The organism is Variovorax sp. 05N34 (genome assembly GCF_056397405.1).
In genome coordinates, this window is record NZ_JBFTNI010000002.1 from 842,672 (window position 1) to 898,077 (window position 55,406).

General features: G+C 65.0%; 54 protein-coding genes and 1 pseudogene (1 of these 55 cut by a window edge). 28 read left to right on the forward strand and 27 right to left on the reverse strand.

All coding sequences use genetic code 11. The features are described from left to right. Positions 1–71: 71 nt before the first annotated feature. From AC1DMA_RS08365 to AC1DMA_RS08425, 13 genes are all read right to left on the reverse strand, one after another. Positions 72–752: a Fe2+-dependent dioxygenase gene (locus AC1DMA_RS08365; protein WP_478143879.1), complete on the reverse strand. Its 681-nt coding sequence runs from the start codon at positions 750–752 to the stop codon at positions 72–74. Positions 753–847: 95 nt separating this feature from the next. Further along, the gene (locus AC1DMA_RS08370; RefSeq protein ID WP_478124662.1) at positions 848–3,175 is read right to left on the reverse strand and encodes a catecholate siderophore receptor Fiu; all 2,328 of its coding nucleotides are present in this window, start codon (positions 3,173–3,175) and stop codon (positions 848–850) included. 218 nt (positions 3,176–3,393) lie between these two features. Then, positions 3,394–4,761, reverse strand: coding sequence for a sulfite reductase subunit alpha (locus AC1DMA_RS08375; RefSeq protein ID WP_478143880.1), 1,368 nt, complete (start codon positions 4,759–4,761; stop codon positions 3,394–3,396). Then, positions 4,758–5,666: an FAD:protein FMN transferase gene (locus AC1DMA_RS08380; RefSeq protein ID WP_478143881.1), complete on the reverse strand. Its 909-nt coding sequence runs from the start codon at positions 5,664–5,666 to the stop codon at positions 4,758–4,760. The genes AC1DMA_RS08375 and AC1DMA_RS08380 overlap by 4 nt, the downstream gene beginning before the upstream one ends. Before the next feature lie 137 nt (positions 5,667–5,803). Further along, a complete protein-coding gene (locus AC1DMA_RS08385) occupies positions 5,804–6,607 on the reverse strand; it encodes a DUF4198 domain-containing protein (RefSeq protein WP_478143882.1) in 804 nt (267 codons plus the stop codon). A 29-nt stretch (positions 6,608–6,636) separates the two neighbouring features. Beyond that, positions 6,637–7,155 carry a DUF2271 domain-containing protein gene (locus AC1DMA_RS08390; protein WP_478124665.1) on the reverse strand — a complete coding sequence of 173 codons (519 nt, stop codon included), beginning with the start codon at positions 7,153–7,155 and terminating at the stop codon, positions 6,637–6,639. An 18-nt stretch (positions 7,156–7,173) separates the two neighbouring features. Next, positions 7,174–7,818 (reverse strand): PepSY-associated TM helix domain-containing protein, encoded by a 645-nt coding sequence (locus AC1DMA_RS08395; protein ID WP_478143883.1) that lies wholly within the window; start codon positions 7,816–7,818, stop codon positions 7,174–7,176. A gap of 217 nt (positions 7,819–8,035) precedes the next feature. Beyond that, complete coding sequence (locus AC1DMA_RS08400; RefSeq protein WP_478143884.1) at positions 8,036–8,599, reverse strand: methyltransferase family protein; 564 nt, start codon at positions 8,597–8,599, stop codon at positions 8,036–8,038. Between the two features lie 53 nt (positions 8,600–8,652). Continuing rightward, a complete protein-coding gene (locus AC1DMA_RS08405; protein WP_478124668.1) occupies positions 8,653–9,240 on the reverse strand; it encodes a VOC family protein in 588 nt (195 codons plus the stop codon). A 103-nt stretch (positions 9,241–9,343) separates the two neighbouring features. Then, on the reverse strand, positions 9,344–11,179 hold the full coding sequence (locus tag AC1DMA_RS08410; protein WP_478143885.1) for a tannase/feruloyl esterase family alpha/beta hydrolase: 1,836 nt from the start codon (positions 11,177–11,179) through the stop codon (positions 9,344–9,346). 133 nt (positions 11,180–11,312) lie between these two features. Beyond that, positions 11,313–12,368, reverse strand: coding sequence for an adenylate/guanylate cyclase domain-containing protein (locus tag AC1DMA_RS08415; protein ID WP_478124670.1), 1,056 nt, complete (start codon positions 12,366–12,368; stop codon positions 11,313–11,315). Next, on the reverse strand, positions 12,361–12,702 hold the full coding sequence (locus tag AC1DMA_RS08420) for an Hpt domain-containing protein (RefSeq protein WP_478143886.1): 342 nt from the start codon (positions 12,700–12,702) through the stop codon (positions 12,361–12,363). The genes AC1DMA_RS08415 and AC1DMA_RS08420 overlap by 8 nt, the downstream gene beginning before the upstream one ends. Position 12,703: 1 nt before the next feature. Further along, complete coding sequence (locus AC1DMA_RS08425) at positions 12,704–15,868, reverse strand: hybrid sensor histidine kinase/response regulator (RefSeq protein ID WP_478143887.1); 3,165 nt, start codon at positions 15,866–15,868, stop codon at positions 12,704–12,706. Positions 15,869–15,998: 130 nt separating this feature from the next. Here AC1DMA_RS08425 and AC1DMA_RS08430 point away from each other — a divergent pair, with 130 nt between their 5' ends. From AC1DMA_RS08430 to AC1DMA_RS08445, 4 genes are all read left to right on the forward strand, one after another. Further along, on the forward strand, positions 15,999–16,877 hold the full coding sequence (locus AC1DMA_RS08430; protein WP_478143888.1) for an RNA polymerase sigma-70 factor: 879 nt from the start codon (positions 15,999–16,001) through the stop codon (positions 16,875–16,877). A gap of 113 nt (positions 16,878–16,990) precedes the next feature. Then, positions 16,991–17,470, forward strand: a complete 480-nt coding sequence (locus AC1DMA_RS08435) for a carboxymuconolactone decarboxylase family protein (RefSeq protein ID WP_478143889.1) — start codon at positions 16,991–16,993, stop codon at positions 17,468–17,470. 107 nt (positions 17,471–17,577) lie between these two features. After that, on the forward strand, positions 17,578–18,660 hold the full coding sequence (serC, locus tag AC1DMA_RS08440) for a 3-phosphoserine/phosphohydroxythreonine transaminase (RefSeq protein ID WP_478124675.1): 1,083 nt from the start codon (positions 17,578–17,580) through the stop codon (positions 18,658–18,660). Continuing rightward, a complete protein-coding gene (locus AC1DMA_RS08445; protein ID WP_478143890.1) occupies positions 18,653–19,840 on the forward strand; it encodes a phosphoglycerate dehydrogenase in 1,188 nt (395 codons plus the stop codon). Before serC ends, AC1DMA_RS08445 begins: the two co-directional genes overlap by 8 nt. A gap of 21 nt (positions 19,841–19,861) precedes the next feature. On the opposite strand, the gene AC1DMA_RS08450 is transcribed toward AC1DMA_RS08445, so the two are convergent. From AC1DMA_RS08450 to AC1DMA_RS08465, 4 genes are all read right to left on the reverse strand, one after another. Next, positions 19,862–20,041 carry a DUF3563 family protein gene (locus AC1DMA_RS08450; RefSeq protein WP_478143891.1) on the reverse strand — a complete coding sequence of 60 codons (180 nt, stop codon included), beginning with the start codon at positions 20,039–20,041 and terminating at the stop codon, positions 19,862–19,864. Between the two features lie 119 nt (positions 20,042–20,160). Next, positions 20,161–20,952, reverse strand: coding sequence for a hydroxyacylglutathione hydrolase (locus AC1DMA_RS08455; RefSeq protein WP_478143892.1), 792 nt, complete (start codon positions 20,950–20,952; stop codon positions 20,161–20,163). 327 nt (positions 20,953–21,279) lie between these two features. Continuing rightward, positions 21,280–21,774, reverse strand: a complete 495-nt coding sequence (locus AC1DMA_RS08460) for a hypothetical protein (protein ID WP_478143893.1) — start codon at positions 21,772–21,774, stop codon at positions 21,280–21,282. Between the two features lie 111 nt (positions 21,775–21,885). Next, complete coding sequence (locus tag AC1DMA_RS08465) at positions 21,886–22,476, reverse strand: hypothetical protein (RefSeq protein ID WP_478143894.1); 591 nt, start codon at positions 22,474–22,476, stop codon at positions 21,886–21,888. Between AC1DMA_RS08465 and AC1DMA_RS08470 the strand changes: the two genes are divergently transcribed. Continuing rightward, entirely contained in the window at positions 22,475–23,008 is a 534-nt protein-coding gene (locus AC1DMA_RS08470; protein WP_478143895.1) for a hypothetical protein, read from the forward strand. The two genes, AC1DMA_RS08465 and AC1DMA_RS08470, sit on opposite strands and share 2 nt — an antisense overlap. Before the next feature lie 56 nt (positions 23,009–23,064). Here AC1DMA_RS08470 and AC1DMA_RS08475 read toward each other — a convergent pair whose 3' ends face one another. Further along, a complete protein-coding gene (locus tag AC1DMA_RS08475; RefSeq protein ID WP_478143896.1) occupies positions 23,065–23,628 on the reverse strand; it encodes an IclR family transcriptional regulator in 564 nt (187 codons plus the stop codon). A 35-nt stretch (positions 23,629–23,663) separates the two neighbouring features. After that, positions 23,664–24,131, reverse strand: a pseudogene (locus AC1DMA_RS08480) (tyrosine-type recombinase/integrase); the annotation flags it as partial. A 285-nt stretch (positions 24,132–24,416) separates the two neighbouring features. On the opposite strand from AC1DMA_RS08480, the gene AC1DMA_RS08485 reads away from it, so the two are divergent. Beyond that, positions 24,417–25,754 (forward strand): hypothetical protein, encoded by a 1,338-nt coding sequence (locus tag AC1DMA_RS08485; protein ID WP_478143897.1) that lies wholly within the window; start codon positions 24,417–24,419, stop codon positions 25,752–25,754. 222 nt (positions 25,755–25,976) lie between these two features. On the opposite strand, the gene AC1DMA_RS08490 is transcribed toward AC1DMA_RS08485, so the two are convergent. Then, positions 25,977–28,538, reverse strand: coding sequence for a TonB-dependent receptor (locus AC1DMA_RS08490; protein WP_478143898.1), 2,562 nt, complete (start codon positions 28,536–28,538; stop codon positions 25,977–25,979). Between the two features lie 40 nt (positions 28,539–28,578). Beyond that, positions 28,579–29,370 (reverse strand): pentapeptide repeat-containing protein, encoded by a 792-nt coding sequence (locus AC1DMA_RS08495; protein WP_478143899.1) that lies wholly within the window; start codon positions 29,368–29,370, stop codon positions 28,579–28,581. A 100-nt stretch (positions 29,371–29,470) separates the two neighbouring features. Here AC1DMA_RS08495 and AC1DMA_RS08500 point away from each other — a divergent pair, with 100 nt between their 5' ends. The 8 genes from AC1DMA_RS08500 (at position 29,471) to fae (ending at position 36,586) form a co-directional block, all read left to right on the forward strand. After that, positions 29,471–29,860, forward strand: a complete 390-nt coding sequence (locus AC1DMA_RS08500; protein WP_478143900.1) for a 4a-hydroxytetrahydrobiopterin dehydratase — start codon at positions 29,471–29,473, stop codon at positions 29,858–29,860. A gap of 144 nt (positions 29,861–30,004) precedes the next feature. Next, entirely contained in the window at positions 30,005–31,045 is a 1,041-nt protein-coding gene (locus AC1DMA_RS08505; protein WP_478143901.1) for a beta-ribofuranosylaminobenzene 5'-phosphate synthase family protein, read from the forward strand. 21 nt (positions 31,046–31,066) lie between these two features. Further along, on the forward strand, positions 31,067–31,978 hold the full coding sequence (locus tag AC1DMA_RS08510) for an NAD(P)-dependent methylenetetrahydromethanopterin dehydrogenase (protein ID WP_478143902.1): 912 nt from the start codon (positions 31,067–31,069) through the stop codon (positions 31,976–31,978). A 17-nt stretch (positions 31,979–31,995) separates the two neighbouring features. Further along, positions 31,996–33,114, forward strand: a complete 1,119-nt coding sequence (locus AC1DMA_RS08515; RefSeq protein ID WP_478143903.1) for an ATP-grasp domain-containing protein — start codon at positions 31,996–31,998, stop codon at positions 33,112–33,114. Continuing rightward, positions 33,111–34,121 (forward strand): methenyltetrahydromethanopterin cyclohydrolase, encoded by a 1,011-nt coding sequence (gene mch, locus AC1DMA_RS08520; RefSeq protein ID WP_478143904.1) that lies wholly within the window; start codon positions 33,111–33,113, stop codon positions 34,119–34,121. The genes AC1DMA_RS08515 and mch overlap by 4 nt, the downstream gene beginning before the upstream one ends. Next, complete coding sequence (locus tag AC1DMA_RS08525; RefSeq protein ID WP_478143905.1) at positions 34,121–35,077, forward strand: ATP-grasp domain-containing protein; 957 nt, start codon at positions 34,121–34,123, stop codon at positions 35,075–35,077. Before mch ends, AC1DMA_RS08525 begins: the two co-directional genes overlap by 1 nt. After that, complete coding sequence (locus tag AC1DMA_RS08530) at positions 35,074–35,979, forward strand: triphosphoribosyl-dephospho-CoA synthase (RefSeq protein WP_478143906.1); 906 nt, start codon at positions 35,074–35,076, stop codon at positions 35,977–35,979. Before AC1DMA_RS08525 ends, AC1DMA_RS08530 begins: the two co-directional genes overlap by 4 nt. A gap of 94 nt (positions 35,980–36,073) precedes the next feature. Then, a complete protein-coding gene (fae, locus tag AC1DMA_RS08535) occupies positions 36,074–36,586 on the forward strand; it encodes a formaldehyde-activating enzyme (RefSeq protein ID WP_478128105.1) in 513 nt (170 codons plus the stop codon). 127 nt (positions 36,587–36,713) lie between these two features. On the opposite strand, the gene AC1DMA_RS08540 is transcribed toward fae, so the two are convergent. Then, entirely contained in the window at positions 36,714–37,214 is a 501-nt protein-coding gene (locus AC1DMA_RS08540) for a dihydroneopterin aldolase (RefSeq protein ID WP_478143907.1), read from the reverse strand. 139 nt (positions 37,215–37,353) lie between these two features. On the opposite strand from AC1DMA_RS08540, the gene AC1DMA_RS08545 reads away from it, so the two are divergent. From AC1DMA_RS08545 to AC1DMA_RS08565, 5 genes are read left to right on the forward strand one after another with little or no spacing between them, the layout of a single operon-like run. Next, on the forward strand, positions 37,354–39,453 hold the full coding sequence (locus AC1DMA_RS08545; RefSeq protein WP_478143908.1) for a sigma-54-dependent Fis family transcriptional regulator: 2,100 nt from the start codon (positions 37,354–37,356) through the stop codon (positions 39,451–39,453). Then, a complete protein-coding gene (locus AC1DMA_RS08550; protein ID WP_478143909.1) occupies positions 39,443–40,048 on the forward strand; it encodes a flavoprotein in 606 nt (201 codons plus the stop codon). Before AC1DMA_RS08545 ends, AC1DMA_RS08550 begins: the two co-directional genes overlap by 11 nt. Next, the gene (locus AC1DMA_RS08555) at positions 40,027–41,364 is read left to right on the forward strand and encodes a DUF6513 domain-containing protein (RefSeq protein WP_478143910.1); all 1,338 of its coding nucleotides are present in this window, start codon (positions 40,027–40,029) and stop codon (positions 41,362–41,364) included. The genes AC1DMA_RS08550 and AC1DMA_RS08555 overlap by 22 nt, the downstream gene beginning before the upstream one ends. Further along, the gene (locus tag AC1DMA_RS08560) at positions 41,361–41,972 is read left to right on the forward strand and encodes a DUF447 domain-containing protein (RefSeq protein ID WP_478143911.1); all 612 of its coding nucleotides are present in this window, start codon (positions 41,361–41,363) and stop codon (positions 41,970–41,972) included. Before AC1DMA_RS08555 ends, AC1DMA_RS08560 begins: the two co-directional genes overlap by 4 nt. Further along, positions 41,969–42,691, forward strand: coding sequence for a (5-formylfuran-3-yl)methyl phosphate synthase (locus AC1DMA_RS08565; protein ID WP_478143912.1), 723 nt, complete (start codon positions 41,969–41,971; stop codon positions 42,689–42,691). The genes AC1DMA_RS08560 and AC1DMA_RS08565 overlap by 4 nt, the downstream gene beginning before the upstream one ends. On the opposite strand, the gene AC1DMA_RS08570 is transcribed toward AC1DMA_RS08565, so the two are convergent. The 3 genes from AC1DMA_RS08570 to AC1DMA_RS08580 are packed head-to-tail and all read right to left on the reverse strand — an operon-like array spanning position 42,670 to position 45,321. Next, complete coding sequence (locus AC1DMA_RS08570) at positions 42,670–43,266, reverse strand: amino acid kinase family protein (protein WP_478143913.1); 597 nt, start codon at positions 43,264–43,266, stop codon at positions 42,670–42,672. The genes AC1DMA_RS08565 and AC1DMA_RS08570 overlap by 22 nt on opposite strands. Next, positions 43,254–44,363, reverse strand: coding sequence for a hydantoinase/oxoprolinase family protein (locus AC1DMA_RS08575; protein ID WP_478143914.1), 1,110 nt, complete (start codon positions 44,361–44,363; stop codon positions 43,254–43,256). The genes AC1DMA_RS08570 and AC1DMA_RS08575 overlap by 13 nt, the downstream gene beginning before the upstream one ends. Next, positions 44,356–45,321 carry an ATP-grasp domain-containing protein gene (locus AC1DMA_RS08580; RefSeq protein WP_478143915.1) on the reverse strand — a complete coding sequence of 322 codons (966 nt, stop codon included), beginning with the start codon at positions 45,319–45,321 and terminating at the stop codon, positions 44,356–44,358. Before AC1DMA_RS08580 ends, AC1DMA_RS08575 begins: the two co-directional genes overlap by 8 nt. Positions 45,322–45,356: 35 nt before the next feature. Between AC1DMA_RS08580 and AC1DMA_RS08585 the strand changes: the two genes are divergently transcribed. The 6 genes from AC1DMA_RS08585 (at position 45,357) to AC1DMA_RS08610 (ending at position 51,760) form a co-directional block, all read left to right on the forward strand. Next, positions 45,357–46,058 (forward strand): HisA/HisF-related TIM barrel protein, encoded by a 702-nt coding sequence (locus AC1DMA_RS08585; protein WP_478143916.1) that lies wholly within the window; start codon positions 45,357–45,359, stop codon positions 46,056–46,058. A 212-nt stretch (positions 46,059–46,270) separates the two neighbouring features. After that, the gene (locus AC1DMA_RS08590) at positions 46,271–47,575 is read left to right on the forward strand and encodes a molybdopterin-binding domain-containing protein (RefSeq protein WP_478143917.1); all 1,305 of its coding nucleotides are present in this window, start codon (positions 46,271–46,273) and stop codon (positions 47,573–47,575) included. Beyond that, positions 47,572–49,263 (forward strand): formylmethanofuran dehydrogenase subunit A, encoded by a 1,692-nt coding sequence (locus AC1DMA_RS08595; RefSeq protein WP_478143918.1) that lies wholly within the window; start codon positions 47,572–47,574, stop codon positions 49,261–49,263. Before AC1DMA_RS08590 ends, AC1DMA_RS08595 begins: the two co-directional genes overlap by 4 nt. 61 nt (positions 49,264–49,324) lie before the next feature. Next, the gene (gene fhcD, locus AC1DMA_RS08600) at positions 49,325–50,248 is read left to right on the forward strand and encodes a formylmethanofuran--tetrahydromethanopterin N-formyltransferase (RefSeq protein ID WP_478143919.1); all 924 of its coding nucleotides are present in this window, start codon (positions 49,325–49,327) and stop codon (positions 50,246–50,248) included. Further along, positions 50,245–51,063, forward strand: a complete 819-nt coding sequence (locus AC1DMA_RS08605) for a formylmethanofuran dehydrogenase subunit C (protein WP_478143920.1) — start codon at positions 50,245–50,247, stop codon at positions 51,061–51,063. Before fhcD ends, AC1DMA_RS08605 begins: the two co-directional genes overlap by 4 nt. Before the next feature lie 31 nt (positions 51,064–51,094). Beyond that, entirely contained in the window at positions 51,095–51,760 is a 666-nt protein-coding gene (locus AC1DMA_RS08610) for an HAD family hydrolase (RefSeq protein WP_478143921.1), read from the forward strand. Between the two features lie 12 nt (positions 51,761–51,772). Here AC1DMA_RS08610 and AC1DMA_RS08615 read toward each other — a convergent pair whose 3' ends face one another. Next, on the reverse strand, positions 51,773–52,402 hold the full coding sequence (locus AC1DMA_RS08615) for a response regulator (RefSeq protein WP_478128089.1): 630 nt from the start codon (positions 52,400–52,402) through the stop codon (positions 51,773–51,775). Further along, positions 52,399–53,760 (reverse strand): ATP-binding protein, encoded by a 1,362-nt coding sequence (locus tag AC1DMA_RS08620; RefSeq protein WP_478143922.1) that lies wholly within the window; start codon positions 53,758–53,760, stop codon positions 52,399–52,401. Before AC1DMA_RS08620 ends, AC1DMA_RS08615 begins: the two co-directional genes overlap by 4 nt. Positions 53,761–53,968: 208 nt before the next feature. On the opposite strand from AC1DMA_RS08620, the gene pqqA reads away from it, so the two are divergent. The 3 genes from pqqA to pqqC all read left to right on the forward strand — a co-directional run. Beyond that, positions 53,969–54,043 (forward strand): pyrroloquinoline quinone precursor peptide PqqA, encoded by a 75-nt coding sequence (gene pqqA / locus AC1DMA_RS08625; RefSeq protein WP_478104087.1) that lies wholly within the window; start codon positions 53,969–53,971, stop codon positions 54,041–54,043. An 88-nt stretch (positions 54,044–54,131) separates the two neighbouring features. Beyond that, positions 54,132–55,052, forward strand: coding sequence for a pyrroloquinoline quinone biosynthesis protein PqqB (gene pqqB / locus AC1DMA_RS08630; protein WP_478143923.1), 921 nt, complete (start codon positions 54,132–54,134; stop codon positions 55,050–55,052). Then, positions 55,049–55,406, forward strand: the 5' end (the start) of a protein-coding gene (gene pqqC, locus AC1DMA_RS08635) for a pyrroloquinoline-quinone synthase PqqC (protein ID WP_478128086.1). 359 nt of this gene lie beyond the right edge of the window; the window shows 358 of its 717 coding nt (coding positions 1–358); it begins with the start codon at positions 55,049–55,051; its stop codon lies beyond the right edge, outside the window. Before pqqB ends, pqqC begins: the two co-directional genes overlap by 4 nt.

Below are 55,406 nucleotides of genomic sequence, written 5' to 3' on the forward strand. Positions count from 1 at the left end.
AAGTGCTTGACAAATTTGCACCCGGTCGGCCGCGTGCGCGGTGCCGTACAACCGATGCCTTCAGCAGAACCTCACACCTCGGACCACATCCGCAGCAGGTTGTGATACTGCCCCGTGAGCGTCACAGTCTCCTCGCACTCGCCCACCCTCGCCCGCAGCTTCTGGATCACTTGATCGAGTTCGAACAGCATGCCTCTTTGTCGATCGTCGCGGATCATGCTCTGGAGCCAGAAGAACGAGCAGATGCGCTCGCCCCGCGTGACAGGATGGACACGATGAAGGCTCGTCGACGGATAGAGGATCAGGTCCCCGGCAGGAAGCTTGACTTCATGCGTTCCGTAGGTGTCGACCACCTCGAGTTCGCCGCCTTCGTAGTCCTCCGGATCGCAGAGGAACAGCGTGCAGGAAAGATCGGTACGCAGCGGCTGGCCCGTGCCGGGCACCGTTCGCACCGATCCGTCGACGTGCAGTCCGTAGTGCTCGCCGCCTTCGTAACGATTGAACATCGGCGGCACGAAGCGAAGCGGCAGCGCGGCAGAAAAGAAGAGCTGATTGCCGGCCAGCGCAGAGAGGATGGTCTTGCCCAATTCGCGGCCCACGGGCGATTGCTCGGGCAACTGGCGGTTGCGCTTCACGCGGGCGCCTTGCGCGCCGACGGATTCGCGCCCGTCCACCCAATCGGCTGCGTCGAGTGCGGCCCGGATCTCTCGAACCTGCTCGGCGCTCAGAACGTCGGGTACATGCAGCATCATTTCGCACACTCCTCACAATGAAAAAAGCCCCTGCCGCAAGGCAGGGGCCGAGTGTCGCATCCGGCTCGGCGCGAACTCGTCGATCTCGATGCGCGTCAGAACGCGAAGTTGGCCGTGATGCGTGCCGACCGCGGAATGCCCGGCGTGTAGCGATAGCCGCTCTTGTTGATGGCTGCCACGTATTCCTGGTCGAACAGGTTGTAGACGTTCAGCTGGAGCTCGACATTCTTGTTGATGCGGTAGGAAGCCATTGCATCGACCACCCAATAGGCATCGGCATACGCCGGCGTGCCGATGGCGCCATCGGTGCCGCGGCTGAGCTTGCCGTTGTAGCGTGCGCCACCGCCGATCGTCAGCCCGAAAGGGAGCTGGTAGCTGGTCCAGAGGGTGAACGCGTTCTTGGGCGTGTAGGTCAGCACGTTCTCGCCGCTGGCCGTGATGGCGGGGCCGCTCAGCACGCTGGTGTCCATGGTCGTGAAGCCGGCGCTGACGCCCCATGCGTCAGTGATGGCTCCTGCCGCGCCGAGTTCGATGCCCTGCACGCGCTTCTTGCCGGTCTGGTAGTACTGCAGCGAAGTCGGGTCCTGCACGACCTCGTTCTTGATCTCGGTACGGTAGAGCGCCGCAGTCAGCGCGAGCTTGTTGTTCAGCACGTCCCACTTGGTGCCGACCTCGTAGGTCGTGCCTTCCTGCGGCTGGAAGTCGATGCGCGACGCACTGTTGCCCGTGCCGCCCGCGGCCAGCGCAAAGTTGGCCCCGCCCGGCGGCTGCGCCGAGGTGCCCCATGCCGCGTAGATGCTTCCGTTTTCCGCCGGCTTGTAGACGACGCCCAGCTTGCCCGACCACAAGTCGTCGGAGGTCGACAGCGACGTGGGCACCAGAGTGCCGACCGGCAGCTTCGGGAAAGTGGTGGCGGTCGACAGCGTCGAGGCGCGATAGTCGGTGTTGTAGTGGTCGTAACGCACGCCGCCGGTCAACTGCCAACGCTCGCTCAGCTTGACGGTGTCGAACACATACAGGCCCACCGTATCCGTGGAGCCCACGCTGTCCGCGCCGCTGTAGGTCCGGCGAAAGCCGACGACATTCGGGTTGGGGTTGTAGAGGTTGGCCGCGGGCCAGGCGCCGGTGTTGAAGGGTGCGCCAGCGGCGGGAGTGACATTGGGGCCGAAGAATCCCAAGCTGGTCTGCTCTTCTCGGATCAACTCCAGGCCAGCGTTCATCGTGTGGCCGACGGATCCCGTGTTGAACTTCGCGGAGACGTTGGTCTGGTTGGTGAACAGCTCGTTCGTCTGGTCCTTGTTGGTGGGATTGCTCCGCGCGATGCTCCAGGTGTTCGGATTGGCAACGACCGGCGTCAGGAGGTTCGCGGACGAACCCATGAACGACGTCAGCATGTAGTCCTGGGAGGTCTTGCCGTAGCGCGTGGTGTTGCGCAATATGACGTCAGGCGTGATGTTGTGTTCGACGCGCGCCGTGAACATGTCGGCCGTCACGTTGTTGAAGTCCGAAGTCGTGCCGTAGAAATTCGACGGATCCACAGGCGAGGCGAAGCTCAGGAACCCACGCTTCGGATCGGGACTCGTGTAGCCCGGCAGGCCGATGGTCGGCACACCGCCATCGGGAACGCCGCTCTGGTCCATGTGCAGATAGTTGAAGTAGAAGCGCGTCGGCGTGTTCAGCCCGATCGCGATCGACGGTGCAATGCCCCAGCGCTTGGTGGTGATCTCGTCGCGGCCGGCTACACCAGAGTCGTCCATGACCGCGTTCAGGCGAAACGCCGCGCCAGAGCCGTCAGTGTTGGTGATGACCTTGTTCCAGTCGATGGTGCCCCGCTTGTAGCTGCCGCTGCCAAAGCCGACGGAACCCAGGAAGGCGTCTTCCATGTTCGGCTGCTTGGAGATCATGTTGATGTAGCCGGTGGGGGAGGTGCGTCCCACGTCGGTGCCCGATGGCCCCTTCACGACCTCGACCTGTTCGATGTTGAACACGTCGCGCGTGATCGAACCGAGGTCGCGAATGCCGTCGATGAAGATGCTGCTCGAAGCATCGAAGCCGCGCATGTAGATGGCATCGCCAGTGGTGGTGTTGCCGTTCTCTCCGAGATAGAAAGCGCCGGCCCCCGGCGTGTTGCGCAGGGCTTCAGACAGTGTCGTGGCGCCTTGCTCCCGCATCAGCACCTGGGGAATGACCTGGACCGTTTGCGGCGTGTCGACGAGCGGCGCCGTGAACTTGGGGCTGGCCGAATTGTCGACCTTCAGTTCAGTCGCGGGGGTGTCGGCGACGACGCGAACTTCCTTGAGAGTGTTCGTCGGGGTCTGCGCCGAGACGGGCAGTGCCAGTGCAAAAAGTGTGGCGGCCGTAGCGCTGCCCAGGGGGGGCAGGGCGCGTGCGACAGCATGCTTGCGGCTCTTGATGTAGGCCATGAATGTTCTCCGGAAAGGAAGGAATTGAGAACTTCACTGGCGGGTCCACGAGGGCGCCTTCTAGGCGTCTGGATTGGCTGGGTGAGTCGAATCGCGGTAGAGGCGAGTTCGTCCTAAATGATAATGACTCTCAACCGCAAATTAACTCGCTGTTCATCTTTGTGAAACAAATCGCCAGATTGCGGTGCATGCTGTTGCGGCGGAGCAACTTTGCGTGGTCAATAGACGTCGCGTCTGTAGCGATTCGTGCCGGCGAGTTCGCTCACTTGATCCGCCCCGAGAATCTGACGCAGGGCCGCATCCACGCCGGAAGCCATTCCCTGCATGCTCCCGCAGACGTAGATGGCGGCCCCGCGCCCGACGCATTCGCGCACATCGTCATGAGCCTGAAGCAACAGGTGCTGCACGTAGACCCGCTGGTCCTGATCGCGTGAAAAAGCCATGTCGAGGCGCCTCAGTACGCCGTCGCCGCGCCATCCCTCGATCTCTTCCTGGCAGAGAAAGTCGTGCTTCGCGTTGCGCTCGCCGAAGATCAGCCAGTTGTCTTTCTGACCGATTGCCGCCCTCGCGCGCAGATGACTGCGAAGACCGGCCAGGCCCGTCCCATTGCCGATTAGGATGAGAGGGCGCGTCCGGTTCTCGTCGAGCCTGAAATTGCGATGCGGCCGGATGCGGAATTCCAGCGTGTCACCGATGGCAAGGGTCGAAGTCAATAGCCCAGAACCCGCGCCCAGGGTGCCGTCGGGATGCCGCTCCTGGCGAACCAGGAGTTGCAAAGCACCGTCCGCCGGAATGGATGCGATGGAGTAGTCACGGGGCCGGCCAGGGTCCTTTGCAAGCGTGAGTTGTGCAATGTCGCCTGATTCCCATGTGGCTTCGGATGGGGCCACCGGTGAAAAACCCAGCTCGAACACAGGGGCGCCCGCGCTGCCGGAGTTCAAGAGCGTGCGTGCGGCGAGACGCCAGCGAGTCGGCTGACCCAGTGGCGTTGCGGGCTGCACCGCAAGCTCTTCAACGCCGCTGCACCGCGCTCTCCACCCAGCGATGGTGTCCGGATCTCCGTTGTCGACTTCGATCCTGTCGAAATGCCGAGTCGCGCCCCGGGCGTGCAACCACTCGTCGAGCATGCGCCCGAACGCGCAGAAATTGGCGTACTGGCGATCGCCCAGCGCAAGGACCGCATAGCGCAGAGATGGAAACTGGACCGAAGACGCGATCACCTGCTCGGCGAACACACTGGCACCGTCGGGCGGGTCGCCTTCGCCATAGGTACTCGCGATGAAGAACGCTCGCCGTGCATTGCGCAGCACGTTGACGTCGGCCTTGTCGAGCGGCATCAGGCGCGCCGGCGTCCCGCTTTCATGAAGCCATCGCGCCGTTTGCCACGCCAGCGTTTCGGCATGGCCGGTCTGGGTTGCGAAAAGCACGAGTGCCGCTTCGCCGGCATCAGCGCCCGCAAATGCCGAAGCTGTTCGCGCATCGACGGTGCGCGCCCGGCGCTGCCGCACATACACGGCAAGGCACAAAGTCGCGTAGGCGAGCACGATCGCGCACGCGGCAAGTGCTCGCAGAGTGGGTTCGCTCATGCGGCGCTCGCTCCGCCTGGCCAGAATTCGTTGGTTCGTTCGACATGACCTGTGGGGTCACGCAGCACGAACAATGCGGGGAGCTTGTGTTCCCGCGCAAAAGCGAACCCATCGTCAGGCCCCAGAACGGCAAGCACCGTCGCCAGTGCATCCGCCTGCATGCACTGCGAATGCAGCACCGAAACAGATGCCACTGTGTTGCACGTTGGCTCGCCCGAACGTGGATCGATCGTGTGCGACCACTGTCGCCCATGGCGATCGTGCACATGCCAGCGGTCCCCGGTCGTGGCGATCGCCATGTCGGACAGCGCAATCCTCCGAGTCATTCCGGCGGTCGATTCGATGAGCACCTGCCATGGCTCGCCGCCCGGCCGCCGCCCGGCCGCCCGAAGCTCCCCTCCGATCTCGACCAGAAAATCGCGAAGGCCTGTGCCATGCAAAGCGGCAGTGACGTGATCGACTGCGAACCCCTTCGCGATCCCGGAGAGGTCGAGCGCGCAATCCCCAGGCTGCACGATCGATGGGCGAGCTGTATCGAACATCATGCGTTGCCACCCGACGCGCGCTCGCGCCGCGGCAATGTGCGATGCATCAGGCAAAGCCGTCGACAACGATGCTTGCGAGCCGAATCCCCAGAGGGCGACGAGCGGCCCGATCGTCGGATCGAGGGCTCCGTCACTCGCGGATGCCCAGTGCATCGCACATGCAAGCACCTCGGCGAATTCCGCTCCAATGACGTGACGGCGGCCCTCGGGGGCGCGATTGAAGCGGCTGATCTCCGAATCGGCCTCCCAAGTGCTCATCTGCGCAATCACGCGCTGCAAGGCAGCTTCCACGCTCGCCTGAATGGCAGCAAGCGGGACCATGGCGGGATTGTCGAAGCGCACGGACCACGTCGTGCCCATGCTCCGACCAGCCAAGGTCTGAAGGCTGGAAGGGTCCGCGCGTCGCGGTGCGCCCGCATTCGCATAGCCGCCCGCGCGCCACGTGGCGAACGAAATGCGCTCTGCCGCCGGCTTCTCCGAAGGAGTCTCCGATGCGCTCAGGGCATCACTTCCAGGGTTGCGGCGTAAGTCAGACGCCGCTCTTTCGCTTGCGGTACCGAGGTCCTGCCGTCCTTGGTGGCCGCTTCGAGCCAATACATGCCCGCCTGCGGCCACGTCACGGCGAACTGGCCTTTGGCATCGGTCTTGATGGCGACCTCGTCGATCTTGTCCCGATAGCGCGTATTGCCGGGCGTCACGTTGACCTCGACGTCCTTGGCAGGTTGACCGTCGATGTGCAGCACGAACGTCGCCTTCTCGCCCTTGACCAGATCCGTCGGGTTGGCCGCCACGAGCTCGAGCCCCTTGCCGATCGGCTTCAGCGTGCTGGGCTTGCCCACGGTCACGAAGGTCTCAATGCGTCCTGCCGATTGCGTGACCTCGACCTCCTGCGCGTCGGCCGGAATCTGGCCGGCGATGTTCTCCGGCGTGCCCCGCGCCCGCTTGGCCTGGCCGGTGGACTTGTCCTTCCAGCGCGCGAAGACGCCTTCGTTGAGCACCGCAATGCGGTAGGTGCCGGGCTGCGCGAGGTTCAGGTCGAACACGCTTCGCAGCTTGCCCTTGTGCATGTTCTCCGCCGCCACCGTGCTGCCATCCGGCGCGGTGATGGCGAGGTTGTCGAGTCCGAGCGGGTTGTGATTGAAGAAGAACAGATCGTTCGAGACGGCCGCATCAACCGTGATCCAGTCTCCTTTCGACAGAACCGTGCTCGACGGCAGCAACCACACGTTGTGTGCCTGGACGGCGGCTGCGCCGGCAGAAAGAGCAAGCGCAATGGCCGCGGTACGGATAGCAGTCTTCATGATGAATCCCGTTGATGATGAAGTGATGATCAGGGCCGGAGTTCGAGCTTGACCTCGCCCAGTTCGCTATGGCCTTGCGCGGCGGTCAAGTCGCCTTGCGGCGGCCACTGGAAGGGGATGCTCACGATCTCGCGTCCGCCCACTTCGCGCGCCGCTTCGACGTAGAGCTTGTATGCGCCAGGTGCGAGCTTGGGCAATGCGACGGACCCCTCTGTGAAGTTGAGTTGATGCTTGCCGGCCGGCCGGGTCGCGCTGCTCACGCCGTCGACCGGCATCTGCAATTCGCGTCCCGTGCGGCGCCACCACTGGCGCATGTCCTTGAGCCACTTGGTGCCTTCGCCCTCGGCGTTGCCCTTGTTCTTGACGTCGTACCAGACGGCCAGGGTGGTCGCGACGGATTGGTCGGGACGCTCGATCCACGCTGCGACATAGGGCCGGTGGTATTCGGCGACGTTGAGCCGCGGGACTTCGATGTTGAGCGAGAGGCCCGCCGCGAACGCCGGGGCGCCGAGCAGAGCGGCAAGGGCAATCGAATATCGAACTTGCACTGGATCTTTCTCCTGAAATCAATGAATGAACAGCAATGCGAGCAGCATCGGGATCACCAGGCCCATGCCGACCATCGGCCACGTCAAGGGCCGATTGCCCGCATGCATCTTGAGGATGAACAAACCAGTGACCGAGAACACCAGCGCCGCCGCTGCGAAGATGTCGATGAACCAACTCCAGGCCGTACCCGTGTTGCGGCCCTTGTGCAGATCGTTCAAGTAGGAGAGCCAGCCGCGGTCCGTGCGCTCGTATTCGGCTTGGCCGTCGGCGAGGCTGAGCCTTAGCCAGGCATCGCCGCCCGGACGCGGCAGGGAGAGATAGATTTCGTCGTCCGACCATTCGGCTTCGCGGCCCGAAGTGTCGATCGACCATTGCCGCCGCACCCAAGCCTGAAGCTCCTCGGGCAATTCGGCTTTGCCTTTTTGCGCCTTGACGGCGGCTGCCTGCTGAACGAGTCTTTCGCGCAATGCCGAATCGATGGTGCCCGCATGGCTTGTGATGCTGGGTTTTGCCTCGATGCTTGCCGCGTGGTTGAGCGTGAAGCCTGTGACCGCAAACAAGATCATCCCAATGAGACAGACCGCCGAACTGACCCAATGCCATTCATGCAGGGTCTTGAGCCAATAGGCGCGGCGACGGTTGTCGGGGGATGTGGCGATCATTTGAGGCGCCGATTCTAGACTCACAAATGAGAATGACTGTTATTCTCGCGAGCAGGCGAGGGCAACGCAAAGATCCGATGCCCGTGGGGAAACCCTTGCCCTGCCTGGACTTTCAGCTATGCCATTGATAGCAGGTGAAGTTTCGTAAAGGCGAGAAAACGGGCAGCGCATGTTGCGGGCCGGATGCGCCGGATCCGTTCGGCTGCCTACAAGAAAGCTACAGGACGAAGGGCACGAAGCGGCGCGTGCGTCGCATGTAGTCCTGGTAGGCCGCGCCGAAATGCGCGAGGCATTCCTTCTCTTCGCGGAAGGCGGTGACGACAAGAAGCGCCGTCGCCATCAGCGCCAGCCCGAGACCGGGCCAGGTGAATTGCTGCAGGAAGATGCCCCACGCCAGGCAGATGAGCGCGGTGTACATCGGGTGGCGAATGAATCGGAATGCACCGGCGGTGACCAGCGTCGTCGTCTTCTCGAATCCAAGCAGGGCTTTGTCCCTGCGTGTCTCGCTCGGCGTGCCGAGACGCCTCAAGAGAACGAAGGCGTGAAGCGGCAGCAACACGGAGGTCATGAAAAGCGCCTGCGCCACCAACTTGCCCGGGGTGAGCGGCGCATCACCCCAGACGGGCAAGTTGATCCAGATCAGCCCGAGGATGCACTCCCATGCAAAGAAGCGATAGAAGCCATGAGAGCGCGGCCGCAGGATCGCGCCCCGCGACAAGTAAAGGAGCGCGGAGCTCACGACCACGAAGGTGGGTCCGTAGGCTGCAAGTGGGAGCAGCATCCGCTTCGTCAGGTCAGCATTGGCAAGCTGTCACTCAGCCAACGAGTCGTCGGTCAATCCGCAACCACCGGATGGCGCAATGGCGCCACCGGCAGATGCACCGCGCGATGCAGGAAAGCCGACTCCGGCTCGCCGGCGCGCAGGCGGGCGAGCATTTCATCGGGATCGAATTCCACGCCGATCGGATTCTGCGCAAACCCCGGACCTTCCATGAATTCGGTGGCCTCTTCGTTGGTCGCGTAGGCGTCGACCTGAAACTCCATTCGGTTGCCGTCAGGGTCCCCGTAATACATCGACACCGTGATGCCGTGATGCAGGCACCAGTACGGCAGGATGCCGAGCTCCTTCAGTTGGGCGTAGTTCTCCGCAAGCTCACGCAATGACCCGTAGGTGTAGGCCACATGGTCGACGCCGACAAGATCCTGCCGGCGTCGGGGTCCATCGGGCTCGAACACCGACAGGTTGATGAAGGCGACGCGGTGATGCTCATCGTCGTAGGTGACGAAGGCAATCGCCGGGTTGCGATGCCGGACCGTGGCGTCAAACACGGTCTGGTACCAGCGGATCATCTCGTCGAAGCGATAGGTCCGGTAAACCACGTGAACGAACTTCGCGGGACGAATGCGGGGTGTTGCTGTCATGTCGGCTCCCATTCGGCTGCTACCGAAGCCGATCGGGACACTAGCATTTTCAGACGGACCCCGCCAGTCTCCTATTTCAGTTCAACACAGGTTCAAGACAACTTCAGGAACAGTTGTATGAACTTGCCGCACTCGGATCGGTGCCCACGAAGTTGGCCTTGGTCGGATACATGCAGATCGGCCGTGAAGTCGTCTTCGCGCCGCCCGTGGTCACCTGCGAGGTGATGTCGAGCCTGCTCGGCGGCTGACCCTGTTCCACCCACACCGTCAGCGCGAGATACAGCTGGTCGAGAGTTGGAAGCGGCGGATTCGCGGCAGGGTTGGTCGTGCCATTTGTGAAACCGTGCGCCATGCCCGGAACGAGGAAGAGCCTGTAGAAGTTCTTGACGACCGTGTCGCCGCCCATCTTCGTGGTCAACCTGTTGTAGTAGTTGAGCGTGCCCTGCGGCGGAATGAGCGTGTCCGACAGCCCGTGATAGACCAGCATCTTGCCGCCCCGCGCCGCGAATTCGGCGAGATTGTTATCGTCGGTGTTGATGTTGGCGAACTGGGGCTGGAGTGCCACGCCGCGGTCGTATGCATTGGACAAGTCGATGTACGACAAGCCCTTCCAACCGTCAGCGCCGTTGCCCGTCGCGTTGACGAAGTTGGTCGACGCAATCGTCGGGTTCTGCAGCTCGAGGGCCACCATGTCGGATGCGATGGTGAAGGGCGTGGGGCCTGCAAGCCCTGAGACGTTGGTGCCTCGCGTGAGGCCATACCAGCGCTGGCTGCCCTGCGGTTCAAGCGCGAAGCCGTTGTCGGTCGAAGGCGAGGGCACGGAACCGTCAGCCGTCTGGCCGTACCAGATCTTGTTCATGGCGACGGCCTGTTGTTGCGTGACGCAGCTGCCAGCTGGCGCGCCGCCTCCGCTCGATGCGCAGATCACGCTCGCGTCCTGCGTCGGATCGTAGCGGCACTGCGAGGGATCGGGGACGTAGCCCAGATGCTGGTTGCCGACGACGTCGCATGCATTGATGGCGGCATTGCCGAGCAATGCAATCTGCGCTGTCGTGAGCGGAACGCCACCCAGGTCGCGCTGATAGACGATCTGCGGATACAGCTCGGATGTGATGAACTTCGACCAGTTGATCGCCGGCGCGCCGGCCAGGATGCCGTCGAAGTCCTTCGGATTGGCCTGTGCCTCTTTATGGCCCTGGCGACCGCCGGTCGAGAAGCCGTCCCAGTACGCGTACTTGGCCGCAGTGCCGTAGTAGGCCTGCGTCAGCGCCTTGGTCTTCACCGCCATTTCGTGAATGGCCCGCTCGGAGAAGTCGCTCCACAACACTGTGTTGATCGTTCCGTCGGGATTCATCGCGAAGGAGCCGCCATTCGCTGTGTTGGCATGCCCGGTGTCGGTGCTTGCGGATACGGCACCCTCGACCATGGCGGTCGTCGCGGGTGAGCCGGACGAGCCGCCGGTGGTGCCGGCCAGTGCCGTCGTCGAAGCCTGCACGCCGCCGGCCCAGCCGCCGCCGCCCTTGACGTGGATTCGATGATTCCACTTGCCTTCACTCGGCAACCAGATCTCGATGCCGATTCCGGACGAAGTCGAAGGCGCACCCGCCGGCCCCGGATTGCCAGGGCCGACAAGCAGCTTGACCACACACACATCGCTCGTTGCCGTCGGTGTCGTTGCGGTCGATGCCCCAGAGAGCAAGAGCGGATCGCCCGCCTTGAACGGCTTCACCAGAAGAACCTGCGTCAGGCTGTCCGGCGTGAAGCGCGTCTTCATGGTGTCGTCACAAACGAGCTTGGACTGCCCAGGCGGCGTGATGGGAAAAAACCCGCCCCCGCCGTGACCCCCGCCACCGCACGCGGCGAGCGTGCCCGCCACGGCAAAAAGCCCGAGCCGGCCGAGTGTCGCTGTCGACGACTTGAACGCGCATTGCATGAGCATGATGTCCCCTCTTGGTGTGTTGGCTGCGGAGTGCAGCTTCAATGTTCCTAGAGGTTCATGCGCTAACGTTGCTTGCGTCGTCGTAGGAATCTACCCATCCGCACCGAGGCGAACGGCCTACAACACGGCAACGTCACGCCATCGGCTGTGCGGTGCCCACTGCATACACCTCCACCGGCGCTGCCTTGCCGCGAAACGTCGCCGGCCCGAGGTGCTCGAAATCGATGCGTCCATTGATCGCGGCGCTCGTCGTCGGATCGATCAGGATCGGCCGCTTCGCGATTTTGGTGTGCTCTTCCAGGCGCGCGGCAAGATTGACGGTGTCGCCGATGCAGGTGTAGGTCGCGCGCTGCTGCGTGCCGGTGTAGCCCGCCACCATCTCGCCTGTCGCAATGCCGATGCCGATGCGGATCGCCGGCTTCGGCGTTGCGATTCGGTCGACGTTCAACAACTCGATCATCTCGATCATGTCCAAGGCGGCAAGCACCGCGGCCTCGCCGTGGTCGGGCAGCGGCAGTGGCGCACCGAAGATCGCCATCAAGCCGTCGCCGATCATCTGGTTGACCACGCCGCCGTGGCCATTGATGGCGTCGAACATCAGCGTGTAGTAGGTATTGAGCAGTTCGATCGTCTCTTCGGGCGGCTGTGATTCGACCAGCGACGTGAACCCGCGGATGTCGCAGAACATCACTGTCCCCTGCACGCGCCGCCCGCCCAACGCAAAGCCCGATTGCTGCAAGTCCTGCGCAACTTCGGAGGTCGCGAAGCGGCGCACCATTTCCTTCTGCTGGTCGCGCAGGCGCTTCTTCTCCAGGCTGGCGCTGATGCGCGCCTTCAGCAACACCGGATTGATCGGCTTGTGCAGGTAGTCCTCGGCACCAAGCTCGATGCAACGCACGATGTTCGCCAAGCCTTCGAGCGAGGAGGTCACGATCACGGGGATGTCACGCAGCTTGGGGTCGGCAGTCAGTTGCTCAAGCACCTGGAAGCCATCCATCTCGGGCATCTCGATGTCCAGCAGCAGCAGATCGAAGGACTGACGGCGCAGCAGTTCGAGTGCGACGCGCCCGTTCTCGGCGCAGTCGACCCCATGCCCGTGCTGTTCGAGGCTGCGAGTCAGCAGCAGGCGGTTGACCTTGTTGTCGTCCACCACCAGAAGCCGGGCGGGTGCATGGCGCAGGTCAACCATGGCTCAACTCCGCGAGTGTCGTCGCGACGCGCGCGTACTCCTGTTCCAGCGCGTCCAGGGTGTTCGGACTCGCGCTCGCTGCGAATCCATTCAACTCCAGCTCGCGCGACATTCCGCCGAGCCTGAGCGCGCCGAAGGTCATGCTGTTCGACTTGAGCGAATGGGCTGCTCGCCGAAACGTATTGGCGTCTTCGGCGGCCAGCGAATCGCGCAGTTCCTGGAGCATGGCCGGGGCTTCTTCCAGGAACGTCTGAACCAACTCCTCGATGAAGTCGGCCCCCGCGGTTTCCTTCAGTTCGTTGAAAGTCCCAAGATCGATGGTTGCATCGCTCATGTCATCGTTCCCTGCGCGTCGGTACGCTGTTCAATGCTTCAATGAGCCGATCGACGCGGATCGGCTTTGTCAGGTAGTCGTCCATGCCTGCCTCCATGCACATCTCGCGATCGCCTTGCATCGCATTGGCCGTCATGGCCACGATGCGCGGTCGTTGCCCGGGCTCCAGCAGCGCGCAGATCTGGCGCGTCGCATCCAACCCATCGAGTTCGGGCATCTGCACGTCCATCAGCACGACGTCGTAGGTTTGGCGCTGCACCGACTCCACAGCCTCGATGCCGTTGGAGGCGAGGTCTGCCCGGTAGCCCATCTGCTGCAGCAGGCGCATCGCAAGCTTCTGGTTCACCGCGTTGTCCTCGGCAAGCAGGATGCGCAGTGGATGCCGCTCCGCCATGGAGGGATCGATCTGTGCCTTGGCCTTGGCGATTGCCGGTGGCCTTGCGGCAGTGTCATGCGCGAGCAGGCTGACCAAGGTATCAAACAGATGGGATTGGCGAATCGGCTTGGCCAGGAAGGCCCTGAACATTGATTCGGCATCACCTACTTCGCGACGGCCCACCGAACTGAAGAGCACCAGCGGCAAGGTGGCGTGAAGGGTTCGGATCCGCCGCGCCAACTCGACTCCGTCCATGTCCGGCATGTGCATGTCGAGGATCGCGAGATCGAAAGGCTTGYCTTCCTGCAGCCAGTGCAGGGCCTCGGCGGGAGAATCCGTTTCGCGTGTCTCCATGCCCCAATGGCCCGCCTGCAATGAAAGCACGCGGCGGTTTGTCGCGTTGTCGTCGACCACGAGCAATCGCTTGCCGCGCAGCTCTGCCTGCACGCCCGAGAAATCGCGGCTCCGAGTCGGCGGCAGTTGTGCCGTCGGTACTTCGATGGTGAAGAAGAAGGTCGAGCCGCTGCCCATGCCGGCGCTTTCGGCCCACATGCGCCCGCCCATGAGTTCGGCCAGACGCTTGCTGATCGCCAGGCCAAGGCCGGTGCCGCCGTACTTGCGCGTCGTGCTGGAGTCCGCCTGCGAGAAGGACTTGAACAGCCGTCCCATGCCCTCTGGAGTGAGGCCGATGCCGGTATCGCGCACTGCAAAGGTCAGGGTCACCTTGCCCGAGGGCGCTGGCTGCGCACTGACTGTCAACACCACCTCACCGGCATGGGTGAACTTCACCGCGTTGCTCAGCAAGTTCAGCAGGATCTGCCGCAGGCGCGCCAGGTCGCCGCTCACTGCGGCGGGCACGTCGCCCTCGAAGACGTAGGCTGTATCGAGGTTCTTCTCGGTCGCGCGCGAGCTCACCAGGTCGAGCGCTGATTCCACGCAATCGCGCAGGTCGAACGGATGCGACTCGATGTCCATGCGGCCGGCCTCGATCTTCGAGTAGTCGAGGATCTCATTGATGATCGTCAGCAGTGCATCGCCCGAATCGCGAATCGTCGCGACGTAGTCCTGCTGGTCCGCGTCCAGCTTCGTTTCGAGCAGCAGGCCGCTCATGCCGATCACGGCATTCATCGGCGTGCGGATCTCATGGCTCATCGTCGCGAGGAAGGCACTCTTGGCTTCGTTCGCAGCCTCGGCCGCCGCGCGCGCCTCCTGGGTCTGCTTGAACAATGCCGCATTTTGGATCGCGATCACGGCCTGGTCCGCAAAGGTCTTCAGCAGCTTGATTTCTTTCTCGCTGAAGGGGCCCGGCGGCTGGCGATTGACGTGGATTGAGCCGATATTCCGGCCCTCCCAGATCAAGGGGGCGACGATGATCGCGTAGTTGCCCATCTGTTCGGCCACTTCGCGCATGAAGACCGGGGCCTTCGGGTCGGCGAGCACGTCCGGAAGATGAAAGACTTCGACGCCGGCCATCGGGGAGCCCATGGCCTCGGTGAGGACCGGCCGCGGATAGTGGCGCTCCAACGCCTCGCGCGCGGAGCCCCGGTGGGCGCCCAAATGCACCAGGCCGTCGTCCCCGAGCAGCGAGATCCCCAACTGATGACCGGAGAACAGGTGTTCGCAGCTCTCCAGGATCTTCTCGAACACAGGCTGCGCGTCTTCCATCGAGCTGCCGATGACCTGGAGCACTTCGGCCATCGCGGTCTGTCGATGGAGCGCTTCCTGGGTTTCGTCAAACAGGCGGGCGTTTTCCAGCGCGATGCCCATGCTCGCCGCCACTGTTTCGAGGAGCTGGATCTCGCTGCGCCCGAAGGCATATTCGCGCTCGTGGTTCTGCAGGCCGATCACGCCGAGGACGCGATCGCTTCCGATGATCGGCACGCCAACGACCGAATGGGCCCAATCGGTGCCCGGCGTCGGCCGCAGGCCGGCCTGAACCTGCTCCTCACGCGTGTTTGCCACGCGAACCTTGCGCTCGTGCAGGATGGTCGCCACGGTTTCGTCAGGCTTCAGCGGCCGTGCCGGCAGCAGCGGGAGCGGGCGATTGTGCTCATAGCGGTACAGCGCCTGGACGTAGTTGGTCCGGTCGTCCCACCACATGATGGCCACGTTGCCGGAGTCGAACATCTCTCGCAGCTTGTCGCCCACCATCCGGATGACCGCGAGGAATTCCATGCGGGCCACCATGCCCCGCTGGATGCTGTTCACGAAGGTCAGTTCGCCGGCGCGTTGCGCGAGCTCGGCCGTTCGCTCTGTCAGTTGATGTTGCAGGCTCTCGCGCTCGCGGATGGCAGCAAGTGCCGCGGCCGCCTGTTGCGCGAGGAGGGCGATCCGATCGCGGTCCGCCTCATCGAAGCGGCCGGCCGTGCCTTCGACGTCGGTGTAGAGATAGCCCATTGGCGTGTGCTGCGCCATCAGCGGAGCGATCACGCACGAGCGCTGCGCCTTCGGTTCGGCACCGTCCGGCCCATGCCGCAGGCTCGCAGAATTCCCGTGGACGGCTTCCGTCAGCCAAGGGCGGATGGCATCGAGCAGCCCGGCCGGATCTTCGCTTCCGGGAAGGATCGAGCCGGCGACGTTCGGTCCCGCCCCCGCCTCCAGTACCAGCAGCACGCGCTGAGCGCCGCTGAGATCGGCCGCCTCGTCCACCAGCAGCGCATGCACCTCCGCCTCGGTGCGCAGCGCGTTGAAAGCCAGCCCGCTGCGCACCAGCCGCTCGAATGGCTCGCGCATCGGCGTTACCGCGCGCGGTGCATGCACAGTCAGTGGTCGGGAACGGGGCTCTGCCATGGGGCGTTTGACTCCTTTGACTCCTGAATCGATGCGCGGGCGGCGCACACCGCGTGGAGTCTAGCGGCGAAGCGAATTCAACAAAGCCGGCCTTGTCACAAAATCGCCCTGGCCAACGTATTGAGGAAATATGGACGATCCGACCCGCACTTTCGACCAACTTCGCGCCCGCCTCCAGGGCATCGCCTACCGCATGCTCGGCTCCGTGGCCGAGGCCGAAGAGGTGGTTCAGGATGCCTGGCTGCGCTGGCATGAAGCCGATCACACGGAGCTCGACAGCGCCGAGGCTTGGCTGGTCACCGTCACCACGCGGCTGTCGATCGATCGCCTTCGCACCGCCAAGTCGCGGCGGGAGCACTATGTCGGGATCTGGCTGCCCGAGCCGGTGCTGACCGACTCGCCCCCGACGCCCGACCAGTTGCTCGAACGCGCGGACGAGGTGTCGGTGGCCTTTCTGATGCTGCTGGAGCGGCTCTCGCCGGAAGGCCGGGCGGCCTTCTTGCTTCGGGAGGTGTTCGACGCCGACTACGCCGATCTCTCGCGCATGATCGGCAAGAGCGAAGCGGCCTGCCGCCAACTGGTGCATCGCGCGAAGGCGCAGATCCGCGACGAGCGGCCCCGCTACGATGTTTCACCGGACATGCATGAGCGCCTGCTGCGCGACTTCGCGGCGGCGGCGACGGGGGGCAACCTCGCGACGCTGAAATCGATGCTGTCGGAAGACGCAGAGCTCATCGGAGACGGCGGCGGCAAGGTGCCGAGCTTCGGCAGGCCGGTCGTGGGAGGCCAGCGGATCGCGCAGTTGTACTTTGCCGTGCAGCGACGTTTCGGAGATGGCCAGCGCGTCGAGCTGGCGCGGGTCAACGGCGAGCTGGGGCTCCTGCGCTTCATCGGCGGCGAACTGGAATCCGTGCAGACCTACGAGACCGACGGCAAGCGCATCGTGCGCATCCACGTGCAGCGCAACCCTGACAAGCTGGCGCGGCTGGCAACGCTTTTGGCGCGTTGATGTCACAAGGCGCGGGGCTCGAACGTCTTCAGGGGGTGGACGCCAATTTCATCACCCGAGGCTCGCATCATCGAACGGCGTGCATGCGCGATGCCTCACCCATCGGAGCAATCATGAGCCAACGCATCAATCCCTGGCAGCAGTCCCCTGAGCTGGTCAAGAAGTTCCAGGAGTTCAGCAGTCAGCTGAAAGACTGTGCGGTCGAACAGTCGATCCGCGACCTCGTGCACATCCGTGCCTCGCAGATCAACGGCTGTGGCTTCTGCCTCGACATGCACGTCAAGGAAGCCCGCTTGCACGGAGAGCGCGAACTGCGCATTCATCATCTGCCCATCTGGCGTGAGTCGGCGCTGTTCTCAGCGCGCGAGCGCGCCGCGCTGGCATGGACCGAGGTGCTGACGCGCCTGCCGGAGCACGGCGTGCCGGACGACATCTTCGACAGCGTTCGGACGCAGTTCTCGGAAAAGGAACTGTCAGACCTGAGCTTCGTGGTCATGGAAATCAACGGGTGGAACCGGCTGAGCATCGGGTTCAGGAATGTCCCCGGTTCCGCCGACAAGGCTTTCGGGTTGGACAAGGCGCAGCTGAACTGATCGCGGGCGCAAGCCGGGCGGGCTGGCAGGCCGGCCCGTGGACTCTTGTGGAAGGTGCGGCGATGCGCTACCGTCCTGCACGCTGCTTCCTTCCTGGAGATCGCCCGATGACCCGTGTCTTCAACTTCAGCGCCGGTCCCGCGACGCTGCCTGAATCGGTGTTGCGCCAAGCGGCCGACGAGATGCTCGACTGGCACGGCAGCGGGATGTCGGTGATGGAGATGAGCCACCGCGGCAAGGAATTCATCGCGATCCACGCGGAGGCTGAAAGGCTGCTGCGCGAGCTCCTGGAAGTGCCTTCGAACTACAAGGTCCTCTTCATGCAGGGCGGCGCGATCGGCGAGAACGCCATCGTCCCCATGAACATGCTGCGCGGTCGTGCAAGCGCTGACTACATCGACACGGGCGAATGGTCGAAGAAGTCGATCAAGGAAGCGAAGAAGTACGGCAAGGTCAATGTGGCCGCCAGCAGCGAGGCGGGCGGCTACACCAGCGTGCCTCCGCGGGAGAGCTGGAAACTCGACCGCGACGCCGCCTACGTCCATATCTGCTCGAACGAGACCATCGGCGGGGTCGAATACCACTGGACGCCCGACACTGGGGAAGTGCCGCTGGTGGCGGACATGTCGAGCAACTTCATGTCGCGCCCGGTCGACGTCAGCCGCTACGGGCTGATCTATGGAGGCGCGCAGAAGAACGTCGGTCCGGCCGGCGTCACACTTGTGATCGTGCGCGACGACCTCATCGGCCAGGCGCTGCCGATCACGCCTTCGGCCTTCGACTACAAGATCCAGTCGGACAACGACTCGATGTTCAACACGCCGCCGACGTATGCGATCTATATCGCGGGCCTGATGTTCAACTGGATCAAGGCGCAAGGCGGGCTGACGGCCATGGAGACGCACAACCGCAAGAAGGCGGCGGTGCTCTACGACTATCTCGAGACCACGTCCTTCTTCTACAACCCGGTGGCGCGCGAAGACCGTTCGCTGATGAACGTGCCCTTCAAGCTGCGCGACGAGTCGCTGGACGGCGCTTTCCTGAAGGGGGCCGAAGCACGCGGCATGGTGCAGCTCAAGGGGCATCGCTCAGTCGGCGGCATGCGGGCGTCGATCTACAACGCGATGCCGATCGAAGGCGTGTCCGCGCTGGTGGCCTACATGAAGGAGTTCGAGGCAAGCCATGGTTGAGCGCCTGAGGATCCTGGTGCTCAACCAGATCTCGGCGAAAGGGCTGGCACGCTTGCCGGAGTCGCGCTACAGGGTGAGCGCGGACTTGGCGGCGCCCGACGCGGTGCTGGTCCGCTCAGCCGACATGCACGCGATGGACATCCCCACTAGTGTGCGCGCCATCGCACGCGCTGGGGCCGGCACGAACAACATTCCGGTCAAGGAAATGAGCGCGCGCGGCGTGCCGGTGTTCAACGCGCCGGGCGCCAATGCCAATGCGGTGAAGGAACTGGTGCTGGCTGGCATGCTGATGGCGGCGCGCCACTTGTCGGGCGCGTTGCGCTTCGTCGACCAGCTGGATGCGAGTCGGGCCGATCTCGATCGGACCGTCGAGCACGGCAAGAGCGCGTTTGCCGGCTATGAGCTGGCCGGCCATACGCTGGGCATCGTCGGTCTGGGGAAGGTGGGATGTCTGGTTGCCGACGCCGCGATCAGGCTGGGGATGAACGTCCTCGGCTTCGATCCGGAGATCACGGTTGACGCGGCATGGAGCCTGCCGTCGCAGGTCAAACGCGCCGGCAGCGTATCGGAGGTGCTGCGCAACGCGCACTTCGTGACATTGCATGTGCCGCTGATGGAGTCGACGCGCAATCTGGTGAACGCCGACAACCTTGGCCTGATGCGGCCCGGGACCGTGCTGCTGAATTTTTCGCGCGACGGCGTGGTCGGCAACGAAGCGGTGCTGGCGTCGCTCGAGGCCGGGCACCTGGCGACTTACGTGTGCGACTTTCCAAGTGCGGTGCTGCACCACCACAAGCGGGTTGTGTGCTTGCCGCACCTGGGCGCATGCACCCGCGAAGCCGAAGAGAACTGCGCCATCATGGTCGCCGATCAGCTCTGCGATTTCCTCGAGAACGGCAACATCGCGAATGCGGTGAATTTCCCTAGCGTGAGCATGGCGCGCGAATCACCTGACCGTGTGGCGATATCGAACGCCAACGTGCCCAACATGCTGGGGCAGATCTCTACAGCCATGGCGCGCGCCGGACTCAATATTCACAACATGGTGAACAAGTCGCGTGGCGACATGGCCTATACGCTGGTGGATGTGGACAGCGCAGTGAGCGATTCAGTACTGGCCAACATCGGATCGATCGATGGCGTGCTGTCGGTGCGGTATCTGCCGCACGTGGCCGGCTAGGACCCAGAGGGCTTGAGCCCTTCAGATCGAGTGGCGGAGATGAAACGGCTGCTGGCTGTCGCGATGGCGATGGTCGAGTTGACGCATGCGGCGCTCCAGGTCATAGATGTCGACGGAACCGGCGAGATAGCTCTCGTCGATTTCGCGTTGAATCTGAAGGCGGCGTTGAAGCGCGGCGAGTGCACGGTGAAGCAATGTCATGGCGGTACCTTGGATAGACGGCAAAATATAAGGGTTTTCCCTATCTTCTGCCTTCGACTCCGCCAGACCCGAGTCGCGCGAGGGGGTAAGCGCTGGCCGTGTGCTTCACCCCGTCCGCTTCACCATTTGTCGCGCAACGCGCGCAGCTTCACGAACACAGTCTTGGCATCGGGCTGCTCGGGCAAATCGGGAAATTGCTCTCGCAAAGCGGCAATGATGCTGGGGCTGGCGAGGCGCATGAAGGTGTTGAACTGCTTCTCCTCGCCGAGCGTCGTGACACGCGCCGTTGCCGGATCCTGCCCCACGACCTCGGGCAGCAGCGACTTGGCCGCTGCGTTGTCCGGCTCGCGGGCAAGCGTGAATCGCAGGTTGTTCTCGATGTAGTCATGGCCCGGATACACGCGTGTGTCGGCAGGCAGCTTCGCCAGCTGGTCGACGAAGGTGCTGTAGAGCGCCTCCGGGTTGCCACCGTTGTGGCAGTTGCCCGCACCGGCATTGAACAGCGTATCTCCTGAAAACAGCGCCGGCTGATCCGTGTGAGAGCGCAGACAGATGTGGCACATCGTGTGGCCGGGTGTGTCCATGCACTCGAGTTCGACGGTCTTGCCGACCTTGATCACGTCGCCGGCCTGAACGCCGCGGTCCACACCCGTGATGCGGCTGCCGGCCCGGTGGTGCGCGATCACCTTGGCGCCCGTGGCCGCAACCACGGCTGCATTGCCTCCGGTGTGATCGTGGTGCTCGTGCGTGTTGAGGATCTGCGTGATCTGCCAGCCCTTTGCCTTCGCGGTGGACAGGCATTTTTCATGGTCCAGCGGATCGATTGCCAGTGCTTCGCCGCTTTCCGGGCACGCGATCAGATAGTTGTAGTTGCGGTAGGCATTACCGGTCCAGATGCGCTCGACGATCATCAATGACTCCGATAGGCGAGGGATGGGGCGACCATTGTAGGAACGTACTCGGCGCGTCTTTGAAGTGACCGAAGTGGCTCTGGCAGCGAACTAGGGTTTTCCCTATAATCGCGTCAACGCACTCATTTTTGGAGTTCCGAATGTTTACCGCACTTACCTGTCTTGCTGCCGTGGCTGCCGTCGTAGTTTCCGGCTACGTCACCACCAAGAAGATCGACGGACTTTATTGACGCAAGGCCCCAGTTGTCTCCTCCATCGTCCTTCGATGGATTTAGCCCCCGCACAGCAATGTGAGGGGGCTTTTTTCTGGGCGCCAGTCTCACAGACTCAGCGCCTGGCGAGATAGATGGCGATGATGGCCAGCACCAGAACGACCATGGCGATAGCCCATCGACTCATGGAAAAGCCCGCCCGTGTCCGGTGCGAGCGGTAGTTTTCAAGCCGCGCCGGGAGAGTGCGAACATCCTCCATGCTGTAAGGCTCGAACCTTTCGTCGTGCTCGACCGCCTCCAGAACGCGCTGCAGGGCGGCGGCGTCTTCCTGATGGCGCTCGAGGTCCGACTTCCGGCCTTGGGCTCGTTGGACGTGCGCGAGGAACTGCGAGCCATCCGGCGTCAGCCCGATGTCTTCGCCGTGGATCGCCAACACCCCGGCCTCAATCAACGCCTCGACACCGCGACGGACCGCGGGACGCTCGCTGACCGGTATGGTGGCCTGAAGGCCCGTCCGCGATGTGCGGTTGGCACCGGACGCGCACCTGTTTCGAACGAGCTGCGCGAGCACGCCAGCAAACATCGTGCGGTCGGTCAGTGCATTGGCCATGCGGTTCCCCTCCTGCTTGTTGTCGCGAAGCGGGCTCTTCCCAGGCGACGCGCAATGTGAGCATGAGGCCGCGCCGCGCCGTTTGGGATCGGGAATGCCCGAAGGAGCAACTCAGCGGTAGCCGCTTTCGTTCGAGTTATGAATGATCCAGATCAGGTTCCCGCTCGAAAAATCTCCCATGCCACCGCCGGCAAAGATCAAGCGGCCCTGGCCTTTGTAGGTCAGCTCGAACCGATGCCGATCGCCGCCGAAGTAGAACGGGATCCAGGCCTTGCCCGTCATGTAGGCGCCCTGGTCGGTCGGAGGGCCGGCGATGTCCATGGCCTGGCGCACGGACATTCCGATCTGCAACTGCGTGAACTTCGAGTTCTTGGCCGGATTGCCGGTGATCTCTCCTTCGTAGTCGTTGATGCCCTTGACGGTGCGACCGCTGCCGGATTCGATCTTCGACGAGTCGATCACGTTGCCTTGCGCGTCCATGCCGGGGCGCGCTCCCTTCGCCGCGGTAGCTGTCGGAGCGGGGGCGGGAGCGGGAGCGGGTGCCGCCGCAATCGCGGCGGGTGCCGGCGCTGCAGCAATCACGGGCGCTCCGGCTTCGGGCACGCAACGATCAAGATCCACGGCAATGATGTCCGGCCCGGAGCGGTACGCGTACTTCAAGATCTTGGCGGTGACTTCGCCGCCGTGGAAGCCGGCCGGCATGTTCCTGCAGAAGAAGTACCAGTCGTCCGAACCTTGCACGGTGAAAGCCGTGCCGGACACACGATCGGTGTCCGTGCTTTTCGCCAGCTCCAAGGTGACGGTCTTTCCTGCAAGGCGTCGCGCGGCCGCCTTGTCACTGCCGGCGGCGCGAGCGGCCTTTCTGATGTCGTCGTACGTCATTGGCGCGGGGCCCTTGCGAGTGCTTCTGGATGCCGAAGCGTCGGGCTTTGACGGCGCAGTCGCGACGGGCGCGGGGGCCGGCGCAGGTGCGGGGGAGGCAGCAGCAGCGGCGGAGTCGGACGACTCGGCAGTCTTCTTGGGCTGCATCGCGCAGCCTGCGGCCAATATGGAAATCGCTGCGGCTACGGCGCATGCTGTCGAAGGGAACCTCAATTTCACGGACGAACTCCTTGTTACAGAGTTCGGATTATTGACGCACTTTTTCAACGCCGAAGCCCGTACGGACAAGGCGGGGTGGTATTGGGCGCCGCAGTTAGCCGCCGGCGTTTGCAGCGAGGTGCGAACAGACTGACGCCACTCTTGGTGACAATAAGCGGGGCTTCTCGAAGCTTCGCGCCGTGACCCAAATCAAGAGAGCCAAGCCCGCCCGATTCCCTGCGCCTGCTGCCTCAACAATGGCACCAACTTCGCCGCTCGCGTGAGGGGCAGCCGCGCTGCCATCGCGTTGATGCTGAGGGCGGCGACTGGGCGCCGCCCAGAAGAAAATACCGGCACCGCAAGCACGTTGGTGCCGGGAATCACGCCCGTTTCGGTGAATGCATAGCCTAGCTTGCGGGCGGCCGAGATTCGCGCGCGCAGCGCATCGACCGTCAGCCGGTGGCGCGCCAGTCTATGTTCGATCTTGGTTAACACCTGCTCTTGCTCCGCTGAATCGAGGAAGGCCAGCATGATCAGGCCGCCCACGCCTACGCCCAGAGGTAGACGAGCGCCGACCGAGACGCCGATCACCTGAATTGGGTAGCTGCCTGTCAGGCGCTCGACGCAGATCGAGTCGGGTCCGCTCCGCAGCGTCAACACGGTCGAATCGCCGGTCTGCCTACACACCTCGCGCAAGAACGGGGCCGCCGTACTGCGGATCGGCAAAGGCGACGAACGCGCGATGCCCAGCAGCGATGCCTCGCGACCGATCACGTAGCGAGGAGGGGAACTCGATCGCTCGGCAAGGCCTTCCTCGAATGGGTGCCATAGTCCGCCGAATCGAGACCGAACTCTTCCACCCAGCCATCGACTATGCGCGCGTATTGCCGAGTCCCAAGGTGTGGCGAGGAATGAACCCGGCTCGGGAACAAGAAGTCTTCGGATCGAAGATGGGCTGAATGGATCCAACTGGACACGGCGTCACGGGTCGGCTCGGTGAGTTCGAACTGGACCGGACGTCCGGTCTTCTGCTGGATCACGTTCGCCCGGGCTGCCGGTCGGTCGCCATTGGCCACATCGCGTACCCGTAGTTTGATCAGATCGCAAGCCCGAAGCTTGCTGTCGATGCCGAGATTGAAAAGCAACAGGTCGCGCGTGCGGCAAGACAGCTGGAGCCGAGTTCGGATCGCCCAGATTTCCTTGAGCTTGAACGGGCGCTTCTGTCCGACGAGTTTGTCCTTGTTCCACGGGGCCCGCGGTGTTGAGCCGATGTCCATGTCGATCTCCTTTGCTGTTTGGGGATCGAACACTCTGCGCCGGGAGGTCGCGGGCCGGCCTGAACGATGCTGCTGACCTCGATCGACGCAACCAGGCCGATCGCAGCAAAGCGGACGGCATGACTGACGCCGGTCCCGTCCCTCTTCGTGACGGTGTCCGCGCTGCGCCACAGGGAATAGTCAAGTTGAACACTTTGATGTTACATAGTGACTCATTCGGTTACCCTTATCGGAGTTGGCGTCCAGTCAGGCACGCCCACGTTCACAACGACAAAGGAGTTTCTGATGAGGGTTTGGAGTTCGACCGCCACTCTGGCGGTGATCCTTGGAGGGTTGACAGCTTGTGGCGGCGGCGGGGGTGGTGGCGGCAGCTTGCCGCCGATCGCTTCGGCCCAGACAATGAATTTGTCCGTAGCGGTGAACGGAACTGCTGCTGCAGCGGACAGCTCGGGGCAATACGCAGTCAAGCCGGGCGACACGATCGAGATCACGCCAAGTACCGGCGCCGATTGGACATCGGCGGCATCGGACTCAAACACCGTTGCGCTTCGTGCCCCAACCATCTCAAGCGCAAAGTGGTCTGCGCAGATCATCAACAACTCGACCGCGCAAGCGACTTATACGGTGACGGCAAAGGCGACCAGTTCCTCGACCGCAACGAAGAACGCGGTATTCAAGATTGCCGGAGGCGACAGCCAGAACGGCTCATATCGTGTTTGGGCGACCAACGGAACCCAGTCACAGTTGGCCCTCAACTTCGATACCAAGTCCTATGAAATGACCGACTCCACAGGAGTGGTGTCTTCGGATTCGTTCGCCGCGGACTCGAATGAGGCGGGCACCTACGTCTTCAAGAGCTCGAAGACCACAGCAACCTTCAACGCGGCCAGGTTCCGCGTGACCAGCGATGCCGTCGTGGGCGCTTTCCCGTTCGAAGATCCGCAGGTTGCGGCGACATTCACGGTCCAACCGTTCATCGCATCGCGTACGCTGCTGACGGCCCAGGCAGACCTGGATGGAACGTACACACGACTTGGCGTGAACTACGCGCCCGGTCTGCGCGACTCCCAGATTCGCCGCGTGCAGCTATCGGCGGGCGGCACCGTATTCCAGCAATGCAACGACGTCGCGATCAACGACATGGCCAATTGTTCGGTTGCCAACCTGACCACCTACGCGGTGACTTCAACGTCAAACAATGGGTGGAGCTACGTGAATGTCGCGAATCCTGCCGACAAGGCCTCGTTTACTGTCGCTTACGTCGGTGGCCAACGAGTCATGCTGGCTTCCGGGCTAGACCAGACTGGAACGCAACGTGTATTTCGCATCGGGGTCATTGCGACCGGACCGATGGCCAATACGTCAAAAGGCGGCACAACGAACGGCGGTTGGGGCGCACTCAATTCTGATGCCGTCAATGCTTCATGGGCCGTGACCAAGGCTGACGGGACTGCGGACCACCAGAGTCTCGTTCTTAATGGCCTTGGCTTGCCACCGGGCCTGCAAAGCGCAGGCTCGGTGCCAAACGCCTACTTCTTCATGCAAAACAGCGCGTTGTCTGTTGCAGTTGGTGCGCGGAACAACAATGGCGCCGGCTACATGCATTTCGGCCTGGTCAACTGACGAAGCGCGGGCCGCGACTCGTCGGGGTCGCGGTTCGGGAATCACCCGCGATCTTGCGCTGCAAAGGAGGCTTCCCGAGGGCTTCAGTTCTGGCGCACGACCGAGCGGCGGCTTCCGCCAAAGCGGCCGCTCGTTGCTGCTCTATTCGCGCTACGCGCTACCTGAGCAAGCGCACGATGTGCCCGGAGTAGACCGCGACCACCTTCCACTAAAACGCTCCGCTCAGGTTCCGAAGCTGTAGCGCAATCCGACCCACGCAGTGCGCGGCGCGCCCGGCGACAGGAGAGTTGCTCGGCTCACCGGGAAATCGCCATTCACGTTCGCCGGAAGCGCTTGCGCGATATAGCTGCCGTTCGTGGTGAAGCCGTTGATTCCAAGCTGGCCGCCGGTCGTGTACTTGCGATCGAACAGGTTGCTGACCTGGACGAAGAACTTCAGTCCCGGCTTGGGCTTGTAGTCGACGCCGAGGTTGAACACTGCGTATCCCCCATTGCGCCCCGAGCCGGTGTAATAGATTCCGTCGGGCGAGTCCAGGCCGTTCTCGTTGCCGCGCAGGGTCGTACCGCTCACCGCGTTCATGTCGGCGCCGATACGCCAGTGCGCGTCAGGCTCCCAGTCCGCGAAGAGCTTCAGGCTGCGCAGCGGCAGCTGAGGGATGCGATTGCCGGGCTTGATCTGGATGGTCCCCTCGGTGCCGGGGAAGCCGGCGGCGGCGGAGGAATTGCTGCTGTTGCCCGAGCCGTCGATCGTCTCCGGGCTTTGGTAGGTTGCATCCAGCAGGCTCAGATTGCCGCCGAAGGTCCAGCGGGCGGCGGGTTTGGCCTGCAGACCCATCTCGACCCCTTGACGCCGTGTCTTGCCGAAGTTCTTGAAGTAGCCAAAGCCGCTCGAGTTGTCCGAAACGAAAAGGATGTCATCACGGTTGTCGGAGCGGAACACTCCGAGGTTCCAGGCCACGGTGCCGACCACTGTGCCGCGCAGGCCGGCCTCGAAGGTGGTGGTGACGACCTGCTTGAGCGGCGGGTCACCCGCAAAGGAATTCGGCAGCTTGCAGGGGCTCGCCGGGTCGGCGCAACCCAGCTCGATCGCCGTGGGCGCCCGGCTGCCCTGGTTTGCACCTGCATAGAGGGTGACCACCTCGTTCGCCGCGAAGGTCAGCCCGGCGGCAGGATTGAAGCGTGCGAAGGTGTATGAGCCGTCCAGCGAACCCGGTCCTCCTCCAGGCGTGATGCCGTCGACATTCGTCAGCGAGGTGTGGTTGTAGCGTCCGGACAGCGTCAGGTGCGTCCGCGTGTTGAGCTCCATCGTATCGGTGGCATAGATGCTGCCAGTGCTCGATCGGCTCGATAGATGGACCCGCGCGTCGAACGCGTTCTCGGAGTCTTGGCTGCCGTCGGCGAAGGCGCCGGGGCCGAACACCGGCGTGATGGTGCGATCGGGATTGAGGTAGCCGAACTGCGTGCCTTGCGTGAAGGTCACGCGGCTGGCGTCGTAGGCAGCGCCGACGACGAACTGATGCCCGACCTGGCCGGTCTGCGCCTGCGCCGACAACTGGCCCGCGAGGCCATAGTTGGTCTGGCGCGCTTCCGTCTGGTTGACCAGGCCGTTGCACTGCTCGTTCGGCGCTGCGTTCAGCAGCGCGTTCGCGATGCAGCGCCACTTGGGAAAGGGCGTGTTCGACGAGTTCTCCCCGCTGGTCGGGAATCCCGTGTAACCGGCGGCCGCCAGTGCCGCCTGCTCGGCCGCGTTGGGTTGGTAGACCGGCTGGCTGAAGGAATCGTCATTGACGTCGCCGTTGAAGGTCCTGGCGTTGATGTTGCGGTAGTAGGCGTTGCCCGAGAAGGTGAGCGAATCGCTCAAGGCCTGCACCGCGGCCAGGTTGAGAAAGGCGGACCGGTTTCGCGTGTTGTCGGGGATGGAGCGCACACTGCCCCAGTCACGCTGCAGCGCGCCCTGTTCCTGCACGCCGTTGCCGGTGAGGTCGTTGTCGGCGAGCGCCAGCGTCAGCGACACGTCGCCGTCGCGTGTCTTCCGTCCGACCTTGGTGAACAACTGGCTCAGGTCGGAAGACGATGCGGTGCGCCAGCCATCTTCGGTGAACCGGTTGCCGGTGACGTACCAGTGCATGCCGTTGTCGGCGTTGTAGCCGCCGGTCTCGAACTCCGCGGCCGCGCGGCCGTATGAGCCGCCCAGCACCTGGACCGAGGTGCCGGGATAGTGGATGCCGTCCTTGGTCTGGATCGACAGGGCGCCGCCCAGGGTGTTGAGGCCGAACAAAGGATTGCTGCCCGGCATCAGCGCAATCGACGCGATGGCCGTGCGTGAAAACAGATCCCAACTGACGACGTCGCCGAAGGGCTGGTTCAGCCGCACACCATCGAGGAACACCGAGAGTCCTTGAGGAGTGCCCAGCAGCGGAGACGCCGTGAATCCGCGGTAGTTGATGTCGGGCTGGAAGGCGTTGCCCTGGGTCTCGTTGACGGTCACGCCGCCGATCGCGCGGTTGAGAAAGTTCGAGAGGTCGAGCGAATGGAAGCGCTCCATGTCGGCGTCCGTCGCGGTCTGCACATTCGACGGTATCTGGTCGCGCGGCACGTCGATGCCGGGCAGCGGCGTGACTGCGATGACGTTGATGGTGGGCAGATCGGGCGCGGCCCGGACGGCCGGTGCGGGCTCACCGCTGGTCTCGTCCTGTGCGTAGGCCGCCACGCCGTGGCACAGCAGCAGGACCGCCGTGGCCACAGGCGCTGACGAGAAAACAAACGCGCGTGCGTTGCCGGACATGGTGTCTCCTCGGCGTTTGAATTGTTATCGCGCAGGATGCTCAACGAACGATCTTCTCGAGGTTAGCTGCGCGGTCAAGGCCCTTGGCTTCGGCGAAACCCTTGACGCCGCGAAAGACGGTCCCATCCAGATCGGCCTCTGTGAAGTCGGCCCCGGTCACGTCGGCGCCTGTGAGGTCGGCGCCTCCAAGCTTGACGCGAAAGAAGTTCGCGCCGCGCAGATTGCCGTCCGTGAGATTGCAGAAAGTCATCAACGACCGGTTGAAGTCGGCACCAGCCAGCGTGGCGCCGGCCAGGTTGGCGCTGGCCAGATCGGTTCGCATCTGTCCCATTCCCTGGTTCTTGATGTTGACACCGACGACGGCATTGCTGAAGTTGGCTCCGGAGAGGTCGGCCCCCGGCAGGTCCGCGATCATCCGTACCCCGGTCATGTTGGCGCCCTTGAAGATGGGCATCTTCTTGACCTCGCCACCCAGGATGACGACCGAAAGCAGGCTCGCGCGCGTCAGGTTGGCGCCGGTGAAATCCGTGCCCATCAGCCAGGCGCCGTTCAGGTTGGCGCCTTCCAATGCTGCGCCGCGGAAGTCGGACTGAACGAGCTTGCTGCCGAAGAAGCTGGTGCCTCGCAAGTTGGCATTGCGAAAGTCGAGCTTGCTCAGGTCGAGGTCGGACAGGTCCTTGCCCGACAGGTCGGCCACCGCGGCTGGCGATGCGCTCGCGAGCGCGGCCCTGACTTGATCGACGGAAAGGTCAGCCGCCGAGGCATTCAGGACCCCGAGCACAGCCAGCAGCGTGGTCACGCTGGCGTTTGCGAAACGCTCGACACTGTTCATTCAGACTCCTCTCTCGCCGTCGCGGCTATCCGATGGTCGACGCACGCTGCAGTCCTCGGCGTCATAGCATTCAATGAGCATCACTTTGAAAGAGACCGACATGACCCAATGGCGCAAGAAGTCTGCTTCCGACGTGTTCACGCCCGAAGAGACCATCGCGCGGCTCGCGGAGGAGCTGCCGAAGTGGTACTTCGAGGATGGATGGATTCGTCGCAAGTTCAAGACCAGCGGCTGGAAGGCAACGCTGATGGTTGTCAACACGGTGGGCCACTTGGCGGAGGCCGCCTGGCACCACCCCGATCTCACGGTGTCGTACGCCTTCGTCACGGTGAAGCTCATGAACCACGCGGCCAAGGGCATCACCGAGAAGGACTTCGAACTCGCCAGGAAGATCGAGGACGTCGTGATGTGGCAACCCGGCGCCGTGGAAGGCGCGGCGCTCGAAGGCACGCCCGACGACCCGCGCTTCAAGTACCTCAAGTACGACTGACCCGGCGCGCCAGGACGTTGCGTGGTGACACAGTGTCCTCAACTCGATACATGGCGGCACGCGCCCTCGGGAGAAGGGCCAGCGGAACGGAGCTTGCTTTGCAAGCCCTGAACAACCATTGACCTTCAATACCCCTCAAGCGCGATGGATCGCCCCCGAAACTTTCCCGAAGAGGGCTTTGTCGGCCGCCCCGAGATCGTCGCCCTGCGCGCGCCTGGGCGTTTGCATCTGGGCTTTCTCGACCCTGCCGCGTCACTGGGCCGTCGTTTTGGCAGCGTCGGCCTGATGATCAACGGCTTCGAGACGGAGGTCGAGATCAGCGCGTCGGCCTCCGACCAGATCACGGCCAGAGGACCGGCGGAGCATGCCGAGACAGAGCGCGCGGCCGCGTGCCTGAGCCTTCTGCGAAACCACAGTGGGCGCGCCGAACCGCTGCATCTGCGGATCGTGCAGGTCTTGCCCGCCCATGCGGGGTTCGGTTCCGGCACGCAGTTGGCGTTGGCGATCGGCAGGGCGTTCGCGCTCTGGCACAGCCTTGGCGTTCCCACAGCGACCTTGGCGCAATGGCTCGGGCGTGGGCTCCGCTCGGGCATCGGTATTGCAGGATTCGACCATGGCGGGCTGATCGTCGACGGCGGCCCAAGTGCGAACGGCGCGCCCGCGCCCGTGTTGTCGCGCATCCCGCTGCCCGAAGCCTGGCGAGTGCTGATCGTCCAGGACAGCGCACAGAAGGGCTTGTCGGGTGATGAAGAAAGAAAACGGATTGCCGGCTTGCCGCCATTGCCCCGAGCGCTCGCCGCCGACCTATGCCACCAGGTGCTGATGCGCGTACTGCCGGGAGCCGCCACCGCCGACTTCACGTCGTTCGCGCAAGGCGTCCTGCACGTCCAGCAGGTGCTGGGCGAACATTTCGCGCCCGCGCAGGGCGGCCGCATCTTCGCGAGCGAAGCGGTGGGACGCCTGCTCGGATGGGCATTGCAGGCCGAGCACGTCGCTGCGATCGGCCAGAGTTCCTGGGGCCCGACCGGCTTCGCAATCCTGCCGTCGCAGGCGCGCGCGCAAGCAGCGCTCGATGCCATGCTGGGCGCCAACCTCATCGCGCCGTCGCTGACGCTGCGCATCGTTTCCGCCCGCAACAGCGGGGCCGCACTGCTCGATCGGCGCCTCGAAGTGCCCGAGCCCTGAACCCAACGCAGAGTCGTCTACATGGAACGTCCCTACATCCTCCACATGTTCACACCGGGCCGGCAGATGAGTCCGTTCGACATCAACATGGCGGCCGACGCGGGCTACCAGATCGTCGTGCCGTACTGCGGGGTCGAAACCGACGGCATTGCCGGGCTCACGCAGGACACGATCTTCTCGCGCAGTCCGAAGGGCTTGCTGCGAACCGGCATCTTCATCGGCGGACGCGACGTGCTCCAGGCGGCCGATATGCTCGATCGCGCAAAGGCATCCATGTTCAAGCCCTTCGTCGTGTCGCTGATGGCCGACCCCAGCGGCGCCTTCACGACCGCGGCGGCGATGGTGGCCTGCGTCGAGGCCGCGCTGCTTGCCGGCCAGCATGCCCAGGGCCTGGATGGCCGGCGCGTGGTGATCCTCGGCGGCACGGGGCCCGTGGGCCGCATTGCCGGTGTGATCGCGGCGCAAACGGGCGCGCATGTCTTCCTGTCCAGTCGCGGTGGCACTGATGCGGCCGAAGCAGTCGCGGGCGAAACCGGCAAGCGATTCGGGGTCAGCCTGCGGGGCGTGGCCGGCGGCGATCAGGCTGCTGTGCGCGCATCGATCGTCGATGCCGATGTGCTGCTTGCCTGCGCGCCGGCAGGTGTCCAGGTCGTTTCGGCCGAGATGTTGACCTTCGCGAAGCAACTCAAGGTCGCAGCCGATGTGAACGCCGTGCCGCCCCAGGGCATTGCCGGCGTCGCTGCGATGGACAACGCCAAGCCGCTGTCCGGCACCTCGGCCGTGGGCATCGGTGCACTGGCGATCGGCAACGTGAAATACCAGACGCAACAACGGCTACTGGTGCAGATGCATGAGGCCGAGGCGCCGGCGGTGCTGAGCTTCACGGAGGCGTTTGCCACCGCACGCGCCTTCATCGCCGAAAAAGCGGCTTGATTGCTCTGGCACCCGACATGACAGCGTTTGCCGTGGTCTCCATTTCTGCGCGCATGTTGGCCGAAGCAGCCGTCGATGACGGCTTCGAGGTGGTGGCGCTGGATCTGTTCGGCGACGCGGACACCCGCCGAGCCTGCGCCGAGTGGCATTCGATCGGAGATCCGGCGAGCTTGAGCATCGACGGCGCACGGCTGCTGTCCACGCTTGAAGCGCTTGCGCAGCGTGCTCGCGTGGCCGGCTGGATCGCGGGCTCCGGCTTCGAGGGCCGGCCCGACTTGCTGGAAAGCGGCGCGGCGCTGTTGCCACTGATCGGAACGCGTGCAGACGCGATGCGGCGCTTGCGCGACCCACGGGCCTTCTTCGGCCTCCTCGATGCGCGAGGGATCGCGCATCCGCCGGTACGGTCGACCGCGCCCGATGACGCAGCCGGCTGGCTGGTCAAGGATGCGCATGGTTGCGGCGGCTGGCACATTCGCCGGGCGGCATCGTCCGACGTCCTGGGCGCCCATCAGTACTTCCAGCGCGAGATCGCAGGCAGGCCCATGTCGATGACATTCATGGCCAACGGCAGCGATGCCTCGGTGCTCGGCTTCAACCAGCTGATCGTGCGGCCTTTGGCGGGACGGCCTTTCGTGTATTGCGGCGCGGTGGGACCGGTGTCCTTGCCTGCCGGCGCCGCGGACTGCGTCACGGCCGCACTGCGTGCGCTGGTGCCCGCCTTCTCACTGCGCGGTCTGGGCAGCCTGGATTTCATGCTCGATGGTGAGGCCGTCGAGGTGCTCGAAGTCAACCCCCGTCCGCCGGCCAGCATGGCGCTCTACGGCCCCGGCATGGTGGCGGCGCACGTGCGTGCCTGCGTGCAGGGCGAGTTGCCGGAAGCTCGCGTGCAGACGCACGGTCTCATTCGCGGCACCGAGGTCGTCTTCGCACCGCGTCGGCTTTGGCTGGACGAGCCTGCCACGCGGCGCCTCGCCGCACGCCCCTGCTGCCACGATCTTCCGCTCGGCGCAACGAGCTTCGAAGCCGGCGATCCCCTGTGCAGCGTGAGTGCCAGCGGCACCGACGCGGCGCACGTGCGCGAGTTGCTGCAGCGCGGCCGCGATGCGGTGCATCGATCCCTGGAGGCTTGCGCATGACCGCCGCGACCGCGACAGCACCCCTGGCGGCATGCACGCTCAGCGTGAACGCGCTCGCCCGGCCGCTGGTCGAGCGCTTGCTCGCCGATGCCGATGCGCTCGGCGTGAGGGTGAGCCGCGACGAAGGTGGCCCCTACATCGTCGATGCAGGCATCGCCGTAGGTGGCAGTGTCGCAGCGGGCCTGCTGGTGGGTGAGATCTGCATGGGCGGCCTCGGCCACATCAGCTTGCGCCCTGATGGACTGGAAGGCTGGCCCACGTGGGTCGAGGTGCACAGCGCGCAACCGCTGCTGGCCTGCCTGGGCAGCCAGTACGCCGGCTGGAGCCTCGCGGCCAGCAAGGAAGAAACGGGAGGCAGGAAGTTCTTCTCGCTCGGTTCCGGTCCGGCGCGCGCCCTGGCGGTCAAGGAAACGCTTTTCAGTGAACTCGGCTACCAGGATCATGCGGATGCGGGCGTGCTCGTGATGGAAGTCGATCGGACGCCGCCGAAGGTCATCATCGACAAGCTGCTGCGCGACTGCCACTTGAGCGCAGAGAGGCTGACGCTGATCCTCACGCCGACGACCAGCCTTGCCGGCACCACCCAGGTGGTGACGCGCGTACTGGAGGTCGCGCTGCACAAGACGCACCAGTTGGGCTTTGACCTCGGCAACGTCGTGGGCGGCGCGGGCGCCGCGCCATTGCCGGCCCCCAGCCCCGATGGGGTGGAAGCCATGGGACGCACCAACGATGCGATCCTCTACGGAGGGCGCGTGCATCTCACCGTGCGCGGCGACGATGCAGCCGCGCGCGAGCTTGCCAGGCTGTTGCCGTCGCGCAATTCGAGCGACCATGGTCGTTCGTTCGCCGACATCTTCAAGGCGGCCGAATACGACTTCTACAAGATCGACGGCGCATTGTTCGCACCGGCCGAAGTGTGGGTCAGCAACATCGACAGCGGGCACACCTGGCATGCCGGCGGCCTCGATATGCCCTTGCTGCTCGGCCTGTGGCGGCAGGAAGCGTGATGAACAGCGTCACCGGCCTCACGGTGGCCATCATGACCGACGAGACCGGCTGGCACACGCGCCGGCTTCAGGCGGCGTTGCGTGCGCGAGGCTGCGTCGGTCGCTGCGTCGATCTGGCGGATTGCCGGATCGACACCACTGCCGCCTGGCATGGCTTGGTCGTGCCGGGCTTCGGCCGCGATCTGCCTGACGCGGCGCTGGTGCGCGGCATCGCGAGCGGCACCTTCGAGCAGGTCACCAAGCGCCTCGGGGTGTTGCATGCACTGCGTGAACTCGGCGTACCCGTCTACAACGATGCCCGGGCAATCGAACGCAGCGTCGACAAGTCGATGACCAGCTTGCTGCTTCACGCCGCGCGCATCGCCTCGCCACCGACATGGGCGACAGAATCATTCGCTCACGCGCAGCGCATCGCCATCCGCGAAGGCGCGGCCGGTCATGCGCTGGTGCTCAAGCCCCTGTTCGGTTCGCAGGGCAAGGGGTTGCAGTTGGTGGGGCAGGTGGATGGCGCCCATCGTGCGTTGCCGGGCATCGACACCCTCTACGGATCGCTCGCCTATCTGCAGCGCTTCGTTCCGCCGCAAACGACGCCAGGCTTCGATTGGCGGGTGCTGGTGGTCGGGGGCAGGGCGGTCACTGCAATGCGGCGGGTGAGCAGTCACTGGATTCACAACGTGGCCCAAGGCGCGCGCTGCGAACCGGCCGGACTGACGCCCGAGCTCGCTGAACTGTCCGAAGGCGCTGCGCTGGCGCTGGGCATGGACTATGCCGGCGTGGACCTGATGCCTTCGAAACGTGGCATTCAGGTGATCGAAGTGAACGGCGTCGCTGCCTGGCAGGGCCTGCAGCGCGTGACCCGCTTCGACATCGCGCGCGTCATCGTCGATGACTTGCTCGATCGCAAGCTCGCGAGTGCGCGGGCCGGCTCGCGCTCGACGATGCCGCGCCAGGCATGAACACGATCGCCATGGATACACGCCGGAGCGCGACGGACCGCGCCAGAGCGTGCTTCCTGCGCGCCTGCGAGTTGGACGTGGCCGTGCGCAAGCCGGGCAACGTCAGCCGCGCATCGGCCGGGCATCGCATGACGGCCGAGTGTTTCATTGCCAGTGCACGGGCCGCAGCCGCACCGCTGTTCGAGCCCGGGGCATCGGTCGGCGAGCGTATCGAGGCCGCGGTGGATGCGACATGGGCGGTCGCCGGGTGCAACACCAACCTGGGCATCCTGCTGCTCTGCGCGCCGATAGCGCGGGCTGTCGACCTGCGGCCTGACGCCACGGAACCCGCCGCCTTGCGCGAGGCCATCGAATCGGTGCTGGGCGCGCTCGACCTGTCCGACGCACAGGCCGCCTTCCGCGCTATCGCACGAGCCAGCCCAGGCGGCCTCGGCACAGCGCCTGATGAAGACGTCAGGGATGCGCCGAGTGTCGGCTTGCGCGCGGCCATGGCGCTTGCGGCGCACCGGGACAGCATCGCGCGCCAGTACCGCGACGGCTACGGCATGTTGTTCGATCTGGCGTTGCCGACGCTCGGAAGCGGGTTCTCGCTGAACGCGACTTGGGTGAACGACGCGCCCGATGCCGCGACCGTGGCTTCGGTCCAACGGCTCTACCTGGCGCTGCTCGGCAGGGTTGCGGATTCACACATTGTTCGAATTCATGGCGAGGCCGTGGCACACATTGTCATGACTGCGGCGCAGGGGTGGCGGCTGCGCGCCTGCCGCGAAGGCGGGCTCGACGCCGATCCCGAATTCGCAGCCTGGGACGCCTCGCTCAAGGCAGACGGGATCAACCCCGGAACCACGGCTGATCTGACGGTCGCGGCGTTGCTGGTTGCGGGCGTGACAGCCTCCCCATGACCCGGGTGGCACGGAACGTGATATCCGATGAATTGCGCCGGCCGGCAGGCCGGCGTCCCTTTGGCCCGGAACGCAATCCAGGAGACTAACAACCATGGCAAAAATTGATCGCATGATGGTCGGCGAGTCACTCGTCGGTGAGGGCAATGAAGTAGCCCACATCGATCTGATCATCGGGCCCCGTGGCAGCCCTGCCGAAACAGCGTACGCGAATGCCCTGACCAATCAGAAGGACGGTTTCACCTGCTTGATGGCCGTCGTTGCACCCAATCTGCTGACCAAGCCCGCAACCGTGCTCTTCAACAAGGTCACGATCAAGGGCGCCAAACAGGCCGTGCAGATGTTTGGGCCAGCTCAGCGAGCCGTCGCCATGGCCGTGGCCGACTGTGTCGAGGACGGCACCATTCCTCAGGCCGAAGCCGACAATGTGTTCGTCTGCGTTGGCGTCTTCATTCACTGGCTGGCCGATGACGACACGAAGATCCAGGACTACAACTACCAGGCCACGAAGGAAGCGATCCAGCGCGCTGTCGCCGGTTCTCCCTCGGCTGCCGAAGTGGTGAGCAAGAAGGGCAGTGCAGCCCACCCGTTCGCGGCGCATGCCTGACACACCCCCAGGCTCGCGCACTGCGTGTCGCTCTCCACCCCCTCGCAGGGGGCAACACCGGCGGCCCGGCTGAGCCGGTACCGCGGTGGTTCTGGAAGGGGCTGGTTGCTCGCGATTTGTCGGTGCGCTATTTAGGCACCATGCCGGAGCCGATCAGACGCAGTACCGCGCCTGCGCCTGCGCGGGACGGGTGGTCTTCGGGTGGCGGCGGGCGGCGCTCGATCTGCACGCCGACGGCGGCCACGTCGCTGAACTTGTTCGGCTTGACTATCTTGACGCGGACCCAGATTGCGCCGAACTCGTGGATCACGATGTCGGCGATCGCCTCGGCAAAGGCTTCCAGCAACTTGAACTCGTGCGCGGCCAGCAGGCGTCGCAGTCGCTCGCAGACGGCCGCGTAGTCGATGGTGTCCGCGATGTGGTCGGTGTCGCAGGCGCGTGCACGGGTCAGTCCCGCATGAACGTCGATCACCACGGGCTGCGCGCGGTGCAACTCGGTCTCATGGATGCCGATGACGGTGTCGCCGACAAAGCCTTCGATGAAGATCACGTCCATCGCGCTCAAATCCGGCAGCGAGTTCGGCGAAACCCTGGCCGTGGAAGTCGCTGGATGATGCTCGGCGGTCATCGTGCTCCTTCGCGTGGTGGGTTCGCACGGTTGCAAAAGTATCTTTGCGCACTGTGAACTCAAGTTGCAAAATGCGGGCCATACATACAGTGCGTCCCAGGCAGCGCATTCGGCGCGTCGGTTGCACACGGAGACATCGATGGCGCTGACTCTTCGAAAGAGCGCGAAGCCGGCGGATCCTCATGCGGATCGTGTGCTGGGCGTCGTGCGCGGCGGCTTCCCGGACCAGACCACGGACGTGGTGATGCGCTCATGGATCCGCTGTCTGGACCAGTACCACCTCCGGCCCGACAAGCCGCACGACCCGAACGTGATCGGCCGCGTGCCGCTCCAGGAGCGGCGCACGCGCCATGCAACGGTGATCGAGTGCGCGCGCTACGAGATGACCACCCTCTATCAGCAGTTGGCGGATGGCGAAATCGCAGTGTTGCTGACCGACACCGACGGGGTGATCCTGCACATGGTGGCGTCGCCCGAATTCGCTGCCGAAGTCGGGCCGCTGGGTTTGCGTGCCGGTGGCGTCTGGAGCGAAACCGAGGCAGGCACCAACGGGATGGGGACTTGCCTGGCTGCGGCCGGTCCGGTGACCGTGTGCCGCGACGACCACTTCTACACGCAGTTCACACAGCTCACATGTTCGGCGGTGCCGGTGTTCGATCCCATGGGCAACATCGTCGCCGCGCTCGACGTCACGAGCCGCTCCAGCCTGATGCAGCAGCACCTGCTGGTCCTGTTGTCCATGACGGCACGGATGATCGAGAACCGCCTGATCGATCGCGAGTTCCGCGACGCGCATCCGCTGCATTTCCACAGCCGGCCGGAATTCGTCTACACACTGCACGAGGGCAAGCTCGCGGTGGACGACGACGGGCGCATTCTTGCCGCCAATCGCAGCGCGATGTTCCAGCTCGGCCTGCAGTCGATGGACCAGATCCGTTCGCGACGCATCGAAGACCTGTTCCAGACCTCGCTGGCCGACATGCTGCAGCGCAGCGCCTTGTCATCGTTTCACCCGGTCGTGACCTACGGAACCGACGCGGCGTTGCGTTTCTTCGCGGTGGCGCGACGCCCGGCCGCAGTCGCGGACGCAGTCGCAGGCTCGTTGGCGCCGTCATCGGTCGACTTCGCCGTGGCACACATTGCGCGCGCCAAGGCGCGGCCGAGCGACGTGCAGCGCACCGCGACGCCCGCTTGCACCTTCGAAGACCCTCGGCTCGCGGAGCAGCTGGCCATCGGGCGGCGGGTGATTGCCCGCGGCACGCCGGTGCTGGTGTGCGGCGAAACCGGTTCGGGCAAGGAGGTGCTGGCGCACGCGCTGCATGACGGCAGCCCACGCGCGGGAGGGCCCTTCGTGGCGATCAATTGCGCGAGCCTGCCGGAGGCGCTTATCGAGTCCGAGCTCTTCGGCTACTGCGCCGGTGCGTTCACCGGTGCACAGCGCTCAGGACGGCGCGGCAAGGTCCTGCAGGCGCACGGCGGCACGCTGTTCCTGGATGAAATCGCGGACATGCCGCTCGAACTGCAATCGCGCCTCCTGCGCGTGCTCGACGAGCGTCGCGTCACGCCGCTGGGCACCGAAGAAAGCCATGCGGTCGACTTCCAGCTGATCAGCGCCAGCCATCGCCATCTGCCGTCCATGGTGCGAGAAGGCCGGTTTCGGGAAGACCTGTACTACCGGCTCGCCGGCGTCGAGGTGCAAATGCCCCCGTTGCGCGAGCGCAGCGACAAGCTCGAACTCATTCGCGCGCTGCTCGCTGCCGAAGGGGGGCCCGACGTATCGCTGAGCCCCGAGGCCGAGCGGCTGCTCATGGCGCACCCCTGGCCCGGCAACATCCGTCAGTTGAAGCATGTCCTGCGCACCGCTGCGGCCCTGGCCGACGGAAGGCCGATCACCCGCGTCCACCTTCCTGCAATGGCGGTCAACCTCCAATCGACGCGTGACAGTGAGCCGATGCCTGAAACGAGCGCCGAGCGGTCTGACATGCCTGCGTCTCTGTCGGCGGCGACATCGGCGGCCGCGCCGGGCTCGGCGCGCGACGGGCACGTCGACAACGCGCCCGGCAGCGCCAAGCTCAACCTGATCCAGGCCAACGAGCGGCAATTGCTGCTGCAGATGCTCGAGCAGTACCGCTGGAATGTGAGCAACGTAGCCAAGGCGCTGGATGTCAGCCGCAATACGCTCTACCGCAAGATCCACAAGCTCCAGATCGAGGTTTCCCATCCCGAGCATGAATCCTGACGAGTCCGACGACGCGGCGCCGGCCGACGATGGCGAGCCGCGTTCGCGCTTCGCCTGGTGCGTGACCGGCTCCGGCCACTTTCTCGACGAAGCGATGGCGCTGGCTGCGCGACTGCCGAACGTCGACCTGTTTCTCTCGGCTGCAGGCGAGGAAGTCCTGGAGATCTACCGGATGCACCTCGACGATCTGAAGTCGCGGTTTCGGGTCTTTCGCGACAAGACGGCCAGCGGCGTGCCCGTGGGCATGCTGTACGAGGACATCTATCACACCGTCGTCGTTGCTCCGGCGACCAGCAACACGGTGGCCAAGTGCGCCTGCGGCATCAGCGATTCGCTGCCGACCAACATGTTCGCGCAGGCCGGCAAGCGCGGCATACCGGGCATCGTGTTTGCATGCGACACCGAACCGGTGATCGTGACCCGTTCGCCGCACGATTGGGTCACGGTGCGGCCCAGGCGGATCGAACTGGACAACGTGGAGCACCTGCGTGGGATCGACTTCTGTCGGGTCGTCACCTCGCCGGCGGAGCTCGAAGCCGCACTCGATGTTCGACTCAAGGAAATCTCTCGCGCATGGAACACATCCTCTTCCTGACCGGGCACCTCGCGCAGCCGAGTCTGGAGCGGGTTCTGGCCGGCATCGATGCAGCCCCGTTCACTTGGGAAGTGCGAGACCTGGGCTTGCAGGTTGCGGGGCTGATGACGGCCGACATGATCCGCCGTCGGGTGCCGCTGCCCGAGGGTGTCGACCGCATCCTCGTCCCGGGGCGCTGTCGCGGCGACATGGATGCGCTGTCCCGGCATTTCGGCATTCCGGTGCAGCGGGGTCCCGAGGAGGTGAAGGACCTGCCGCGGTTTTTTGATCGTGCCGCCAACGCGATCACGGTGGGCGCATACGAGGTCGCGATCTTTGCCGAGATCGTCGACGCGCCGCGCCTGTGCGTGCCGGAGATCGTCGCGCGTGCCGGGCGCCTGAGGACCGATGGCGCCAACGTCATCGACCTGGGCTGCCTGCCGGAGACGCCGTTCGATCATCTCGAGGAATCCGTCCAGGCGCTGAAGGAGGTGGGCTTCCAGGTGAGCGTCGATTCCGTCGATACCGATGAACTCCTGCGCGGTGGCCGCGCGGGCGCCGACTACCTTCTCAGCCTGACGCTGGACACTTTGTGGGTCGCCGACGAAGTCGCGTCCACTCCAATCCTGATCCCTCGCGACCCCAGCGACGAGGCCTCGCTGCACCAAGCGGTCGAAGCCATGCAGCGGCGCGGCAGGGTGTTTCTCGCCGATTCGATCCTCGACCCGATCCCGTTCGGCTTGACGAAATCGATCGTGCGCTATCACCGCCTGCGCGAGCGATTTCCCACGGCGCCGATCATGATGGGCGTAGGCAACCTGACCGAACTGACGGAAGCAGACACCAGCGGCATCAACGCGTTGCTGTTCGGAATCTGCGCCGAACTCGACGTGGCCGCGGTATTGACCACGCAAGTCAGCAACCACGCCCGTCGCGCGGTGAAGGAGGCCGACTGGGCGCGCCGCATCATGCACGCCGCGCGGCAGCACGCCACGCTGCCCAAGGGCCTGAGCGATGCGCTGATGACGGTGCATGCCAAGCGTCCCTTTCTCGATACGCCCGAAGAGATCGCGGCCACCGCCGCGCAGGTGCGAGATCCGAACTTCCGCGTGCAGGTATCGGCGAGCGGCCTGCATGTCTACAACCGCGATGGATTGCGCCGGGGGCAGGGCGCCTTCGAGTTCTGGCCGCATCTCGGGCTCGAAGCCGATGCAGCGCACGCTTTCTACATGGGCGTGGAACTGGCGCACGCCGAGATCGCCCACAAGCTGGGCAAGCGCTACGTCCAGGATCAGCCACTGGACTGGGGGTGCGCCACGGAAGAGCCCTCCCAATGAACGACGTGATCTTCGAAACCGTCGTGACCACCGTCGCGCCCGACGGCAAGCCGCACGTTGCCCCGATGGGCGTGCGCTATCGCGGCGAGCGCGTCGTGCTGATGCCCTTCAAGCCATCGACCACCTATGACAACATCGCCGCGACCGGTTGTGCGGTGCTCAACATCGTGACTGACACGCGCGTCTTCGCCGGCTGCGTGACCGGCCGTAGAGATTGGCCGACCCAGCCGGCCGAGAAGATCGCCGGTGTGCGCCTGGACAGCGCCTTGAGCCACGTGGAATTGAGCCTCGCCGAACGCATCGATGACGTACAGCGGCCGGCGCTGCACATGATGCGGGTTCACGAGGTCGTGCATTCGAGTTTCGCCGGCTTCAACCGCGCGCAGGCGGCCGTCATCGAGGGTGCGGTGCTGGTGAGCCGGCTGCACATGCTGGCGCCACAGAAGGTGGACAGCGAGATGGCCTATCTGCAGATCGCCATCGACAAGACGGCCGGGTCCCAGGAGCGTGAAGCCTGGGGGTGGCTCGTCGACGCAGTGCAACGGCATCGCGCCAAGGCCGCCAAAGCCGCCGAGGGCGCCGATGCCACCCAGGGACCATCGTCATGAAATTGCTCGTGAGTGTTCGCAGTGTCGAAGAAGCCTTGCTGGCAGCCGAGGGAAAAGTCGACTTCATCGATCTGAAGGAGCCCGGCCATGGTGCGTTGGGCGGCCTGCCGATCGCCACCATTCGCGACATCGTGAGTGCACTGCGCCGGCATGACAGTGGCCTGGCGATCAGCGCCACCATCGGCGACGTGGCGATGCACGAGACGCACCGCATTGCGACGTGTGTCGATGCCGTCGGCGCGTGCGGCGTCGACTATGTGAAGGTCGGTATCGAGCGCGTGCCGCAAGCGCGCGTGGTGCTCGACGCGCTTGCCGCCAGTGCCTGGCCCATCGTGCCGGTCTTCATCGCGGACAAGGGCCTGGAGCTGGCCGATGTGGCGCACGCCTGCGCGTTGGGGTTTCCGGGCGTGATGGCCGACACCTTCGACAAAAGTGCCGGCAGCCTTTTCGACGCGGTGCCGATGGAAGATCTGCGCCGCTTCATTGCCGCCGTGCGCGCGACCGGGACGATGGTCGGCCTGGCCGGCGCGCTGCGCCCGATGCACGAACCGCTATTGCGTACGCTCGCGCCTGACTTTGCAGGCTTTCGCACGGCGGTGTGCGAGGGCGATCGAAGCTCCGCGCTCGATCCTCGGCGCTTGCAGTCACTGGTCGCGCTCATGCACGGGCATGAGCGCGCCGAAGCCGGCACGCCCCATCAATCGCCGAACCTGACGTGACCAAGGAGCAACGCACGTACGCGCGTCACTTCGTTGCAGTGAACGATGTCGATCGGAAAGGCCGAGCCGTCCGACAGCGGCCCGAAGGAACGATCGACCACGCCCGCCTCGCCCAACTGGGCCAGGCTCAACCTCGGGTCGATCTCGCACGCCTTGACCAGCACCAGTCGCTCGGCATTCAGCCGCTGCGCGAGATCGAGCGCGATGCTGTCGGACGTGAACTCCCAGTTCGTCTGGGCGGTCGACCGGTTGCGTTGCAGTTCGAGCGGCAGCCACAGCGCCGTCTGTCCCTTGTGCAGCACGCGGTGGATGTCCGACTTGGTTCGCGTGAGCTGCAATGCGGGATTCAGGCCGTGCATGAGGTAGGCGGTCTGCGCCATCGCGAGAATCGCCATGTTGTGCGCGCTGAGGTCGTTGAAGCGCCACTGCGCCTGGGCGCGCCTGACTTCGTCGCCGAAGGCACCGCCTCCACAGACGACGATCACGCGTCCCCCGCCGCATTCGGCCAGCAGGTCGAGCCAGACCGGCAGCATCGGATTTGCGTTCAGGCTTCCGCCGATCTTCACGATCCACATACGGCGGGGTCCGTGTCGAAGAGGGTTGCGACGGCTACGCACGGCGCGCACACCTGAGCCCACTCCTGTACCGCAGCGCGGTCGGTGTCAGCGTTCGCGGAGGCGCGCGCAATATCGCGGCCGTACGCGAGATGATGAGACACGCATCGGGATCCGGGCGTGCCCGCCCTTGCGCTCGCCGCCACATCGGGCACCAGGAAGTCGCCGCAACCGGCGCTGACGATCACCGCACTGTCCGGAAGCGCGTGTGCCCCGATCACCCGCCGCATCTCGCTGCCTAGAACGCCGACCTGCAGCACCCGCCAGGACCGCGCAAAGTCGAGCCAATCGTCCGTCGAGCCATCGCGCCGATCGAGCCCGATCATGCGGGCCAGCCGCTGGCGGGTGGCATCCGGGTCCTTGCCGGCGTTGTCGGCGCCGGGGTACAGATCGCGGGCCGCTTTCAGTTCACCGGTCAGGCGGTACACATCCGCGCTGGTCGCGAAGAATTCATTCATCACGTTGTGCGGTGTGCCGCGCCAGTCGATGCGCTGCGCCACTGCGCAAAGCGGCGTGCGCACGACGCCGTGGTAGACCAGTTCGCCACTCGCGAGGCGCTGCGCGTCGGTGCGGTTGCCGGTGAGGATGCGTCCATCCTTGAATGCGATCAGGTCGGTCGTCGTGCTGCCGATGTCCACCAGCAAGCCGGTCCCGATGTACAGCGCGGCATGGCGCGCCGTCGCGAGCCAGTTGGCCGAGGCGATGGCGTTCCACAGGTCCGGCACATCGGCATGGCGGCACCAGCCGGCGTCGCCGGCGAAGAAGTGAACGGAACCAGGCCCCAGTGCATGCGACAGTTGCCCCGCGATCTTTCGCACGCCATCTTCACGGTCTGCGAACAGGTCGACCATCTCGCCGGTCATGGTCACCGCGTGCTGCGCCGTTCCCAGGCTGTTCCATCGCTGGCGTGCCGAATGGAGCACGGCATCGAGGCGGTCCATGCCCAGCCACAGCGGGCAGGGCCATTGGGCCACGTCGAGCACTTGTCCGCCTTGCAGAAGGCACGCCTTGGCGTGTGCGCCGCCGATGTCCCAGCCGATCACGATGCGTTCAGCCATGGGCATGCGCCGCCTTCGATCGCGAGGTCCGCTCCGCCTCCCCAATTGCGATCACCTCGGCCGCGAGATTGCGTCCCGCGGAGCGCGAAAGGCCGACGTAGGCGCTGGTCACGCGCGGATTGATCTCGATGACCACCGGGCCGCGCTGTTGATGCCACACGAGGTCGATGCCGACGAAGCCGCGCAGACCGGGAACGGCCTGGTGAACGCGCCTGGACAAGGCGCTCAAGCTCGCGCCGCGCGGATCGGTGAGCGGCACCGCATTCACGTCGACGCCGAGAAACGACACGTGGCCCTGCGCGTCGACGTCCAGGTGTTGACGATTGATGCTCAGCAGTTCGCATCCCTTCGTGCCGCACAGCAGCGACAGGCTGAGCGGCATGCCCTCCACCCAAGGCTCGATCGCCATCGCGCGGCCGGCGCGAGAGCGCATCGACCAGTCTTGCATCGCCGCTTCCTGATCGTCGTGGAGCCATGTCTCGACGGCCCCGGCGCCATCGTCCGGCTTGACCACCCAGCGCCTGGCTTCGGGCTCGTGTTCGAAGGCCAACGGCGTGGCGATGCCGGATCCGGCCAGGGTCGTCAATGTCATGCGCTTGCGCGTCGCGAGTTCGATCGCCGAGGCATCGCAGCCCAGCCAGCGTTCCGCATCGACGCATTGCCGCAAGCCCGCCAGAAGCCCATCGGTTTCGGGTGCGACCACCCACGAGAGATCGTGCGCATGGGCCTGGCGCCTGACGAACTCGAAGGCCGGTTCGCCGTTGCGCGGCGTCACGGGCCGGGCCGGCTCCGGCACGCGCGACGCCAGCGTGCAGGTCGCGACCGATAGATCGAGGTTTCCAAGGCGAAGCAAGTCGGCCATGATGGCGTTGCGCATCGACTGGCCCATCGCCAGCAGGTCGCCGGAGGCCATCTCCCCGCCGCCGCTCAGGTATTCATAGACAAAGATCCGCTTCATCGCTCCACCTGTCTCCTCCTCTTGGCTCGCTCCACATGAACCTCATTCCCGTCATCGACCTCATGCAGGGTCAAGTGGTGCGTGCCGTGCGCGGCAACCGCCAGTCGTATCGACCCATCGAGTCGCGGCTGTGCTGCAGCAGCGATCCGGTCACGGTGGCGAAGATTTTGTGCGAGCACTGCGCTACGCACCAGTTGTACGTGGCTGATCTCGATGCCCTGCTGGGAGGCCGGAGCCAGTCCGCAGTTTTGCGCACGCTTCTGCAAGCCATGCCGGGGCTCGAGCTTTGGCTCGATGCCGGCTTTGCCGGCGCAGGCGCGGCCGACGCGATGAAGGTCCAACTCGGCGCCGCGAGCCAACGGGTCGTTCCGGTCTTCGGCAGCGAGTCGCTGGCATCGCGCGAAGAACTCGAGCGCTGCTTCGCCGATGGGGGGGAGGGCGTGCTGTCGCTGGACCGCCGCGACGGCCAGCACCTGGATGTCGCGGGTTGCTGGGATGCACCCGCGCTGTGGCCTGGGCGCGTGATCGTGATGACGCTCGAACGCGTCGGCGCAGGCGCGGGTCCGGATCTGGAGACGTTGGTCGACGTGCGTCGCAAATCTCCCACGACCTTCGTCGTCGGCGCCGGCGGCATCCGCAACCAGAGCGACCTGAAGGCAGCCAGCGACGCCGGTGCCGGTGCCTGGCTGGTGGCCAGCGCGCTGCATGATGGCGGGTTGCCCCGCGTAGTCGGCTGACCCAAGCCAGAGTTGGTTCGCATCATGGGCGTTGCCGCATCACGTTTCGTGCCAACGCGATACGGTTGCCATGCGGGCCTGCGATGGTGCGCTCAGGTCAGAACTGAAACACGGCGCGCCACACAGTGTTTCACTTCTGACGGCCGTCCGTCCGCGCGGGGGCGGGCATTGTCGTGGTGCGCCGTGGCACATCGCTTGCGTGAAGCAGCGCGATGACCGAACCATTGCTGGCGACGAAAGGGGACGCGGTGCGCTGGACCTGTCCTTTCTGTCTGTTGCTTTGTGACAACCTGAGCGTTCGGCCCAGCGCATCCGGCACAACACTGGAACTGGCCGACGGCGAATGCGCGAGTGCGCGCATGGGTCTCGCGCAGTTTTCGGGCAAGCCCTCTGCGGCGAGGCCGCTGATCGATGGGCAAGCTGTTGAACTGGCCCATGCAGTCGCTGCCGCTTCCAGCGTCCTGGCCGAGAGCCGTCAGCTACTCGTCGGCGGCCTGGGCACCGACGTCGCGGGCGCCCGGGCGATCTACCGTCTGGCCTGCAAGACGGGCGCAATCTGCGACCCCGTCGGCGGCGACGCGCTCATGCAGTCCGTGCGAGCGCTGCAGGATCGCGGCGGCTTTGCCACCACGCTGGCCGAGGTGCGCACGCGCGCCGATCTCGTCGTTTGCATCGGTGAACTGCCCGGCGGCGCAGCTGCAGAGTTCTTTGCGCGTTCTGGGCTGGGGGAGGAGAGCCTGGTGCCGCAGCGGCATGTGGTCTGCCTGGGGAATGGGGCGACCGATTCGGCGAGCCTCGCGGCATTGGCCCACCACCGCGGCATCACGACCGAATCCATCCCTCTGCATGGCGACCTGTTCTCGACGGTCGCACTGCTATCGGCGCTTGTGGCGCGGCGCGCCGTGCGCGACGTTCCTTTGCCGCTCGCAGCGTTGTCCGAGCGGTTGCGCGCCGCGCGCTACGCCGTGATCGTCGGCCAGACGGACCGCTTGCCGGCGCACGGTGCATTGATCATCGAAGGCGTCCATCGGATCGTCGCCATCTTGAATGCCACCACCCGCGCAGGCGCGATGTGGCTCGGCGGCGGCAATGGCGCACGCACGGTCAACGAGGTGTTCACCTGGTTGTCGGGATTGCCCTTGCGCTCGCGTGCGGGCCCGGGCGGGCTGGAGCACGAACCGCTGTGCTTCGACGCCATGCGCCTGCTGGCGGACGGGGCCGTGGACTGCCTGCTGTGGATTTCGAGCTTCGACGCCACCTGTACGCCGCCCGCGACGGCCCTGCCGCTTGTCGTGCTGGGGCACCCCGATCTGGCTTCGTCGGCTGGGCGCACCGGGAGCATCTTCATTCCGGTATCGACACCGGGCATCGGATCGCCCGGCCATCTCTTTCGGGCCGACGGCGGCGCGGTGCTGCCGCTGGTTCCGGTCTATCGCGACACCTTGCCGATGCTTTGCGATGTGCTCGGCAGCATCACGCAGCGCGTGTCGGCGTTGCACGCGGAGGCCGGCCGATGAGCAGCCTTCGCCTTCGCGGCGGCAGGATCATCGATCCGACGCAGCCCGCGGACACGATCCGCGATCTGTGCGTGCAGGACGGACGCATCGCCCCGCTCGACGCGCGCGATCCGGTCGACGCCGAGATCGACGCGACCGGATGCGTCGTGATGGCAGGCGGCATCGACATGCACACGCACATTGGCGGCGGCAAGATCAACCTGGCGCGCCTGCTGATGCCCGAGGACCGTCGTGCCGAGGGCAATCCGATCGGGCTTCCCGGCAATGCGCTCGAACTCGCGTCCTGCGGCGGTTGCGCGCCCGGCACGCTGGCCACCGGCTACCGCTACGTCGAGATGGGCTACACCGCAGCCTTCGAGCCGGCCATGATCGCGAGCAACGCACGCCAGGCGCACATGGAGATGGGCGACACGCCGATCCTCGACCATGGCGCCTACGTGATGCTCGGCAACGACGAGCTGTTCCTCGAACTGCTGGCCAAGGGCGGCGAGGCCGGCCACAACTTCGAGACAATCCGCGACTACATGGGCTGGACGATGCACGCCACCAAGGCCATGGGCGTCAAGGTGGTCAACCCCGCAGGCATCTCGGCCTTCAAGTTCAACCAGCGCAAGCTGGACGTCGACGAGCGCCATGTCCACTGGCAGGTGACGCCGCGCCAAGTCGTGCACACGCTGGCGCGCGCCCTGCGGGAACTCGGCGTACCGCACCCGCTGCACATCCATGGCAGCAACCTGGGCGTGGCGGGCAACATCGAATCGACCCTTCAGACCATCCAGGCGCTCGAAGGCTTGCCCGCACACCTGACGCATGTGCAGTTCCACGCCTACGGCACCGAAGGACCCAGGAAGTTCTCATCGGCGGCACTGCAACTTGCGGAGGCGGTCAATGCCAACCCGAACATCAGCATTGATGTGGGACAGATCATGTTCGGCCAGACCGTCACCGCCTCGGCCGACTCGATGCGTCAACATGCCCAATCGGGACTCGCCAGCCCGCGCAAGTGGGCGGGCAGCGACATCGAATGCGAGGCCGGTTGCGGCGTCGTTCCGTTCAAGTACCGCGAGCAGAGCTACGTGAATGCATTGCAGTGGGTCATCGGCCTGGAAATCTTCCTGCTTGTCACGGACCCGTGGCGCGTGGTGCTGACCACGGACCATCCCAACGGCGGACCGTTCACCAGCTACCCGCACCTCATCCGCCTGCTCATGGATCGCAGCTTCCGCGAGGAGCAATTGACCAGGTTGCATCCGGACGTTGTCGCGAACTGCGCGCTGCGTTCGATCACGCGCGAGTTGACGCTGCGGGAGATCGCCATCATGACGCGAGCCGCACCGGCGAGGCTGCTGGGCCTGCGCGACCGCGGCCACCTGGGCGTGGGCGGAGCGGCAGACATCGCGGTCTACCGCGAGCAGATTGACCGCGAAGCCATGTTCTCCACGCCTGAGTGCGTCTTCAAGGATGGCGAACTGGTGGCGCGGGCAGGGCGCATCACCGCGGTGCCGGTTGGCGGCACGCACTTCGTCGAGCCGGATTACGACCGCGGTGTCGAGAAGACCTTGCGCCGGCATCTTGCGTCGCACGGTTCCGTGAGCTTCGACCACATTGCGATCGGGCACGACGAGCTGTGCCGTTGCTGCAATGGCGGGCGCCTTCTGCCGGCGGCGTGCTTCAAGAGCGTCTCATGAGCGCCGCGCCGGACCGCTCCAAGCAAGCTCGCACCGCAGTGCGAAGCACGGAGGTTGCCCAGTGAGCGATGCATTGATACGCAACGGCGTACAGATCGATGATGGCTTTGCCGAAGCCTTTCCGATGAAGGCCACGCGCATCGTCATCACCGCGCACAACGCCGCCTGGGCGCGTCACGCGGCGGTGTCGGCGACCGGGTTTGCGACTTCGGTGATTGCCTGCGGGTGCGAGGCTGGCATCGAACGCGAACTCGGCTCCGAAGAGACGCCCGACGGACGGCCAGGCCTGAGCGTGCTGATCTTCTCGATGTCGGGCAAGGAGTTGGCCAAGCAGGTCGAGCGGCGTGTCGGCCAATGCGTACTGACCTGCCCGACGACGGCGGTCTACGCCGGCATCGCCGAAGGCGAGGCGATCGCGCTGGGACAGAACCTGCGCTTCTTCGGCGATGGCTGGCAGATCTCCAAGGTGATTGACGGCGTCCGCTATTGGCGGGTTCCGGTGATGGATGGCGAGTTCGTTGCGCAGGAAACCACGGCGGTGGTGAAGGGCGTGGGCGGCGGCAACCTGCTGCTGCTGTGCAGCGACACCGACAGCGCGCTGGCCGTCGCAGAGGCCGCCGTGCGAGCGATGAAGGCGCTTCGCAATGTGATCATGCCCTTCCCCGGGGGGGTGGTGCGCTCCGGCTCCAAGGTGGGCAGCAAATACGCCGCGCTCAACGCGTCGACCAACGATGCGTTCTGCCCCAGCCTGCATGGCCTGGTGGCGCACAGCGAACTGACGCCGCAAACGCGGTGCGTGATGGAGATCGTGATCGATGGCCTGACCGAAGCCGACGTCGGCGCGGCGATGCGCGTGGGCATGCAGGCCGGCATCGCATGGGGTGCTGCCAATGGATTGCTGCGCATCGCGGCCGGCAACTACGGCGGCAAGCTCGGTCCGTTCCACTTCCATCTGCACAGGCTGCTGGGGGAGGGCGGGCCATGACCGGCTGGCGGTTGACGCTCAAGGCATCGCCTGCGCTTCGGGTGGACCTGCGCGGCGTGACGCCGACCTCGCTGGCCCGGCTTTCGGCGGCCGAAGTCGAACGGCTGCAGTTGGGATACGGCAATGCAAGGCTTGCTCTGGCCGAGTTCTTTCGGATCGATTCGCATGACCATGGCGATTCGCTCATCTTCGAGGGCGACCTGTCGCGTTTCGATCGGGTGGGCTGGCAACTGGCGGCAGGCCGTATCCGCGTGGTCGGGAACGTCGGGCACTATGCCGGCGGCTGCATGAGCGCGGGCGAGCTTGTCGTCGAAGGCCGGGCCGGTTTGCTGGCCGCGTGCGAAATGGCAGGCGGCAGCTTCACGGTGCAGGGCGACGTGGATGATTTCGCGGCGAGCACCCTGCCAGGCAGCATGGACGGCATGCGTGGCGGCACCTTCGTCGTCAAGGGCCATGCCGGTGCCCGATTCGGGGATCGCATGCGGCGTGGCAGCGCCATCGTCCATGGGAATGCCGGCGACTTCCTCGCGTCTCGCCTGGTGGCCGGCACCGTCGCCATCGGCGGGCGTGCCGGGGCACATGTGGGCTGGGGCATGCGACGCGGCAGCGTCGTGTTCGCCCGCGAGCCCGAACCTTCGGACATTTCCTCGACCTTCGTTCCCGCGCTCGGCGGGGCGGAGGTCTTCTGGCAACTGCTGGCGCGTGATCTTGCGCGCCATGGCGGACCCTTCGCAGCGCTGGCCGCACGGCGCACCGAACGGCACCTGGGCGACTTGGCGGCGGATGGAAGAGGGGAGATCATCATTGCCCGATAAGGGTCCTCGCACCGTCTCCCGCGATCTCGCCTTGTTCGATCTGGATCTCACGCTGATCCCCTTCGACAGCGGCATGGCCTGGACGCAATTCCTCATACGCAAAAGCATCCTGCCGGCGGAGGCCGAAGCGCGCTATCTGGCCTACTGTCACGAATACATCGCAGGCACGCTCGACATCCATGCGATGCACCGCGCGAACATGCAACCCCTGCTGCAGGTTCCGCGTGCGACGCTGGCGCACTGGCAACGTGAATTCGAGATCGAGACGGCTTCGCGCATACCGGCATCGACCCTGGCGCTCGTGAAGCGTCACCAGCGCAAGGGTGACCTGTGCGCCATCGTCACGGCGACGACGGAACTGATTTCCCGCCCGATCGCCCGCCTGTTCGGCATCGATCAACTGGTGGCCACGCGCCCCGCCACCGTGGATGGTGTGGAGGGTGCCCCTTTCACCGGAGAGATCGATGGCGAGCCCTGCTATCGGCAGCACAAGGTGACGCGCGTCAATGATTGGCTCGCCATGCAGCCATCGGGGTCACGGCACGGCCTGGCCGAATTCGGGCAGTCGTGGTTCTATTCGGACGCCATGGGCGATCTGCCATTGCTCAATGCCGTCTCGCACCCCGTGGTGGTTTGCCCGGACGAACGACTGCGTGCGCACGCCGAGGCATCCGGATGGCCGATCCTCGACCTGTGAGCGGTTCTTCTTTCAGGCCTGGATCAGTCCCCAGCGCAGCGCGACGAGCGTCAGCTCCGACTGGTTGCTCGCGCCCAGCTTCTGCTTGACGTGGTAGAGGTGCGTGCCGACCGTGCTCGGCGACAGGTTCAGTGTCTCGGCGATCTGCGCCACGCTTTGGCCATGAGCCAATTGGATGAAGACCGAGAACTCGCGCTCGCTCAGCGTGTCGGCCGGACTGGCGGAGCCTTCGAGCTGTGTCAGCGCCAGGGCTTGTGCTGTCTGGGCATCGACGTAGCGTTCGCCGCGCGCCACCGCAGTCACTGCGGCGATCAGTGCATCGGGCGCGCTGCGTTTGGTCAGGTAGCCCAGCGCCCCGGCGCGCAGCACGCGCCGTGGATGGGCAGTGTCCTCATGGGCCGACAGGGCCAGCACGCGAGCCTTCGGGTCTTGCGCCAGAAGCCGCCGGACGGCCTCCAGGCCACCCATGCCGGGCATCGAGAGATCCATCACCACCACGTCCGGCTTGACGCGCGGGTAATCGACGCAGGCTTGCTCGCCGCTTTCAGCCTCTCCCACCACTTCAACCTGTGCATCCGCCAGCAGCATGCGAAAACCCATGCGCACCAGCTTGTGGTCATCGACCAGCAACACGCGAATCATGCAGCCTCCTTGCGGGTGGACATCGGCAGGCGCACGTGCAGCCGCACGCCGCGAGGCACCGCGCGCTCTATTCTCACGGCGCCGCCCAGGCCCTCCACGCGTTCGGCAAGCCAACGCAGTCCGTAGTGGCCGGCGCGCCGGGGATCCTCGGGCGGCATGCCGTTGCCGTCATCGACAAGGTCCAGCGTCACATCGCCGGCGTGCTGTTCCACGCTGAGCTGCAGATGGCGGGCCTGACCGTGGCGCAGCGCGTTGGTGATCCCCTCCTGCGCCGCCCGATACAAGGCAAGCGACACGTCGGCGCACGGCGCCGCATCGGCCAGTTCGACCTTCAGGGCGATCTGCACGTCGGCGTGGACGCGTTGAGTGCGCTCCGCCAGGTCGTTCAATGCTTCGGCCAGCCCGAAGTTGTCCAGCACCAGTGGTGTCAGGCGCGGGATGATGCCGTGCATCGCGTCGTACAAGCGCGAGGACTCGTCGGCAATCAGGCGCGCCGCCTGTTCGGCCTGCGGATCGAACGAGTGCACGCGCGTGGCGATCGACAGCGCCATGCTGCGCATCGCCGTCACCGACTGGCCGAGCTCGTCGTGCAGTTCACGCGCGATCATGCGGCGTTCGGCTTCGATGTGCTTGTCGATCCATTGCGTGAGATCCCGGCTGTCGGAGAGCTGCAGTTCGGCCCGCACCGCGCGGCGCTCTGTCTCGATGTGCCCCTGCAGCTCACGGACCATGCGGTTGAAGGCCGCGCCGATCGCTGCGGCCTCGGTCCCGGCCAGTGGCGGGAGTGCCGAGTCGAAGCGCCCGGCCTGCAACTGGTTCAGCGCCTGCACGATCTGGCCGAAGGGCCGCACCGCCCGCCCGACCAGCCAGAACACCATGGCGTTGACGACGACGAGGAATCCGAGCGCACCCGCGGCGAGGGTCACCACGTAGTCCCAGGCATCGACCTCGGCACGGGTGGCATTCGCGCGCACGACCAGCTTGCCGTCGGGGAACTCGATGGCTTGCACCGACGGCGGTGGCGCAATCAGCGCACCGAACCAATCGGGCGCGTCTCGTCCGGCCTTGTAGGTGGGCGGCGGTGAACGGTACAACTCCTTGCCTTGCGCGTCGAACAGCGTGAGATCGTTCGAGCGAATCCGTCCGATGCTCTGGAGGAAGGCCAGCATCGCCGGCGTGCCCTGCGCTGCGTAGCGCACCGCGGTGCCCTGCAGCAGCAGCGCGGCGACGCGGTTGGCCGCCACCACTTCCTCGTTCACGGACTCGCGCATGCTGCGTATCTCCAGCGCGAGCACGGTTGCTGCGAAGAGAACAGTCAGCGCAAGGACGATCAGGTTGATCTTCAGCCGAAGGCTCATGAGCGGACGCGGGGCCCGGTTGGCACACACACGCGGGTCATGGTAGCGGCTCGCCGCGCTGTGCGCGTTCGATTCATGAAAATCATGAGCCCGCAATCATGATCCGGCGGCTGTGCCAATGGAGCGCCAGGGGAGACCATGGCTCACGGGAAGAGAACAATCCCCGCGGCGCCACATGGCGTCCGTGTCATCCTCATAGGAGACCTCTATGCAATGGACAACCCCTACTGCGACTGACTTGCGTCTCGGCTTCGAAATCACGATGTACATCGCCGCCCGCTGACCCGGGTCACGGCACGCTCGGCGCTCCGCAGGACTCGTCTTCGGAGTGCCGGCCTGGCCGCGACGGGTCGGGGCCTTCGACGCCACCGATGCGCATCACTGTCCTCGGTTCGGCTGCAGGTGGTGGCTTTCCGCAGTGGAACTGCAATTGCCGCAACTGCGCGGGCCTGCGCGCAGGCACGTTGAACGCCAAGGCACGCACCCAATCGTCGATCTTCGTGCGCCCTGATGGCGGCGTGGACGGCGTGCTGTTCAACGCATCCCCCGACATCCTCGAGCAGATCCGCAGCAAGCCTGCGCTGCAGCCTGCGCGTTCGGTTCGCGATACGGCCATCGCCGGCGTGGTGCTGATGGATGGCCAGATCGATCATGCGACCGGTCTTTTCATGCTGCGCGAACGCAATGGAGCGCTGCCGTTGTGGTGTACCGACCCGGTCGATGAGGACCTGAGGCAGGGAAACCCCGTGCTGCGCGTCCTGGGCCACTACTGTGGCGTGGAGCGGCATTGCATCGCGCTGGACGGCAGCCGGTTCGCCGTGGCCGGCGTTGCCGACCTGAGCTTCCGCGCGTTGCCGCTGTCGAGCAAGGCCGCGCCATACTCTCCGCACCGGGACAGGCCGGTGGAGGGCGACAACATCGGCATGCTGATCTCCGACGATCGCAGCGGCAAGACCACGTTCTACGCGCCAGGGCTCGGGCAGATCACGCCGGCGGTCTTCGACGCCATGTCGCTCGCTGATTGCGTGCTGGTCGACGGCACGTTCTGGACCGATGACGAAATGCCCCGCCTCGGCCTCAGCGCCAAGACGGCCCGGGACATCGGCCACCTGCCGCAGTCGGGTCCGGGCGGCATGCTGGAGTGGATGGCCAGGCTGCCGAAGCGCACGCGGCGCATGCTCATCCATGTCAACAACACCAATCCGATCCTCGACGAAGACTCTCCCGAACGCGCGACGCTGACGCACGCCGGCATCGAGGTCTGCGAGGACAACATGCAGATCTGCATATGACTCAAAGCACCGATGCATGGTCGCGGGACGAATTCGAAGCGAAGCTGCGCGAGCGCGGCCGTGCGTATCACATCCACCATCCGTTCAACGTCATGCTCAACAGCGGTCGCGCGACGCGCGAGCAGGTGCGTGGCTGGGTGGCGAACCGCTTCTACTACCAGATCGCGATCCCGATCAAGGATGCGGCGGTGTTGTCCAACTGCCCCGAGCGCGAGGTCCGCAGGGGCTGGGTGCAGCGCATCCTGGATCACGACGGTTTCGAGTTGAACGGCGTGCGCGACGAAGGCGGCATCGAAGCCTGGCTGCGACTCGCCACCGCCGTGGGCCTCACGCGCGAAGAGGTGCTCGACCTGC

What these genes read in the sequence shown, in the direction of transcription:
- AC1DMA_RS08365 (WP_478143879.1), bottom strand. Translation starts at nt 752, where the DNA reads ATGATGCTGCATGTACCCGACGTTCTGAGCGCCGAGCAGGTTCGAGAG.
- AC1DMA_RS08370 (WP_478124662.1), bottom strand. Translation starts at nt 3,175, where the DNA reads ATGGCCTACATCAAGAGCCGCAAGCATGCTGTCGCACGCGCCCTGCCC.
- AC1DMA_RS08375 (WP_478143880.1), bottom strand. Translation starts at nt 4,761, where the DNA reads ATGAGCGAACCCACTCTGCGAGCACTTGCCGCGTGCGCGATCGTGCTC.
- AC1DMA_RS08380 (WP_478143881.1), bottom strand. Translation starts at nt 5,666, where the DNA reads ATGGGCACGACGTGGTCCGTGCGCTTCGACAATCCCGCCATGGTCCCG.
- AC1DMA_RS08385 (WP_478143882.1), bottom strand. Translation starts at nt 6,607, where the DNA reads ATGAAGACTGCTATCCGTACCGCGGCCATTGCGCTTGCTCTTTCTGCC.
- AC1DMA_RS08395 (WP_478143883.1), bottom strand. Translation starts at nt 7,818, where the DNA reads ATGATCGCCACATCCCCCGACAACCGTCGCCGCGCCTATTGGCTCAAG.
- AC1DMA_RS08400 (WP_478143884.1), bottom strand. Translation starts at nt 8,599, where the DNA reads ATGCTGCTCCCACTTGCAGCCTACGGACCCACCTTCGTGGTCGTGAGC.
- AC1DMA_RS08405 (WP_478124668.1), bottom strand. Translation starts at nt 9,240, where the DNA reads ATGACAGCAACACCCCGCATTCGTCCCGCGAAGTTCGTTCACGTGGTT.
- AC1DMA_RS08410 (WP_478143885.1), bottom strand. Translation starts at nt 11,179, where the DNA reads ATGCTCATGCAATGCGCGTTCAAGTCGTCGACAGCGACACTCGGCCGG.
- AC1DMA_RS08415 (WP_478124670.1), bottom strand. Translation starts at nt 12,368, where the DNA reads ATGGTTGACCTGCGCCATGCACCCGCCCGGCTTCTGGTGGTGGACGAC.
- AC1DMA_RS08420 (WP_478143886.1), bottom strand. Translation starts at nt 12,702, where the DNA reads ATGAGCGATGCAACCATCGATCTTGGGACTTTCAACGAACTGAAGGAA.
- AC1DMA_RS08430 (WP_478143888.1), top strand. Translation starts at nt 15,999, where the DNA reads ATGGACGATCCGACCCGCACTTTCGACCAACTTCGCGCCCGCCTCCAG.
- AC1DMA_RS08435 (WP_478143889.1), top strand. Translation starts at nt 16,991, where the DNA reads ATGAGCCAACGCATCAATCCCTGGCAGCAGTCCCCTGAGCTGGTCAAG.
- serC (WP_478124675.1), top strand. Translation starts at nt 17,578, where the DNA reads ATGACCCGTGTCTTCAACTTCAGCGCCGGTCCCGCGACGCTGCCTGAA.
- AC1DMA_RS08445 (WP_478143890.1), top strand. Translation starts at nt 18,653, where the DNA reads ATGGTTGAGCGCCTGAGGATCCTGGTGCTCAACCAGATCTCGGCGAAA.
- AC1DMA_RS08450 (WP_478143891.1), bottom strand. Translation starts at nt 20,041, where the DNA reads ATGACATTGCTTCACCGTGCACTCGCCGCGCTTCAACGCCGCCTTCAG.
- AC1DMA_RS08455 (WP_478143892.1), bottom strand. Translation starts at nt 20,952, where the DNA reads ATGATCGTCGAGCGCATCTGGACCGGTAATGCCTACCGCAACTACAAC.
- AC1DMA_RS08460 (WP_478143893.1), bottom strand. Translation starts at nt 21,774, where the DNA reads ATGGCCAATGCACTGACCGACCGCACGATGTTTGCTGGCGTGCTCGCG.
- AC1DMA_RS08470 (WP_478143895.1), top strand. Translation starts at nt 22,475, where the DNA reads ATGTTCCTGCAGAAGAAGTACCAGTCGTCCGAACCTTGCACGGTGAAA.
- AC1DMA_RS08465 (WP_478143894.1), bottom strand. Translation starts at nt 22,476, where the DNA reads ATGCCGGCCGGCTTCCACGGCGGCGAAGTCACCGCCAAGATCTTGAAG.
- AC1DMA_RS08485 (WP_478143897.1), top strand. Translation starts at nt 24,417, where the DNA reads ATGAGGGTTTGGAGTTCGACCGCCACTCTGGCGGTGATCCTTGGAGGG.
- AC1DMA_RS08490 (WP_478143898.1), bottom strand. Translation starts at nt 28,538, where the DNA reads ATGTCCGGCAACGCACGCGCGTTTGTTTTCTCGTCAGCGCCTGTGGCC.
- AC1DMA_RS08495 (WP_478143899.1), bottom strand. Translation starts at nt 29,370, where the DNA reads ATGAACAGTGTCGAGCGTTTCGCAAACGCCAGCGTGACCACGCTGCTG.
- AC1DMA_RS08500 (WP_478143900.1), top strand. Translation starts at nt 29,471, where the DNA reads ATGACCCAATGGCGCAAGAAGTCTGCTTCCGACGTGTTCACGCCCGAA.
- AC1DMA_RS08505 (WP_478143901.1), top strand. Translation starts at nt 30,005, where the DNA reads ATGGATCGCCCCCGAAACTTTCCCGAAGAGGGCTTTGTCGGCCGCCCC.
- AC1DMA_RS08510 (WP_478143902.1), top strand. Translation starts at nt 31,067, where the DNA reads ATGGAACGTCCCTACATCCTCCACATGTTCACACCGGGCCGGCAGATG.
- AC1DMA_RS08515 (WP_478143903.1), top strand. Translation starts at nt 31,996, where the DNA reads ATGACAGCGTTTGCCGTGGTCTCCATTTCTGCGCGCATGTTGGCCGAA.
- mch (WP_478143904.1), top strand. Translation starts at nt 33,111, where the DNA reads ATGACCGCCGCGACCGCGACAGCACCCCTGGCGGCATGCACGCTCAGC.
- AC1DMA_RS08525 (WP_478143905.1), top strand. Translation starts at nt 34,121, where the DNA reads ATGAACAGCGTCACCGGCCTCACGGTGGCCATCATGACCGACGAGACC.
- AC1DMA_RS08530 (WP_478143906.1), top strand. Translation starts at nt 35,074, where the DNA reads ATGAACACGATCGCCATGGATACACGCCGGAGCGCGACGGACCGCGCC.
- fae (WP_478128105.1), top strand. Translation starts at nt 36,074, where the DNA reads ATGGCAAAAATTGATCGCATGATGGTCGGCGAGTCACTCGTCGGTGAG.
- AC1DMA_RS08540 (WP_478143907.1), bottom strand. Translation starts at nt 37,214, where the DNA reads ATGACCGCCGAGCATCATCCAGCGACTTCCACGGCCAGGGTTTCGCCG.
- AC1DMA_RS08545 (WP_478143908.1), top strand. Translation starts at nt 37,354, where the DNA reads ATGGCGCTGACTCTTCGAAAGAGCGCGAAGCCGGCGGATCCTCATGCG.
- AC1DMA_RS08550 (WP_478143909.1), top strand. Translation starts at nt 39,443, where the DNA reads ATGAATCCTGACGAGTCCGACGACGCGGCGCCGGCCGACGATGGCGAG.
- AC1DMA_RS08555 (WP_478143910.1), top strand. Translation starts at nt 40,027, where the DNA reads ATGGAACACATCCTCTTCCTGACCGGGCACCTCGCGCAGCCGAGTCTG.
- AC1DMA_RS08560 (WP_478143911.1), top strand. Translation starts at nt 41,361, where the DNA reads ATGAACGACGTGATCTTCGAAACCGTCGTGACCACCGTCGCGCCCGAC.
- AC1DMA_RS08565 (WP_478143912.1), top strand. Translation starts at nt 41,969, where the DNA reads ATGAAATTGCTCGTGAGTGTTCGCAGTGTCGAAGAAGCCTTGCTGGCA.
- AC1DMA_RS08570 (WP_478143913.1), bottom strand. Translation starts at nt 43,266, where the DNA reads ATGTGGATCGTGAAGATCGGCGGAAGCCTGAACGCAAATCCGATGCTG.
- AC1DMA_RS08575 (WP_478143914.1), bottom strand. Translation starts at nt 44,363, where the DNA reads ATGGCTGAACGCATCGTGATCGGCTGGGACATCGGCGGCGCACACGCC.
- AC1DMA_RS08580 (WP_478143915.1), bottom strand. Translation starts at nt 45,321, where the DNA reads ATGAAGCGGATCTTTGTCTATGAATACCTGAGCGGCGGCGGGGAGATG.
- AC1DMA_RS08585 (WP_478143916.1), top strand. Translation starts at nt 45,357, where the DNA reads ATGAACCTCATTCCCGTCATCGACCTCATGCAGGGTCAAGTGGTGCGT.
- AC1DMA_RS08590 (WP_478143917.1), top strand. Translation starts at nt 46,271, where the DNA reads ATGACCGAACCATTGCTGGCGACGAAAGGGGACGCGGTGCGCTGGACC.
- AC1DMA_RS08595 (WP_478143918.1), top strand. Translation starts at nt 47,572, where the DNA reads ATGAGCAGCCTTCGCCTTCGCGGCGGCAGGATCATCGATCCGACGCAG.
- AC1DMA_RS08605 (WP_478143920.1), top strand. Translation starts at nt 50,245, where the DNA reads ATGACCGGCTGGCGGTTGACGCTCAAGGCATCGCCTGCGCTTCGGGTG.
- AC1DMA_RS08615 (WP_478128089.1), bottom strand. Translation starts at nt 52,402, where the DNA reads ATGATTCGCGTGTTGCTGGTCGATGACCACAAGCTGGTGCGCATGGGT.
- AC1DMA_RS08620 (WP_478143922.1), bottom strand. Translation starts at nt 53,760, where the DNA reads ATGAGCCTTCGGCTGAAGATCAACCTGATCGTCCTTGCGCTGACTGTT.
- pqqB (WP_478143923.1), top strand. Translation starts at nt 54,132, where the DNA reads ATGCGCATCACTGTCCTCGGTTCGGCTGCAGGTGGTGGCTTTCCGCAG.